Origin of the sequence: Treponema sp. (assembly GCF_045657965.1) — a bacterium.
Classification (GTDB): Bacteria; Spirochaetota; Spirochaetia; order Treponematales; family Treponemataceae; genus Treponema_D.
This window is the reverse complement of sequence record NZ_JAZOUG010000042.1, coordinates 1-57,671: the sequence shown is the minus strand read 5'-3', so window position 1 is coordinate 57,671 and position 57,671 is coordinate 1. Positions and strand designations below refer to the sequence as shown.

At 40.0% G+C, this 57,671-nt stretch carries 27 protein-coding genes (1 of these 27 running past the window's edge); 17 read left to right on the top strand and 10 right to left on the bottom strand.

Going from position 1 to position 57,671, the window contains the following annotated elements; translation table 11 throughout:
- From ACKI5B_RS01425 to ACKI5B_RS01405, 5 genes are all read left to right on the top strand, one after another.
- On the top strand, nt 1-9,140 hold the 3' portion of the coding sequence (locus ACKI5B_RS01425; protein WP_407425169.1) for a hypothetical protein. It extends 433 nt beyond the left edge of the window; the window shows 9,140 of its 9,573 coding nt (coding positions 434-9,573); its start codon lies beyond the left edge, outside the window; it ends in the stop codon at nt 9,138-9,140.
- Nucleotides 9,141-9,348: 208 nt separating this feature from the next.
- Complete coding sequence (locus tag ACKI5B_RS01420; protein ID WP_407425168.1) at nt 9,349-18,765, top strand: hypothetical protein; 9,417 nt, start codon at nt 9,349-9,351, stop codon at nt 18,763-18,765.
- 224 nt (nt 18,766-18,989) lie between these two features.
- Complete coding sequence (locus ACKI5B_RS01415) at nt 18,990-29,348, top strand: beta strand repeat-containing protein (RefSeq protein ID WP_407425167.1); 10,359 nt, start codon at nt 18,990-18,992, stop codon at nt 29,346-29,348.
- Nucleotides 29,349-29,474: 126 nt separating this feature from the next.
- Entirely contained in the window at nt 29,475-29,672 is a 198-nt protein-coding gene (locus tag ACKI5B_RS01410; RefSeq protein WP_407425166.1) for a hypothetical protein, read from the top strand.
- A gap of 35 nt (nt 29,673-29,707) precedes the next feature.
- The gene (locus ACKI5B_RS01405; RefSeq protein WP_407425165.1) at nt 29,708-31,279 is read left to right on the top strand and encodes an ATP-binding cassette domain-containing protein; all 1,572 of its coding nucleotides are present in this window, start codon (nt 29,708-29,710) and stop codon (nt 31,277-31,279) included.
- A 12-nt stretch (nt 31,280-31,291) separates the two neighbouring features.
- On the opposite strand, the gene ACKI5B_RS01400 is transcribed toward ACKI5B_RS01405, so the two are convergent.
- Nucleotides 31,292-33,451 carry a methyl-accepting chemotaxis protein gene (locus ACKI5B_RS01400; RefSeq protein ID WP_407425164.1) on the bottom strand — a complete coding sequence of 720 codons (2,160 nt, stop codon included), beginning with the start codon at nt 33,449-33,451 and terminating at the stop codon, nt 31,292-31,294.
- A 126-nt stretch (nt 33,452-33,577) separates the two neighbouring features.
- Between ACKI5B_RS01400 and ACKI5B_RS01395 the strand changes: the two genes are divergently transcribed.
- Nucleotides 33,578-34,003 carry a hypothetical protein gene (locus ACKI5B_RS01395; protein ID WP_407425163.1) on the top strand — a complete coding sequence of 142 codons (426 nt, stop codon included), beginning with the start codon at nt 33,578-33,580 and terminating at the stop codon, nt 34,001-34,003.
- On the opposite strand, the gene ACKI5B_RS01390 is transcribed toward ACKI5B_RS01395, so the two are convergent.
- From ACKI5B_RS01390 to ACKI5B_RS01380, 3 genes are read right to left on the bottom strand one after another with little or no spacing between them, the layout of a single operon-like run.
- Complete coding sequence (locus tag ACKI5B_RS01390) at nt 34,000-34,206, bottom strand: SlyX family protein (RefSeq protein ID WP_407425162.1); 207 nt, start codon at nt 34,204-34,206, stop codon at nt 34,000-34,002. The genes ACKI5B_RS01395 and ACKI5B_RS01390 overlap by 4 nt on opposite strands.
- Nucleotides 34,207-36,225 (bottom strand): hypothetical protein, encoded by a 2,019-nt coding sequence (locus tag ACKI5B_RS01385; protein WP_407425161.1) that lies wholly within the window; start codon nt 36,223-36,225, stop codon nt 34,207-34,209.
- A gap of 31 nt (nt 36,226-36,256) precedes the next feature.
- Nucleotides 36,257-37,327: a DUF2804 family protein gene (locus tag ACKI5B_RS01380; RefSeq protein ID WP_407425160.1), complete on the bottom strand. Its 1,071-nt coding sequence runs from the start codon at nt 37,325-37,327 to the stop codon at nt 36,257-36,259.
- Nucleotides 37,328-37,461: 134 nt separating this feature from the next.
- Between ACKI5B_RS01380 and ACKI5B_RS01375 the strand changes: the two genes are divergently transcribed.
- The 4 genes from ACKI5B_RS01375 (at nt 37,462) to ACKI5B_RS01360 (ending at nt 41,231) form a co-directional block, all read left to right on the top strand.
- The gene (locus ACKI5B_RS01375) at nt 37,462-38,466 is read left to right on the top strand and encodes a TRAP transporter substrate-binding protein (RefSeq protein WP_407425159.1); all 1,005 of its coding nucleotides are present in this window, start codon (nt 37,462-37,464) and stop codon (nt 38,464-38,466) included.
- 109 nt (nt 38,467-38,575) lie between these two features.
- Nucleotides 38,576-39,256: a TRAP transporter small permease gene (locus ACKI5B_RS01370; protein WP_407425158.1), complete on the top strand. Its 681-nt coding sequence runs from the start codon at nt 38,576-38,578 to the stop codon at nt 39,254-39,256.
- The gene (locus ACKI5B_RS01365) at nt 39,249-40,553 is read left to right on the top strand and encodes a TRAP transporter large permease (RefSeq protein ID WP_407425157.1); all 1,305 of its coding nucleotides are present in this window, start codon (nt 39,249-39,251) and stop codon (nt 40,551-40,553) included. The genes ACKI5B_RS01370 and ACKI5B_RS01365 overlap by 8 nt, the downstream gene beginning before the upstream one ends.
- A 3-nt stretch (nt 40,554-40,556) precedes the next feature.
- Nucleotides 40,557-41,231, top strand: a complete 675-nt coding sequence (locus tag ACKI5B_RS01360; RefSeq protein ID WP_407425156.1) for a GntR family transcriptional regulator — start codon at nt 40,557-40,559, stop codon at nt 41,229-41,231.
- 9 nt (nt 41,232-41,240) lie between these two features.
- On the opposite strand, the gene ACKI5B_RS01355 is transcribed toward ACKI5B_RS01360, so the two are convergent.
- The 6 genes from ACKI5B_RS01355 to ACKI5B_RS01330 all read right to left on the bottom strand — a co-directional run bounded on the left by ACKI5B_RS01355 (nt 41,241) and on the right by ACKI5B_RS01330 (nt 48,084).
- Nucleotides 41,241-42,203 (bottom strand): alpha/beta hydrolase, encoded by a 963-nt coding sequence (locus ACKI5B_RS01355; protein ID WP_407425155.1) that lies wholly within the window; start codon nt 42,201-42,203, stop codon nt 41,241-41,243.
- Between the two features lie 3 nt (nt 42,204-42,206).
- Nucleotides 42,207-43,802, bottom strand: a complete 1,596-nt coding sequence (locus ACKI5B_RS01350; RefSeq protein ID WP_407425154.1) for an MBL fold metallo-hydrolase RNA specificity domain-containing protein — start codon at nt 43,800-43,802, stop codon at nt 42,207-42,209.
- 43 nt (nt 43,803-43,845) lie between these two features.
- Complete coding sequence (gene hisIE, locus ACKI5B_RS01345) at nt 43,846-45,147, bottom strand: bifunctional phosphoribosyl-AMP cyclohydrolase/phosphoribosyl-ATP diphosphatase HisIE (RefSeq protein WP_407425153.1); 1,302 nt, start codon at nt 45,145-45,147, stop codon at nt 43,846-43,848.
- A gap of 180 nt (nt 45,148-45,327) precedes the next feature.
- Nucleotides 45,328-46,506 carry a dienelactone hydrolase family protein gene (locus ACKI5B_RS01340; protein WP_407425152.1) on the bottom strand — a complete coding sequence of 393 codons (1,179 nt, stop codon included), beginning with the start codon at nt 46,504-46,506 and terminating at the stop codon, nt 45,328-45,330.
- A gap of 108 nt (nt 46,507-46,614) precedes the next feature.
- Nucleotides 46,615-47,100, bottom strand: a complete 486-nt coding sequence (locus ACKI5B_RS01335) for a hypothetical protein (protein ID WP_407425151.1) — start codon at nt 47,098-47,100, stop codon at nt 46,615-46,617.
- Between the two features lie 9 nt (nt 47,101-47,109).
- Nucleotides 47,110-48,084 (bottom strand): DUF2156 domain-containing protein, encoded by a 975-nt coding sequence (locus ACKI5B_RS01330; RefSeq protein WP_407425150.1) that lies wholly within the window; start codon nt 48,082-48,084, stop codon nt 47,110-47,112.
- A gap of 187 nt (nt 48,085-48,271) precedes the next feature.
- On the opposite strand from ACKI5B_RS01330, the gene ACKI5B_RS01325 reads away from it, so the two are divergent.
- The 7 genes from ACKI5B_RS01325 (at nt 48,272) to ACKI5B_RS01295 (ending at nt 57,474) form a co-directional block, all read left to right on the top strand.
- Entirely contained in the window at nt 48,272-48,775 is a 504-nt protein-coding gene (locus ACKI5B_RS01325; protein ID WP_407425149.1) for a hypothetical protein, read from the top strand.
- A 106-nt stretch (nt 48,776-48,881) separates the two neighbouring features.
- On the top strand, nt 48,882-51,929 hold the full coding sequence (locus ACKI5B_RS01320; protein ID WP_407425148.1) for a right-handed parallel beta-helix repeat-containing protein: 3,048 nt from the start codon (nt 48,882-48,884) through the stop codon (nt 51,927-51,929).
- 86 nt (nt 51,930-52,015) lie between these two features.
- A complete protein-coding gene (locus tag ACKI5B_RS01315) occupies nt 52,016-53,587 on the top strand; it encodes an extracellular solute-binding protein (RefSeq protein ID WP_407425147.1) in 1,572 nt (523 codons plus the stop codon).
- A 21-nt stretch (nt 53,588-53,608) separates the two neighbouring features.
- Nucleotides 53,609-55,207 carry a sensor domain-containing diguanylate cyclase gene (locus ACKI5B_RS01310; RefSeq protein WP_407425146.1) on the top strand — a complete coding sequence of 533 codons (1,599 nt, stop codon included), beginning with the start codon at nt 53,609-53,611 and terminating at the stop codon, nt 55,205-55,207.
- 153 nt (nt 55,208-55,360) lie between these two features.
- On the top strand, nt 55,361-55,948 hold the full coding sequence (locus tag ACKI5B_RS01305; RefSeq protein ID WP_407425145.1) for a DUF3793 family protein: 588 nt from the start codon (nt 55,361-55,363) through the stop codon (nt 55,946-55,948).
- Entirely contained in the window at nt 55,945-56,355 is a 411-nt protein-coding gene (locus tag ACKI5B_RS01300; protein ID WP_407425144.1) for a flavodoxin, read from the top strand. The genes ACKI5B_RS01305 and ACKI5B_RS01300 overlap by 4 nt, the downstream gene beginning before the upstream one ends.
- A 93-nt stretch (nt 56,356-56,448) precedes the next feature.
- A complete protein-coding gene (locus ACKI5B_RS01295; RefSeq protein ID WP_407425143.1) occupies nt 56,449-57,474 on the top strand; it encodes a PfkB family carbohydrate kinase in 1,026 nt (341 codons plus the stop codon).
- The last annotated feature ends 197 nt before the right edge of the window (nt 57,475-57,671 follow it).

The window sequence follows — 57,671 nt, the reverse complement described above, 5'->3', positions numbered from 1 at the left end:
TTTCTTTTGATATTGATAATACGCCTCCTGTTCTTCTTTTGACAAAGCCTCTTGCTTTTGGTGATGAAACTGCGACTTCTTACGGCCGTACTTTAAAACTTACCGGTGATGTTTCGGAAGAACACAGTTATACACTCACTCTTTTAGCACGGCAGGATGCTTCTTATGATGCATCGGCCGCTTCTCATTCTGAAGATGAACTTTCTTCGTTAATTCAATTTGAAAATCTGTCAGTTACTTCAATGTCTTCAGATTCTCCGCTTGTAGTCGCAAAATATTACGGAACTGCAGGACTTTCCGATTCGCAGCAGGAAAGCCAGAACCGCTATGAGCAGATTTATGGAACTGTTGATACGGAAACAGATCCTGATACAGATCCGAATGTCACAAAATATTTCTATGCAGGATTTGTTCTTACTGATGAAGCCTGCGTTTATCAGGATAAAAATCTTTCAAAAGTTGTGAATGCAGGAAATTCTACAAAGCGGTATTATCTTAATACAGATTCTCTTTCTGCTTCCCTTAATGCAATCAGTGATGACATCAAAATTAAAGATATCCGTGAAGTTTTAAACGGAACTTCGGCCACATATACAACCGGTTCTGATGAGTGCACGGCTATTTTACAGGCACTGGCTTCTCAGGGAAATTATATTGACTGTGATATTTATCAGTATGATTCTGACGGCAGATATTCTTACGATGCCAGTGGCAATAAAATTACTGTTACAGACATTGAAAGTGTAATTACAACTTCTGCAAATATATTTTGTCTTGATCCGGATAATTATCCGACCTGGAAAATCGCTTCATATTCACTTGGTACAGATAATAATACTTATGCCAAAGCCAATGGATTCCGTTCTTATACAAGCGGACAAAATTTAGGGCTTACAATTACACCAAATGCAGACGGCTCATATGTTGCACCACAGGCAGTTGCTTTAAAATATGGAGCAGTTGAATTAACGACAACCAGACCGGAAACGACAGACGGTTATTATTCATGTGCCGGAACTGAAACAACTTATTACTGGCAGGAACCTTCTGAATGGACATATATTTTCAACAAAGGAGACTGGACTGATTCTTCTACGAATGAGTCGGCTACAAAAGATTTTTCAATTTCCGGTACTACGGCAGGTATTCCTTACATGTTTGCGCTTGAAGGTGAAGACCGCGATGGAAATGAATATGTAGCGTATGACCTTATAAACTACGGATTTTTAGCAGCAACTTCCGGTACCGCTCCGACAATCAGAATCACAAGTGATTCAGGAGATTATTTAAATGAGTCCACATTTTACAATAATGGAAACGGATATACGATAAGCGGAACAATGGTTGATGAAGACGGCTTATGGGCTTCAAATGCCATTTCTGCAACTGTTAAAATTTATGAAGGCGGTGATACAAGCGGCACAGAAATTACAAGTCTTTCTCCGTCATTTACAATTACTTACAGCAGTGACAATTCTTCAGATTCTACTGTTTATACCTCTGCTTCAGATGCACAGACCGCAAGTACATCAAAAGTTTTATGGAACGTAAATATTAATTCTGAAAATCCGGAAGGTTCTCTGTATCCGGCAGCAAGCGGAATGTACACTTATGTGGTTACGGTCACAGCTCAAAATTCACAGAGTTTAAGTGATTCAGAAACATTTACTTTTTATCTTGATTCAAAAGCACCGTCATTGTATGCGCTTAAAGTCGGCGGCAAAATGTTTATCGGCGGTTCAGCCACAGATGAAGATTTCAATACAGTTGATTTAGTTGAACAGGATTCGGAATGGTTCAGTAATTCAGCACAAAAACTTCTCGGTTATTATGAAGAATATTATGACGGTGAAAGCTCTAACGGCAGTGGAATTGATGAAATTTACTACTGGATTCAGACTGCTTCAGGTACTGCTCCTTCTACTTCAGATTATTCTACGGCAAACGGTTCATTTGTGGCAGCCAAAGATTCTTCAAAAAATTATAAATCCAAATTCAGTACAACTGTAAGCGGTTTTGAAGCCGGCTCAAATACACTTTATCTCGTTGCTGTTGATAAGGCAGGAAATGCTTCTGTTCCTTCAACCTGTACTGTTCAGTTTGACGAAGATGATCCGGAAGTTACTGCTTCTACAGTTTATTTTGGTTCAGATGATACAACCGGTCAAAGTGCTTCTGGAACTGTTCTTACAAACGGCGAAAATTATATGAAACTCACAGGAACCTGCAGTGATATAAGTTCCGGGGTTGATACAATAACTATTTTACAGGGAACAGAAAAGCTTACCAGTTATACAGCAGGTGATTTTTCAACAGAAGGCGTAAGTATTTCTGATACAGCAAATTCAGACGGAACTTATGACTGGTCGCTTTATGTAAAGGCTGAATCCCTTGGAACAGGAAACATAATTCTTAAAGTAAGTGACATAGCCGGAAATTCTGCAAAAATTACAGCATTCACCTTGAATACTGATACAACTTCCCCTGTTGTTGTTTTCAAGTCAACCGGTGCAGATTCGGACAATAAAATTAACGGTGAAGTTACAATTACTGGAACTGCAAGAGATTTTCTGAGTGAAACTACAAAATCTTCAGGAACTGCTGATGGAACTTTATCTTCAATAAAACTTTACTATGCAATTGCAGACAGCCAGCCTGAAGCAGATGCAGCAGACACCTGGTATCAGCTTTCCAGCGAAAGTGACAGCACGACAACTTCTGATTCAAGTGTTACCTGGTCTTTTGAACAGACATTCTCTTCTTCAACGGCAATTGTAACAGCTGTGAACAATTCGCTTTCTTTAAAAGCTGATTCTTCTACGGAAACTGTAAATCTTTACATTAAGGCGGTTGCAGTTGATGCTGCAGGAAATTCCGGGTATGCAGTTGAAAATGTAATTGTTGACAGAAATACAGACCGTCCGGTTATTCAGATTACAAGTATTGAAAGTGCAGATGATTATCTTACTGCTTCAACTTTGCGTGGTTCAGTAAGTGATGATGATGGAATCAGTTCATTTGCAATTTCAACCGACGGTACAAACTATACTGATGTTACTGTAGCAGCCAGTGGAAGCTGGGCATTTGATTTAAGTGAAGTCGGTGACGGAACTGTTAGTCTTTATTTCAAAGTCACAGATACTGAAGGAACAACCTTTACAACCGGAGCGGCAGCAAGTCAGTTTGTCCGCCCGTATTATACATTTGATTCTTCAACAAACAATGACTGCAGTTCTTCGCTTTCAATCAGAAAAGATACAGCTTCTCCGAATGTCGGGCAGATGGGTATTTCTATTGCAGAAAGTACAGGAAGCCTTGCAACTCCAGCTGCTGTAAACAGTGCTTCAGCAGATTATGCAATCAGTGCAAAACAATATACCGGCGGAGATTCAAAATATTTCAGGCTTTATGTTCCTGTTTATGATGAAAATGGAATAGCTTCTGTAAAAATCAGTTTTGCCGATTCAGATGACAGCAGCACAGAAGAAAACGGTTATGGTTATTATGATGACGATAATGGGGCAGTAACACCGGCTGTTTTCAGTTCTTCAAATGGTGCTGAATTTATTTTAACAACTGTAGAAAGTTCTTCAGTTTCCGGGGCTTATTATTATAAGTCTTATCCGCTTATTTCAACCGGTGTTGCTACAGGAACAAAAATTGCAACACTGACCGTAACTGATTCTGCAGGAAATACAAGTACAAAGACATTTAACTTCTCTGTAGATAATACAGGTCCGGATACAATTACAGTAACAAGTCCTTCTTCAACTGATGAAATTACCGGAACTGCAACAATTACCGGAACTGCAAGTGATTCAGGAATCGGAATTTCAAACATTGAATGGCTTATTCCGCCGGCAGGCTTCGGCGAAACAGATTCTTCTTCTATCAATTACAAATCAGACTCACAGCTCAGTGAACTTGACGGCTGGACAAGTTCCAACAACAATGGAAGTGCTTCTGTCTTTAAATTTAAATTCACGAGCGGTTCAATAACAGATTTGACAGCTTATGACGATGAAAATGCTTATGATGTTACATATAACAGTACAGCGCAGACGTATAAAATTCCAATCTTCTTCAGGACAACAGATGAACTTGGAAATGAGTATATTTATCGTGATTATTACATTACTCACAACCCGGATGCAGACCGGCCTGTAACAGAATTCAGTTATCCGACAGAAAGCGATTACGATTCTGACTGTGATACAGAAAATTATGATTATTCATACATTACCCTTTCAGGTACAATACGTGTTAGTGGTACTGTAGAAGTTCCTTCAGGCACGGTTGATGTCGGCAAAGTTTATATTCAGATTGGAAAACCTGCTTCCGACGGAACTGTAACCTGGTCTTCTTCAGAATTTGCTGATGAATTTACGACATTGGGCGGAACTCTTTCAAAATCTGATTTGACTGCAGCTTATGGAACAACGACTTATGTTGATGATGACTGGTGGGGAATTGCTGCAACAACAAAAACAGCCACATGGAATATTTCCCTTAATTCAGACAGTAATCTTAATCCGTCTTCAAGCGATGCTACTACTGATATTGCCGTGCGGGCATGTGCAATCAATGCAGACGGTAAAATGGGTAACTGGTCAGATACATATTACATTCACGTAGATTCAAGTGCTCCGAGCCAGACTGCTTTAATGAGGCAGTATGATTTCTCTTCTGCCACAGAAAATCTTGTTAATCTTCAGAATACTGATGATTACATGACTGTAAGTAAAGATTATGCTTCAGAAATGTATTTGAAAGGCACCTGGTATCTTGTTGTTACTTTGAGTGATAACGACTCTCTTGTTTACAATACAATTAAAGTAAAGCGTGGTTCTGCATCTGCAACATTCTATGCTTCTTCTGAAATAGATTTGTCTAACAGTTCAGGAGTTACAAATACACTCTATATTCCTATTGAAACTGCCAGCATGACAACATCTTCTGTAAGCTATACAGTTTATGCAGAAGACGTTGGCGGCCATTCTTCAACTGGAACCTACACATTCTATATTGATAACACAGCACCGTCTTTAAGCGCAATAAGCGGAAACGGCGATGAACTTTCTGTAAATGCAGAAAATGCTGTATCAGAAAGCAACTATGTTTACACAATCAGCGGCACAGTAAAAGATACAGGTTCCGGCTATGAGCGTGTACTTTTCTACTTCATGCGTAACGGTAAAATTTACGGCAGTACAAATTCATTTGGAAAAAACTATATTCTGGATCCGCTTGTAACGGACTGGAGTTCTACAGATGATTCAAAGGCTCTCATAAGTGGACTTGAAGCAATTACAGTTGAAAATGACTACACAATTTATGCATTAAAGGCAGTGACATCAGGTTCAATTACAAGTTCTGTAACTGATGGTACAACTTATTACAGTTTTACTGATAATTCTGGTGCTGTCAGCGGTAACGGACATGTTCATGCAGGCGGTTTAATCTACATCAGCGGCGAATATGGAAAAATTACTGATGTTACAGGCAGCACAGTTACCTTCACTATGGACGCTGATCCTTCGGGAGCTACAACAGTTTATTTCCCTTATGCCCAGAGTGTTGATAATACAAGTACAGAAGATGTTTCAAGCACAACGGCAAATCCGTTTACATTCTCAAGCGGAGATGACGGAGATTTGATGCCGGAAAGTATTTCAAATGTAAGCACAACATGGACATGGAAAGCTACAATTCACTCTACAAATATTCCTGACGGACCTGCTTACCTTGTAGTTCTTGCTTATGATGCTGCAGGAAATGTAAGCGGGGCAACATATCCGGTCAGCATTGAAAATAATGCACCGCGGCTTGCAAAACTTTATCTTGGAACTGACTTAAATTCAGATAATTCATTTGCATCAGAAGAATTCAGTCAGTATGATGTCTACACGGCAAATGAAACTGCCGGTGTTTCAACGACTGGATATAAATCAGCTGCAAGTATTGCAACAGCAGATTATGAAGCCGGCCAGTTTACAGCAAAAGATAAGCTTGCTGTTGTTCCGGAAATAACAGGCGGTAATGGCAGCGTTTACATGGTCTACAAACGTGGTGCAAGCGATACTACAGCAGTAACAGGCACAACAGACGACAGCACACTGATAAGTGCTGCGGCAAGTGTTACAACGGCTTCTACTGCTGAAACTGCAAACATTTCGACAAGTCCGTATTCTGTAACAGGTCTTTCTGTAATTGGCGGCGACAGTCTTTATGCATATACTCTTTCAAGTTCGCAGGTTTGGGCTGATACAGCTTCTGATTCATCAGATAAAACTGCAGGCGAAGGCGTTTCATTTACTTTCTGGGATGAAACTGAAGAACGCACGGCAGGAAATAACAGTCAGTATTGTACAGCTTATGTAAGTGATCTGATTATAAATCTTGCTGATACAACTGTTCCTGTTACGGCAATTAATCCGTTCTACTGGACAAGTGCGGAAGATAACAGCCTGTATAACAATTCAACATCAAACGGTCATATTGAACTTGAAAACGATCTTTCAAGTGGAATAAAAGCGCTTTATGATTCTGACAGCCCGAAAGTTTCCGGAAAAGTTAAGATTACCGGAAGTGCTTATGATAATAAAATGCTTCATACCATTGCACTTAAAGCAGCAGGATTCAGCTTTAACGGCGGAACGGCAGGAAATGCCCTGACTTTTGCAACCTACGATGGAACTTCATGGGCTTTAACTTCTGGTTCTGAAAGCTCAACTGCAGGCGGTGCAATTGCAACAGACGGCTGGCAGTTTGAAATCAATTCTGACAGTGTAAGTCAGAGCGGTCACACAGTTACATGGACACTCTACCTCGACACTGAAAAGCACGCAAATGTAGCGGCAAAGGCAGTTGCAGTTGAATCAAGTGCGACAGACTGGGCTTCAAAAACACAGGCAGCTTCTGACCTTACTTCTGCAAGCTCAACAATCCAGACGACAAGCGCAGCAACAACACCGTACTACAAAATGGACATAGTTCCGTACATTGCAGGCGTAAAGACAAGTCTTTCAAGCCTCAAAAAGGCAAACAGCTCAGTTTACGACCGCACAGCACTCGGCCACTATCCGACAGGCAGCGCAGATACAGTGTACCTTTACGGCTTTAACTTAACAGGCGGAACTTTGTATGACAGTGCAAGCACTCCTGCTTCAAGTACACTTACAGAAGATGTTGCAAGCAGCCAGAGCTGGTACTCAACTTCAAGCAGCGGAACTACAGCAAACTTCTTTGCAACCAGCACGAACACAGCTGTCTATACGGCAGACGTTTCAAGCTTTACAAGCGGCGGTGTGTATGTAACAGTAAACAGCGTTCAGTCTCTTAATAACCTGAACAGTGACGATGCAACAGGTGCCTACACTTACAGTGGAACAATCGGCACAACCGGTTCAAGCGAAGCATACGCAAACTACTACAACCGCCAGCCAAACGGCGACTCAAACAACCTGCTTACAGATGATGTTGTGCTGGATGTGTGGGCGATAAACAGCAAGGCTGCGGCTACATATAATGGTGGTACAATAAGTCAGCCGGTCATGAGCATTAATCAGGCAAACGGGCAGGTAGGTTTTGCATTCGTAAACGGTCCTCTTTATTTTAGTATGGGTAATACGAGTAATTCATATCAGTATTGGATTGGAGGAATCGACTTCTTTACTTCTGTAGGATTTGCATATGACCGTTTAGGATATTCTTATGGAACAACAGCTGGTGGTGATGTAGGCGGAACCCCTTCAAGTGGCACGGATGCAACAACATTTGACCAGTTCCGTATTATGACAAGCCGCTGGGGAACAGCTCTTGCAACTGTTGGTGGCTACAATGACGGTACAAATCAATTCCGTTTGGAAAATATTGGACAGAAAGACTGGACAATTACAGATTCTTCTTACTCATCGTATGCAAATATTAATAAGGAACGAATTAAATCTCCGTCAATTGCAACGACAATTAAAACCTCTGACAACACCACAAATGTGTATCTTGCATATTACGATGCAATAAATGGAGAAATTCGTTTTACGAGAGGAAATTTCGGTGCAACATCTAGAACTGATAATTCAGGATTCTTCTCTGATGTATATGGCCGCTGGGGGGGAACCTCAGAATTTGTTAATAAAATTCCACAGCCATATACACTGAAATATACCTCTTTGATTGCAGGACAATCTGGGGAATCTAACCGGGCTATTGCAATTAAGAGTGGATCAAGCTATGTGGATGGTCTCAAATACGGTTCTAGTCCTTCAGAAGTTACAGAAGATTCTGTAACGAATAAGACAACAAGTGCTATTGGTTCTACAAGCTATTCAGCTGAATATGCTTCTACAAGTACAGGCTACTATGCTGGTGAATATGTACATCTTGCAGCTCTTGAAGGCGCCGGTACAGACGGAGATGATCTTGTTGCTGTTGTCTGGTATGATTCGACAAATCAGGTTATGTGGTATTCATACACCCTGACACCTAACTCTATTGCAGCTGGAGATTATCAGCGTTCACAATGGTCTGAACCAGAGCAAATTTTCAGTGATACTGGCGTAGGTAAGTATTGTAAAGTTGCTGTCGATGCAAATGGAGGAATCCACATGGTTGCTTATGACGCTATCAATGGCGATGTCTGTTATGCATATAAAACGAGTTACAATGGTTCAACTTCAACTTGTGTTGTAGATTCAAACGGTATTATTGGAACTCAGCTTTCATTGGATGTTGCACTTGATTCAAACAATAATTCAGTTCCATATATTGGTTACTATGCAGGAAGTTCTGTACGACCAAAAGTAGCTTATTGGGCAGGTTCTGCTTCTATTGCAAGTACTTCAAGCAAGGCAGGTGCTTCCGATGATGCATTTACACAGGTGTGGGAAATCAGTCTGGTTCCGACATCAAGTTCTGTAAATGATGACTATGTAAATGTCGGTGTTTGGAAAACAACAAGTACAGATGCAACATATACTGCAGTTCCGTCAAAAATAACGGCTTCAAGCAGCAGTTTGACAGCAAGTACGGGAGTTACGGACAGCGGTGTAATTCTTGGTAACGGCACTGCAAACCCAATCTTGGGTTATGGAATCGAGAACGCTTCCACCGGCTATATCGAAACCGCCCAGATGCAGTAACCGCCTTTCTTATAATTTTCGGCCCTGTTGAGTTTATTCTCTCCAGGGCTTTTTTTCAAAAAAATCCAAATTCTCCAAAAATCACTATTTAAAAAGTAAGAGTATATTAAGACTATTCTTAGTATTAAAATTCCGCCCTTGTTTTCAACCGAATATAACTTAAGATAAGAAAAAAAGTTTTACCCTGCTAAAGTTACAGGAGTTGTCTATGAAAAAAGTTATAAGAAATTTAGTGAAGGGCTTTCTGTCAATGGGCATGGCATTTACATTGCTGGCTTCCATTGTTTCCTGTGGTGAAGATTCAGGACTTGGTTCATCTGTTGATACAGAAGCACCAAAAATCTCAATTGATTATCCGCCGACAGACGCAATTATTCAGCAGAATTTCGTGGTTGCTGGAACCTGGTCTGATGATAAAAGCCTGAACACTATTTCTGTCGAAGTAAAAAAGACAGATACCAAAACTGTTGTTTATTCAGATACAGCTGCTATAAATTCAGATGGAAGCTGGTCAATTTCTCTCAATAATTATGATTCCTCAAAGTATTCTGATTATAACGGCTGGCAGTTTTGCGACGGCTCATATGAAATTTCAGTAACTGCAAAAGATGATGCTGGTCATTCTTCAGGAAAATCTTCCCGTTCAGTTGTAATTGATAACACAGCTCCGGTTCTTGTTCTTACTAAGCCTACAAGTGTTGGAAGTGCAACTCCAAAATCTTATGGGCAGACAGTTCTTCTTGAAGGAACTTTTTCTGAAAGCTGTTCATCAGGAATTTCAGGACTTACCGTAAGTTTTTATGATGCAGAAGGTAATAAACTTTTTGACAGTGAATTTTCAGGTATTACTGATATGTCAAACGCAAATTCTCTTGTAATTGCTCAGTATTATGATGAAAATAACGAACCGGATGTCTCTTCAGAAAATTACGAAAAATGGCAGAACTATAAAGCACTCATTGGTGAAGATAATATTGCACTTTTCAGAAACGGTCAGTCTGTTACTACAAAAGAATTTTATTTTACTGTAACTGCAAACGATGAAGCTAAAGTTTATAAGGATTCAAGCGACTCCGGCGAAGGAAACGGTAATTCTACGACAACATATTACCGCGGTACTACAGACATGCTTCAGCTTATTAACGGCAAAAAATCAAGTTTTGAAAATTTCACAGTTTCTACACTCCGTACATATCTTAACGGTACAGACAGCACATATTCTGGAAACACGGAGCTTCAGGAAATTCTTGATGAATCTGTAAGTAAAAGTACAGTTTCTACAGTACTTTCTTCTGACGGGACATATCAGAGCGTTTCAGATGACAATCCAATTTCAGAAAGTATCGAAAATACTTCTACAACTTCATCTTCAGGCGATTCTCAGGATGTATATCTGAATTTCACAATTAATCCGGAAAATAATCCTACTTATACTGTCAGCGGTCTTACAATCACAGAAGGCGGCGCTTCAGATTCTTATTCATCAAACGGATATTTCCTGTATTATTCTGATTCTACTATTAATGTTTCGATTGCTCCTGGTCTTGATAATACAAATCTTGATACAAGTACAATTTCTGTCTATTACACAAATGTTACAGATGCTTCTTCTGAAAAACAGCTTTTCTGGACATGGGACGAAGAGACTGCTGTTAAGTACGCAATGGCAAAAGATAACTGCGACAAAACAACTGCCCTTGCAAATGTAACTGCAAATCCTTCTGCATACAGATATACAGTAACAACAAGCGATGAAAATACTGATGCTCTTTCTGTTACATCAAGCCTTTCTTCTTCTAACGCTGAAATTTCTACAGGTAAAGAATACAAATTCAGCATCGAAGGTTATGATATTGATTCACAGGCAATAGTTGAAGGGGATTCTGCCGGCTACGGCTTTATGGCAAAATCAAATTCTACTGTTCCGACAATTACATTTGGTGATACGGCCGGAAATGTAAATCTTTCAAGTTCAAGTGCAATTACAAAATCTGTTATTACAGGCGGTACATTCGGCTTCAGTGGAACTGTTTACTCTTCAGAAGAACTTACTTCAAGCGGTTATACTGTTGTTCTTGCTGATACGGAATCTTCATCATCAAAAACAGCGACAGGTTCTCTTAGCCTTGAATTAGATTCTTCTTCATCTGAATACACTTACAACTGGAACTTCACATTTGCAGCAAATTCTGAAATGCAGTCTTTGATTTCAAGTGGAAGCGGTCTTTATACTGTTGATGTTACTGTCTCTGCAACGAACGGCGGCGGAACTTCTTCAAAACTCCGTTCTTTCTATCTTGATACAACAAATCCGGCAATCTCAAATGTTGCAATCTCTACAGGTTACACATTAAGCGACATTATTTACATTAACAACAATGCAGTATTTACACTTTCCGGAACAACAACAGACAACTACATTGTCGGAAGCACAACTTATACATTTACCGGCGTAGATTCGAGCGGAAAAGCAAAAACAGTTACAGGTACATCTTCTTCAATCAGCTGGTCATTTACCGGCGTTGATTTGTCAGAATTCGGCACACAGTCTTCTGCAAGCGATGTTGTTCTTACTGTAAAAGCCTGTGATAAAGCAGGAAATGATGTTTCAGAAACTTACGAAGTTGAATTTGATACAACTAAACCTGCATGGACAGAATCAAACACCTCTCATCCGTTTAAGCTTAATAAAGCATCTTACGACAGTGAAAGCTGGTATAAAGACAGTTCTCTTCCGGTAAGTGGCTGTTTTGTTGAAGAAGGCTGTGGTGTTTCAAGTGTTTACTATTGGGTTCAGAATCCTGATTCTTCTGTTCCTGACACATCAGATTTTACTGAAGCTGACGGTTCATTCTCTGTTACAAACGACAGCGAAAATGGAATTTCTTATTTTACAAATCAGGTTTTAGGTTCATTTACTGCTTCAACAATTTCCGGTTCTACAGTTACACCAAATTATCTTTATCTTGTTGCCGTAGACAATGTAGGAAATGCAGGTTCTGCCCAGGTTATCGAAATTAATATTGATACTGAAAGCCCGAGCTTAAGTTCAGACAAGAGCGGAACTCAGTACACAAACGGAGAATCTTCAATTTCTGTAACAGGTTCTTCTTCAGACAATGTTTCTGGAATTGCATCTGTTACGCTTAAAATCGGAACAAGTTCGGTTGAAGCTTCTGTTACAGAAATTATTGACAGCTCTTCTACAAATAAAACAAGCACATGGAGTGCAGAAATTTCTTCTGCTCTGCTTTCGGCTCTTTCTGACGGCAGCATGAACGTAAATGCAACTGTAAAAGATACTGCAGGAAACTCAAGCTCAAGCACAATCTTCCAGCTTCAGAAAGATACATCTGCTCCTTCTGTTTCAGTTACGACTCCTTCTCAGCTTTCAACAATTAACGGAACAGTTTCAATAAGCGGCCAGACAACTTACACCGGTGCAACTCCTGATTCTCTTGCTCTTTATTATTCGTTAACAGCTCCTTCTTCAACGCCGGATGTTTCTTCTATGACAAAAATCGGTGCATTCACTGATTCTTCAAAGATTTACAGCTGGACTTTTGACGATATTGATGTTTACACTCTTTCAGGCGTTACAGAAGCAAGTCCGACAGCTTCTTTCTACATTGTTTCATTTGTAACGGACACGGCAGGAAACAGCTCATCAAGTACATTTACTTACACGGTTGACCAGAATAAAGACCGGCCGATTATTAAACTTACCAGCGTTTCAGATTCATCTTCATGGATTACAAGCGATGAAATTACAGGAACTGTTTCTGACGATGACGGAATTGCAAATTTCTACATTTCTGAAACCAGTGCTTCAAGCGGATTTACTGAAGTCAGCGTAGAAAACGGCAGCTGGTCTTACACAATAAAATCAAGTGACGGCGAAGGAATACCTCTTTACTTTAAGGTTATTGATACAGCCGGCACAACCTTTGTTACAGGCGGCGTTACAGATAAAGAATTTACCCGTCCGTACTACCTCTACTCAAAGTCAACATCATCTGATTCAGGATATGCTGAATACGGATTTGACAATACTCAGGCCATTACATTAAATCTTGACCGCGAGAAGCCTCAGATTTCTACACTTGGTCTTGCAATTGCCGAAAGTGAATCAAATCTTGCCGGAGTTTCTGCTGTAAAAGAAGACACAGCTTCTTATGCCGTAAGTGCAAGCCGTTATGCAGGCGGTGATTCTAAATACATAAAGATTTACGCTCCTGTTTATGATTCAAATATTTCAGGCGTAACTGTTTCAATCACTGACACATCTTCTGCAGAAACAGAAAGCACAGTTTCAATGACTGCTTCTTCAGAAACACTGACCGTTTCAGGTGTTACTTACAGTTATTACGAAACGGCTTCAATTGATGTCAGTGGCTTCAGCTCAGGCACAAAAGCCCTGTCAGTAACAGTAACTGACGGTGCCGGAAATTCTACATCAAGCTCTGGAAACTTCTATCTCGACAATACAGGTCCTGATACAATTACAATTACAAGCCCTTCTTCAAGCGATGAAATTACCGGAACTGCAACAATTACCGGAACTGCAAGCGATTCTGGAATTGGAATCGATACAATCGAATGGCTTGTTCCACCTGTTAAAAACGGCACAAATTACGGAGAATCTTCTGTAACCGACGAAGCTCTTCTTGCTCTCGACGGCTGGACAAGTTCAAATAACTCTGGCTCAGCTTCTGTCTGGAAATTTAAATTCCAGGCAAGCTCAACACTTGATTTAACTCAGTTCGACGATACAGAAAATTTTGCGGTTACTTACAGTTCAGCAAGCGAAACTTACAAAATTCCGATTTACTTTAAGACAACGGATAAACTCGGAAACTACTACATTAAGCGCGACTACTATATTACTCACAACCCGGATGCAGACCGCCCTGTAACAGAATTCAGTTATCCGACTTCAAGCGATTACGATGTTTCTTCAAGCGGCGCTTCTCTGGATTATGTAACACTTGCCGGCACAATCCGAATCAGCGGTACAGTTGAAGTTCCTTCGGGCACAGTTGATGTAGGTCAGGTTTATGTTCAGATTGGAACAGTTGCTTCTGACGGAACTGTCACCTGGTCAAGTACAAATTCTGCACTTTCAGCTGAATTTACAACACTCGGCGGAGTTATTACAGAAAGCGGGCTTTCTTCAACATATGCTTCAACTTCAAAAGTTCCTGACGGCTGGTGGGGAATTGCGGCAACTACAAAAACCGCTACATGGAATCTTTCTTTGAATACAAATTCCGACCTTGATCCTGAAAGCGGAAGCACAACAAATATTGCTGTCCGTGCTTGTGCAATCAATGCTGACGGCAAAATGGGTAACTGGTCTGACATTTACTTCATTCACGTTGATTCAAATGCACCTAGCCAGAGTGCTGTAATGAGACAGTATTCTTCATTCTCAGAAAATGCCCTTGAATCAAATGTAAGCGTAAGCAGAGATTATACTTCAGAAATGTACCTTAAAGGCACATGGTATCTTACTGTAACTCTTGAAGACAACGATTCTCTTAACGAAGACACAATTTCTGTCAAGAAAGGTTCTGCAAGCCAGAGTTACTCAGCCGGAGAAAAAACAACAGTTTACGCAAGTGACGGAACTACAGTTAAATCTGTTACAAAAACTCTCTACATTCCGATTGAAACCGAAGAAATGACATCTTCTTCTGTAAGCTACACTGTTTACGTTGCAGATACTGCCGGATATTCAAGTTCAATGACATATACATTCTACATTGATAATACGGCACCAGTTATTTCAACATTTACAGTAAATGATACTTACAGCCTTCTGGATTCAAGTTCGGTTCCTGTAATTCAGAACTCTAACTATAAGACAACTCTTGACGGTACTTTGACAGAAAGCGGCTCAGGCTGTGAACGGCTCTTCTTCTACTTTATGCGCGACAATGTAACTGACGGTTCAAGTCCGCGGCTTCTTGATGCAATGGTTAAAGATTCTGAAAGTGTAATTTCCGGTCTTGATTCATACACAATTACTCAGGATTCAACAAACACTTACACAATGTACGGAAAAACATATTCAGGAAGTCTTGATACAGCAAGAACAAGCTTTACGGCATCGAGCGGTTTAATTGATGACGAACATATCCGTGCAGGCGGTTTGATTTACATTGGAGGAGAGTATCAGCTTATTACCTCTGTAAGCGGAAATACCGTCACATTTGACACGGCAGTTTCTTCTGCAATTACTGTCGAAGAAGCAGGATTCCCTTACGGACAGGTCGTTGATTCAACCGATGCCGGAAACTGGAACGATTCTACTCATACTTATGCTTCAATTTCAGAAAGCGACGGCGACAGCATGGTTGAAATCTTTAAAAAGACCGGAACAACATGGGAATGGCAGGGAATTTTCCTGTCTGACTACATGGCAGACGGTCCTGTTACAGTTGTTGTAATTGCATTTGATGCTGCAGGAAATGTTTCCGGTAAGAGTGTTTCAACATCAATTCAGAACAATGCTCCGCGTCTTGCAAAACTTTATCTCGGAACAGATTTGAGCGGCGACGAAAAATATGCTTCAAGCGAGTTTAATACATATACATTTAACACATACACAAGCACCGACGCTTCAAACCCGACAGCAAATTATAAAGACAGCGTTGATTTTGAAACAGCCGGTACAACTTACTCAAATTACAAAAAAGCATTCCAGATTCGTTCGGGTCTTGCAGTAATTCCAGAAATTACAGGCGGAAACGGCACAATCAAAATGGCATTCCTCAAAGATGCTTCAGGCTCAACAGGTTATGTAAAATCTGCAAATGCAAGCGGATTCTATGCAGTTGATACAGAATCACTCATTACGGCGGATTTTGCTTCATCACTTCTTACAAATACCACAACTTCAGAAGAAGATTCTCTGCACAAGTTTGTAATTCCTGATGATGATTTAGCTTCACTTTCTGACGGAAGCGGAAAGTCAATGTCATTTACTTTCTGGGATTCAACAGACGGAACAACCTGCGGAACTGACTCAAATTACTGCTTTGTGCGCATAACTGATTTTACAGTTGCCCGCACTGACGGAACTGCTCCAAAGAGCGTAATTAATCCGTTCCACTGGACCTCAAAAACAGACAACTCGCTTTACGGAAACTCTTCTGCAAACGGACACATTGAACTTGAAGGTGACTGGGCTTCTCCTGAAACGGCAGGATATTCAAGTTCAGCTTCAAGCGGCCAGTTTGACTCAGATCCGAAAGTTTCCGGAAAAATTACAATGACAGGATATGCTTATGATGACCAGCGCCTTTCAAGTCTCTGGATTGCATTTGATACATTTACTCCTTCAGGCTATTACAGTGCAGCCGGGGATTCAGGCGTAACGGCAAATTCTGTCGCAGCTTCTTCCGGAACTTATGTAAACTCTGGCACAAACGGCGACAGTAAGACTTACTATCAGGCAGCATACTACACGCCTTCGACAGGAAGCTGGACTTACGGTTCAAGTACAATGGCTTCAAACGGATGGGAATTCAGCGTAAGTGATTCAAGTGATGACGGCTCTTATCTTGATCAGAGCGGACACAAAGTAATCTGGAAGCTGAGCATCGACACCGAGAAAATTTCAAGTGTTGCCGCTACTGATGTAAAAGCGCGGGTAATTGCCCTTGACCGAAGTTACAACGTTGTAAATGTTTCAGGCATAACAAGCACACTTTCAGAAACTGACGGAAGTGACAATGTACCTTTGTATCAGATGGACGTAGTGCCATACATCAGCTCAATGACTGCAGCAACTGCTGTTTCAGGAACAACTGTCACCAAACGAACGAACTCAATCCGTTCACGCCGCGGTGCCGTACCTGTTCAGAACAGCGACTATATTGTAATAAACGGCTTTAACCTTTCAACTTCGTTCTACCGCCAGCTTGAGGCAAACAAGTCAGCTGTTTCAACATTGACTGATACAATTACAGGAACTGCAATTACAGCAAATGAAAGCTACTATATTTCAGCTCCAACTTATTCAGGCTACATTATCGCTAAAACAAACGGAATCTACTCGCTCAACAACATGAACGCCGACACTGCATACAGTTACGAGTCTTCTAGTACAAACACTTATGACACCGAAAGCGACAGCTCGCTTGACCATTACTTTGACGACAGATATGTGTGGGTATGGCGAACAGACTACCTGTTTGCAGATTCTGCTCAGGCAATCAGCCCTACAATGGAAGTCTTCCCGAGCAGTGGAACTTACTACACGACGGCAACTTCTTCATCAACCACAGCTGCTGGAACAGTTTACGGCTCATGGAGCAGTGATGCGGCAATGTTCTATACCGAAAAACTTGGAGGAAGCCGTGGAAATCCTCTTGGAACAACTTCATGGAAGGATTCTCCGGACGATGCCGACATGTGCATCATCAACGGAATACCATTCCATGTGATTCTGGATAACTGGCAGGGAAGCGGTTCAGATTGGTCTTCAAACGGATTATTTATCACCCGCGATGGAAAGTCATTCAGCACCGGAACTGCAAGTGGAGCAACTGCAGCCCTTACAGCAGGAACACTTGAAATTCAAGGAAATGCCACATCTGCAAGTCCCGATTCTTCCGATGGCGCTGATGAGATGATGTTCCAGTTCAAGAATCCGAAAATTGCAGGCACATACAGCGGAAACACATACTACACCTACGCCTGTTATTTTGATAACTACGCAAAGTGCCTGAAATACGGAAAAATCACTTGGAGCGGAACAACACCGACAGCTGTAGTTCGCACAGCCGTAAATCATGTTACGGACGGTTATGCTGTCGTAGACGGATATGACACAACTGTTACAGGCTACAGTGACTATGCCGCAAATGTCGGAAAATATTCTGATATCGTTCTGGATACTGTAAACGGCGGAAGTGCAGCAAGCCCGATTCCGGTAATTGCTTACTGTGTTACAAATGTCTCAAACGGTGATGTTTCACTGAGAATTGCCCGCGGAAAATCAACTGCACCGAGTACAACGGGAGCCGTAGTCACAAGCGAGGGCACTACTCCGACAGGCGTTACCCGCGGCTGGTATTACACAGATGTTACTGCTTCAAACTCAAGCCTGATTCCGAGCGGCGTTCAGCTTGGAAACTATGTAAGCATGGCAATTGATGCGACTGGAAACCTTCACATTGCAACCCAGGACGCAGAAGACGGAGATTTGTACTATATTTACCTTACTTACTCTTCAGCAGCAGACTCTGGCTATACTGTTGCTGCCTGCTGCAAGGTTGACAGCGCAAACTCAGTCGGAAAATGGACAGACATCAAACTTGAATCCAGCTCTGGTTCAGGCTCTGTATATGGACTTAAATGCGCTCCTGTAATCAGCTATCTTGACGCAACTAACATCGAGAACAAAAAAGCCGTAAAGACTGCCTTTGTTTCATCATCAACGAGTGCGACAAGCGGTATCTGGGAGCACATGACTTCACCTGCAACTTATGCGGCAAACGACGAAAAATCATCTCTTGTACTGAGCGCGCTTGATTCAGGAAGTGTAAGTTGTAAACTTGGAATCGGCTATCAGTCGGCTTCATTTGCAACCGCCTTCCTCCGCGGAGAACAATAGCTTTTAATCTTAATGGCACCTGATTTTCGTAGTCAGGTGCTTCTTTTATAATTTTCCTTCACTAAATCTCCAAAATCTAAAATTTTGCTGAGAATCCTGCACCCATGAATAAGAAAAAATTTATTTTTCTTATTCAATACTTATCACATTTACAAAAATGCAATAGAATGTTCCCCAAATAAAATTGTAATTTTTGTCATTTGCTTAAAAAGCAGGGGTGCAAAATGATTAAAAAAGTTCTTCAAAAAAAATTAATTTCATTGGCAAAGGTGTTCGCACTTGGTCTTGCGACAGTTTTTCTTACCACTTGTGGTGAAGATGCCGGTTTAGGTTCTTCAGTTGATACGGAAGCACCAAGCGCAACAATTTCTTATCCGCCGGACGGTTCAGTTATCCGTGACTGGTTTTATATTGCCGGAACCTGTAATGATGATAAACAGGTTTCAAAAGTAACTGTAGCTTTTACAAATACTTCTACAAATTCTCAGTATGGACCCTATACTGCTGATGTTTCTGATGGAACTTCATGGATTTATAAAGCAAATGAAGCTGATTCAGAAGGAAACTATATTCTTCCTGACGGTTCTTATTCTGCAAAAGTCTATGTATATGATAATGCCGGCCGTTCAACAGGCCCTTACAGTCTTGCTCTTGAAATCGATAATACTGCACCTGTTTTTATAGTATCTGCACCAAATTCTTTGACATCTAATTACGCATACGGTACAACTCTTCGGGTTCAGGGAACTGTTTGTGAAAGTCACTCTGTTTCGCAGATGACTCTTGAAGTGTATGATGGTGAAAATTTAAACGGAACTTATAAAATTGACGAAGGAATTGACGTTTCTGACGGTTGTGCAATAGATTTTGCCCGCTTCACTGTAAATGGAACTGACACACTTTATTCTAACTATACAAATATTTATGGAACTGTAACTCTTAATGATACACAGACAGCTGCTGCAGCTACAAACGAAACAAAATCGTTTAAGACATCAATAACACTTGCTGATACAGCATATCTCTGGCAGGATGCAGGTAAAACTACTGCAAGTGAAGAAACCGGTAATACAACTTCAACTGCTTATCTGTACGATGATGTTTATAATGTTCTTATGGGAAGTGGAACAACCAGCCTTGGTCTTACTCCTTCCCGTGTTATTGGAAACATGAACGGAAAGTACACAGACAGATATGCAATTCTTGATACAACAGCACAGTCTTTAGGTTTTGCAAACCCGTATACCGACGATACAAACTTGAGCGTAAAAGAATTTCTTGATTTGTGCGGAAAGGATACGCTTTCAAATCATCTTGCATTCTCACTTAACCCTGCAGCACGACCGACTTATACCTTCCTGAGCGTTAATGCTTTGACAAGCGGCACAGGTGCAAGCAGTACGAAACCTGTTTATAATGATTTTGTTACTTCAAAGGCCAGTACAAGCAGTGAATTGTCAGCAACTATAACTGCATTTGACAGCAATACTCTTGTTGCCCCAAAAGATTTTACAATGTGGATGTACAAAGTTGATGAAGATAATGACTACAAGGAAGGACTTGAAAGTATTGTTTCAAAACTTGAATCATCTGTATATGGAGCTTCTGCTGCTGCACCATCCGGCTGGACACAAATAGGCAGTGATTCTTCTGAAAATTCTGTTACAAGTTTCAGTCTTACAAGTAATGCTTTAGGATCTACTGTAAAATCAGGAAGCTGTTATATTGTTGCAGTCACAGGAAACGACGTTGCAGGTTCTAATATTTATCATAATAATGTTTACGCATTTATAGGAACAACAAGCGGTACTCCTCCAAGTATTACAATCGAAACTCCGGAAAAATCTCAATTCTTTAAAACTTCAGCAGATACCAATTTAAAAATAAAAGGCTCTGTTACAAGTGAAAATGAACTTGTTTCTTTGAAGGCAACTATTACTGTCCTTGATGAAGATAACGACGAAACAGTTACAGACGGCACAACAAATGAACTTACCTATGAAAAAACAATAAACGGCGGCACTTCAGATACATTCGATTTTAAATTATCTGACTGTAACGGCTGGAGTTCAAAATTTGCGGCAACTGCTAATTCAGAACGAACTTACAAATACTCTTTAACTGTTGATGTTACTGATGAAGGCGGAAATACAGGTTCTATAAGCCGTGATTTCTATGTTGATACAGTATCTCCTTCAGTTGAAATTACTTCTGTTCTGCCTGGTGTAGAAGGTTCTGATTTTGACGGAGATTCTTCAAGTGTAAATACTTATGTAAATGGTACAATCATTGTAAAAGCTGGTATTGACGATACTCATCTTGCTTCCGTTTACTACCGTATTCTTGTTAATGGAACTTCAGCAAAGATTTATAAAAAAGGAACTTCAGATGAACTTGAAACTGACTCAGACGGCTGGTATACACCTGGAAAAGGCACAAGTCAGAAAATTTATGTAGATACAACCAAATATGAAGACGGCAAATCTTTCAAAGTTGAAGTAAAGGCAGTTGATTCTGCAGGAAATGAAACAATATATACAACAGATGATTATTGTAAATCGCAGTATTTCAGCGATGATACAACGAATACCATCTATACATACACAATAAAACAGGAAACAGATGCTCCAATTATAACTGTAACAAATGCTGATTCTACAGTTTCTACAGAATCTGCTGTTACTGATGAAAATCTTTTTGATTTAACGACAAAGAAAGCTTTGACAGCAACTATCAAAGATGATGATTCAATTTCTTCGCTGGTTTTGAATATCGATGGGGAAGACAAACTGACTGAAACAATAACAGGTACAAAAACAAGTTATCCTCTTAATTATGATTTGTCTTTACTTAATGAAGGAGTTTATCCGGTTTATATCATTGCACAGGACAGTACATATACAGAAACAACTGATAGTTCAATTCAGGCATTACGAAAAACTACTTCTGACACATTCTATATTTCAATTGATGAGAGTGTGCCTGTATTAACAGAAACTTCTATTGGTACTAGTACTCAGTATAAAAATGATTCATTTATTTTGTCTGGAACAGCAAGTGATACCAATGGTTTCTATGGTGAAAGTTCAAACACTGCAGTTGGAGCAGTTACAATTTCTTATACAGGAACTCTTGCAGATTCAAATTCAACGGCTGTATCCGGTGAATTTAGTGCTGTAAATTTAACTTCAATTACTACAAGCAATGGAACAAAGACAGGTTCATGGTCTAAAGAAATTATCTGCGGTACTGGAACTGATGAATTAAAAGACGGTTCATACACTTTTGTTATAACTGTTAAAGATGCCGCAAACCGTGAAACTGGTCTTACCAGAACAGTTGTAATTGATACAACTGAACCTGTAATTTCAACTCCAGCAGTTGTAACAGCTTCAACTACAGATTCTGCCGGCAATATCTGGTATAAATCAAGTGAACTTAAAATTTCAGGAACTTCATCTGATACATATGGCACTGGAATTAAACAGGTTTATTATCAGACAAGTTCAGATGGTTCTAACTGGTCTAATTCAAATGATTTTGCTGGAACTGAAACCTGGTCTGGTAATGTTTCAAATCTTGTATCTGCAACAACTACAATTAAAATCACTGCTGTTGATAATGCAGGAAACACAAATACTGTAAGCTGCGGACCATATTATATTGATGCAAAGGAACCGGAACTTACAGATAATTCTGTAAAAGCAGGAACTTCAAGTTCTGATGCAGAAACTACGTCTTCTTATCTTGCAAACGGTAAATCTGATATTTATGTTTCATTTGAAGTTACAGATGAAGATGGTGGCAGTGGAATCAGTAGAATTTATGTTCTTCCTTATGAAAAAATTACAGATTCAACAGCAACAGATTCAAATAAAGCAGATTATTCAAATGGTACAGCTTCATTTACAATTGCAAAAGAAAAGGTAACGCAGTCTGGAGCAGTTTATGCCCGCATTTACGATTATGCCGGAAATTATACAGATGTAAATCTGTTTACGGTTACAGTTGATACGACTGCTCCGACAATTACACTTAACACACCAACAGACGCACTCAAATCGACAGATGCAGTTGATATTAACAAGACAATCAATTTGAGCGGAAACGCAGAAGACGGAAATACTCTCCCTTCAGACACGATTACTGCTCTCCAGTATTCGAAAGACCAGTCTGCATGGACAGATGCCGCAGTTTCAATCAGCGGAAACTACTCATTCAATATGACGGGCCTTGATACAACTGCCCTTACAGACGAGACAACTTATTACCTCCGTGCTGTGGGAACTGATGCGGCAGGAAATACAGGATATTCAAATATCGTTACAGTATTTGTTAATCAGAAATCTGACCGCCCGATTTTGAACTTTACTACACTTACTACAAATGCAAATGATGAGTATATCTTAAAACTCAACGATGCCGGCACTGTTGATGTTACAGTAAGTGATGACGATTCAACTTCTTCTGCTGTTGTAAAATCTGTTTCAATTCAGGAACTTGATGCAAGCGGAAACGCCGTTGGAAGTGTCATAACACCAGCAATTTCTGCTTCCGGAGACTTTACATTTGCTTCTTCTTCAACAGATGATGGTGCTAAATACTTTAAGTTCACTGTAGTTGATAACGAAGACACGGAATTTACTTCGGCTTCTTCAACAAGTGATTACACGACAATTCCTGTATTGAGCGTTAAGACTGTGGCAATTTCTGATTCTGCTGTAGCTTCAAGTTCATTCACTTACAAATCAGACAATGAATCTCCTGTTGTAGATAACATTACGGCTGTAACTTATAAATCTTCAGGTGATGAATCAGTAACTTCTGAAGGAATTTCTGCAGCCTTTGTAACTGGCGGAACAGAACGGGAGAACATTGCACTTACAATTCATGCAAGTGATGCAAACGGTGTTGCAGGTATGCTCGTTACAATCGCAAAGACTGACGGCACAACACTCAAATACAAGACAACTTCTGAAACGACTATTGCAGGAAAAACAATTGCAGACGGATACACCAGTGCCGGCACATTCACAGCCACAAGTACAACCGGCGATTCAACCTGGGTATTGCCTTCGCTTTCTGTCGCTGGACTTGATTCTGGTTCTGTTAAAATTACTGTAATTCCGTACGATAATTCTGGTCTTACAGGAAACGGCACGTTCACATTCACTGTTGATAATGACGGACCGGCTGTTAATATTACAAGCCCTAAATCTTATGCAGCTGATTCTTCAACTCAAAACAACGGCAGCGTAACACTTACCGGAACAACTACTGACTCTAATGACGTTACTTCTGTAAGCTGGTTTATCCCAACTTTAACACAGCAGACAGGCTGGCCTTCTCTTAATAAAGAAAGTCTTGAATGGAATGATGAAAGTGACACTGTTAACTTCACATTCACTGGAAATACACTTCTGGATAATTATGCAAATTCAACTTATACAGAAACCTCAGGTACATACTCTGATCCAAGTTCTACTTACTATGTAATTCCGGTTTACTTCAGGGCTGTTGATGAATTCGGTAATATTGCCTATTCAACCGATTATAAGATTCTGTATAACCCGGATGTAGATAAAATTACTACAACAATTACAAACCCAAGCAATGAAGATGCTTTGGGTGGAACTGTCCGCATGATTGGAAGCACTTCAATTTCTTCTTATGCTTCTGTAAGCCTGAATTCTGTTTACATTCAGCTTGGTTCTTCTGCTTCATTCTCTGATACTGATAAAACAAAAGCCGGAACAGGTACTGGAAATTACGGTTATACTGTAGTTTCAGCTTACGATGTAATTAATGAAATTGCAGGTACTTCTTACACTTCAAGTACAATGACAGATGCAATTGCCAAAAGGTACGGCTTTACAGGCAAAACATCACTTGATTCATGGTGGGGTATTAAAACTACAACAAACGCATGGAAACTCAATCTTAACGAAAATAAAGAGCTTGATCCGACTGGAGACGGCGTAAATACAGTTTACCTGCGTGCATCAGCAGTTAACTCAAACGGTAAATTTGGAGACTGGACAGACAGCATTTATGTTACAATCAACAACAAAGCTCCAGCTTTAACAGAACAGCTTTACCAGTTCAAAACTTCGCCAACAGCATCTAATCTTTCTACAATTACGGCTTCTTCAAATGTTACCGGCGAAAAATCATATTCGTCAGACATGTATGTAAAAGGTCAGTGGTATCTTGAAGTAACTGCAGCAGAGGCAGAGGGTGCTTCTGGTTCTTATGTAAAGGTTGAAAGTGTTACAAAGGATAATGCAAATCTTACAAAAGGTACTGATTATTTTACAACTGCAACGAGCGGTGATGATACAAGTGTAAAGATTTATATTCCAGTTGATAAAGATTCAGCTGATACCGTTGTTTATAAAGTAACTGCAATGAGTAAAGATGGATTATTCTCTTCAGCTAAAACATATTCAATCAATGTTGATAACACTGCACCGACAATTAAGCCTCTTTACAGCGATAAAGACAGAACGAATGAAATTTCTATGACAAAAGTAGAAAATTCAAACTATAAGTACAGTGTTTACAGTACTGCCATTGATGAAGGTTCTAAACCGGACTTTATGGCTGTTTACTTTATGCGTGACGGACAGCTTGAACTTCCTCTTCCAACAATAAATTCTTATACTGCAAATGACAGTTCTAAAGTTGAAGCAGGAACTGCTTATACCGCAACTACGGGAACATCAGGAACCCTTAAGCAGATAACAAGCACCGAAGCCGGTGAAGTTCTTTATGGTGTAAGCGGAACTGTAAGCTGTGCTGCAAGCGGTGAAAACACAGTAATTACTTCTTCTTCTCTTATTACAACTGCAAACTCATTTATCCGCCGCGGAAGCCTTGTAAAACTTTCAGGCAGTTATTATGCAATTACAGAAGTTAATACAACTGAACATACAGCAACTGTTAATGCAACATTTGCTACACTGCCAACATCCGCATTCTTTGCAGCTGCAATCGCTGTAGATTCTGATAGAGAAGGCGGTACTACATCTTCAGGTGTTACAACAATTACAAATGATGACGGTGACGGTTTTGCAGAAACTTTTGATTTGTCCGGTACAACTCTTTCATGGGCTCTTGACTTCTTCTCAGACGAACTTGACGACGGTCAGATTGATATTGTTGTAGTAGCAGCCGATAAAGCCGGAAACTACAGCACAGAAACAACAACAGTAATGCTCACAAACCACAAGCCTCGCGTTTCTAAGGTATTCCTTGCAACTGACCTGAACGGGGACGGCAAATATACCGACAACGAACTTGGTGGTCAGGCAATTACTTCAAGCGAAGGTGGAACTTTGAGTCAGAAGTATTACTCGGCACTTTCAGGTTCTGTAATCAATTCTTCTGGCGAACTTGAAGGAAGTGCACAGGAAATTTCTACACTTTCTTACAAATCAACAGAAAAAGATTCTGACGGCAATTATTATGGCGTTGGATTTACAATGCGAAACAAACTTGGTGTTGCCCTCGAATTTGTCGGCGGTAAAGAAGGTAACGGCGACCTTAAGTATCAGCTTGCTGTAGCCTCTTCAACTGACGGAATCTTAACGGAACCTACAGCAGGCACAAAGGGAAGCGTAACAGCACGCACATCTTCTCTCTATGACACAACATCAGATACAACAACAACTGCTTCAATTGTTTCAAGTTCCCTTAAAGGCTTTGAAATTGCAACAGGTGACATTTCTGGTCATACAGAATGGGTTGAAGCAACTGAAAGCACACATAAACTCAGCAACATCGGAATTACAATCTGGGATTCTACAAATGGAACAACTGCCGGTACTGGTGACTCAGTTGACGCTGAAGGAAATACTGTATTCGGCTCTCAGTACACTGTAATCAATGTGCCGCTTTATATTGACCTTACAGATGACAAATTCCCTGTTCCGTCAATTCAGGATCCTGCTGCTGTAGAAAATGCAGGTCACGTTGAATTAAGTTCTACTTTACCTTCTGTATTTACAGACGGAAATGCAACAAAGTATCTTGATAGAGATACAAAAATTTCAGGTGAAGTTACATTTACTGGAACTGTAACTGATGAAAAGCGTGTAAGTGAGATTTATCTTACAACAAGCAAAAACTTCGACAGCACAGCCGTAAGTACAAAAAAAGTTGCAGCATACAGCACTACAACAGGTGGATTTACAATCACGCAGCCTGCAACAGGATTAACATTTGCAATTACAGGCAATGAATTCAGTACAACAGACGGTCATACAGTAACCTGGAGCCTTACTGTAGATTCAAGCTATGTTGCAGGAATTGCAGCAACAGACGTTGTATTTACTGTAGCCGCAAACGACGGAACAAATACTAATGGTGCTGCAACAACTGTGCCTTATGCTACATATCAGGTGGATGTTGTGCCGTATATCACGGGAATAACTCGTACAGATACAACTAAGAGTCGCTACAAGTCAACATCAGGTACAAATATTACTAACCGCTCAACATATGGAAGCTATCCGGTGGCAATAGGTGACCAGCTTACTGTAACAGGTTATAACTTCCCTTTAAGTACAGATACTACTAATTATGTTTCTGTCGGCGGAACAACACTTACAGCAACTGAAGCTTCAACAGATTCGGATAAACTTTTGGGAACAAAGAATGCACTTGTTTTAAGTAATAATAAGACAATGACTTTCTATGTTCCATCTAACTCTGGAGAGTTGACCGTAACTGTTAACGGTATACTTAGTTTGAATCATAAAAATGATAACTCTCAAACTGATAACCATGAAACCAGCGGTTCATACACCTATTATGACAATCGTTATCTTGATGTTTATGATGTTGGACACAGCTTTGTAAGTACAGATTCTTTAAGCCACATGCCTACAATGGCAGCTGATGCAAGTGGTAATTTGTTCTCAACATGGTCTCTTAAAGGTTCTGCTTCTATTCAGCTTGAAAAAGGTCTTACTGTAGCAAGTAAATCAATCTTCCTGAATTATGACCAGCCTCAGGACCCGTCATTTATTGCAATTGATAAAAAGGCTACTTCAGAAACTGGTACAGCTGCAAATTATTACGGATATCAGGGGGCTAACTCAGTTGCTGTAATGTTATTCCCAGCACATGTAGGTAACGCCGGTCGAATCAATTCAACAGGTTATGCAGCTTACAATAACTGTGGTGGTGCATTCGGTATCGCATTGAGTAATGAAGCTGCAATGGAATCTTCAACTGATACAACCGCCTCAATTCTGTATAACCGATATTATCTGGCTGATAAAAAATATACATCAGGATATCAGCTTTCTAGTTATGCAATGACTCGTGAAGTTGAGCATTTTGATGTTCCTCGTTCTGCCCGGTTTGGCAATAACATGCATTTTGCATACTATGATATTAAGAATCAGGCTTTGCGTTATACCTATCAGCCAGTAGAAAATATTTCAGCACTTCCAACTGCTAATGCTAATCAATTTGATATTACAGGCTGGGTTTTAATTGATGGTACCAGTGATGGTCTTGACAGAGTTCATAGCCGTGGAACTTATGATTATGCAAATAATGATGAAAAAGTTGGCTATTCAATAACTTATAATGAAAAGCCTGGAAATACAGCTGCTTATTTGGGTACTAATTCTGCACGTTTAAGTACGACAGATTTCCCTAACACTGACAAAATCAAAAGTGGTTCAACAGTTACATTTGCAATTATGTATACAAACACTCAGGGACTGTATGTTACAGAACTGCATACAGCAACATGCACATGGTACACAAGTGGTTATTATCTGACATGGACAGATAGCAAATTTGATAACAGTAAAGTTTCAACTTCAGCAACAAACGCTGGTCCTCATGTTGCAATGTACTTTGGTGAAGCTAATGTCGTTTCTACTGGCTCAACACAGTCAAGTATGGCGGGTAGTGCAATCAGTATGGATGTAACTTCAACCGGCTGTCCTGTTATTGCATACTACGATTCTGCAAATGAATGTGTTCGCATAGCTTATGCTAATAGTGATTCTCCATCTCTTGCTTCTGCATGGCGCCGTCAGGATGTGGCTGCGGGTGGTTCAGATGTTGCAATGAAGATTGATTCAAACGATGTACTTCATATTGTCTATGTTGATGATGAAGGCAATTTGAAGTACATAAAAAGTACAGCCGGTGTAAAAACACCTGGAGTTACTGCCGATGCATATTCTTTTGAAACTGACGAGACAATTGATACAACAGGTACTTATCCTACTTTGTCATTAATTGGCACAGACAACACTCCATGTGTTTCTTATCTTAACAAGGCTAAGACTTACAATGGTATTAAGTATGCAGTTAAGCGAATTGTTGACAGCACAGAATCTTCTGCTGTCTGGGATACAGAAATTATACCTGCTGTTGTTGAAGATTCGACAAACCACTATGCTGTTGGAGGAAACCTTACTTACGTAGAAGGTAACTATCAGGGCAAATGGTCTTCCTCTGTAAGCGAAGACGGCGTTACCGTAAGTGACTGCGATGCTGCAATCGGTTTCCAGACAGACCGAATGGATGTTGTATTCTTGAAGAGCGAGAAGTAAGCTGCCCTCTCCCGCGCAGGCGCAAGACCGCAGGGAAAATCTCAAAATTTTCCCTGTTTATCACTTGACGGTAAATCAATCTACCTTTAATATATAAATGATTTATTTTTTTTGACGGAGTATATTATGGCTTCAAATACAGTTTCTACAAAAAAAACTTCAGGTTTTGATTCGCTTCCAATTTCAATTCAGATGCTTATTGGTGTTGCACTTCTTTTGCTTATTGCAGTAATTGGTTTTGCTGTTTTCTTTGCAATTGATGTACTTCTTCTTGATTTTGATCCAATCGGCAAACTTGCAGGTTTGATTTTTGGTGGCAAATAATTAAGCAGGCCGGTCGCTAGACCGGTTTTTTTATTATGAATACAGAATTACTCATCAGCATAAACAATTGTCGTGTTCAGGATTTACACGGAACTAAAATTCAAAACATAAGCTGGAGCATGAACTCTGGCGAAGCATGGCTTGTTATTGGTGCAAACGGCAGCGGAAAGGCAGAATTTCTACAGGCTTTAGCCGGCGAAAAACAAATTATACCAAATGAGGCAGTTCAATCTGCATATAAAAATTCATTCTCAGATTCAGTTGAAATTGTTTCTCTGGAAAAGGCAGCTGCTTTAATTCAGGAAGAGCGGGATTTAGACGAATCTGAATATATGGACAAAATCGATGAAGGCAGAACAGGTCGGCGTTTTATATCAGAAGTTTTAGGCGGTCCTGATGCAAAGCATAGAAATCTTCCACTGCCTCCAATTGCTTCGCGCCTGGAAACAATGCCGGAAGTTAAATTATGCGGAGTTGAAACAATACTTGAACGCGGGCTTAAATTCATGTCTACGGGAGAAATCAGGCGTACTCTTTTATGCCGTGCCCTTCTTTCCGGAAAAAAACTGCTTATTTTAAGCGATCCGTTTGCCGGTCTTGATGCTCAAAGCCGTTCCATTTTACTGGAATTTTTTGCGACTATTGTTGGTAAAAGTGTTCCTTCAGTAATTCTGTCAATGGAGCGCTATCATGAAATTCCTGAAACTATAACAAATGTCCTGGAATTTTCAAAAGGTGAAATTTCTTTTTGCGGTACTAAAAAAGAATATGAAAATCTTCTTTCAGAAAGAAATGCAGAAAAATCAAAATCCCGTGAATCAGAAAAATCAAAATTCGTAAATGAATTAAAAGAGATTCAAAAAGATACAACACTCGTTACAGATATTCATACAGAAAGTTCTCAAACTCTCATTCAGATGAACAATGTAAATGTCGGCTGGGGTGAAAAACAGATCCTTGTTGATTTTAACTGGCAGGTCTTACCGGGTGAACACTGGCTTATCCGTGGTCCAAATGGTTCTGGTAAAACAACTCTCCTTGAACTTATAACAGGTGATAATCATCAGGTTTTCTGTAATGATGTATATCTGTTTGGTAAAAAACGAGGAAGCGGCGAAACAATCTGGGATATTAAAAAACAGCTTGGTATTGTAAGTTACCGCTGGCATGTTGAATACCGCATGGTTGGCAGCACAGATCTGGAAAGTGTAATTATTTCAGGTTTTAAAGATTCCATAGGGTTGTATGAGCAGAAAACTGACGTAGAAACTGCAACTGCCCGCAAATGGCTTAAACTTGGCGGATTTGAAGGCAGGGAACATGATTCTTTCAATTCATTGAGTTATGGAGAGCAGCGTGCCGTTTTAATTCTGCGTGCAGCCGTAAAAAGTCCTAAAATTCTTATTCTGGATGAACCGTGTCATGGTCTTGATGAAAATTATCGTCAGAAAATTCTGGATTTACTGGAAACTGTTGCAGAAACAGGTACAACAACGCTTTTACATGTAACTCACGATCCAGGCGAAGCTCTTCCCTGTGAAAAGCACATACTTGAGCTTCATCCCGGTGAGAACCCAATGTATAAGCTGATTTCCTGTACGGATTAAACCAGCTTTGCATTAAACCTTAAACAAATCTATCTGGCTTCCAATCTGATGAATTGAATTCTGCATTGTGCCTGAAATATCAGAAAGGGTCGAACCATTTTTTTCAATCTGGTTTGCACCTTCATACATTCTCTCAATGCTTTCAGTAATGGCTTTTGTAGCTTCCTGCAGATTTTTAATTTCATCAAGAATAGTTTTGTTGCCTTCTGACATTTCCTGTGAAGACGTACGGACTTCAGTGGTGGAATCATTCATCATTTTGAGGGCATCTGTAATCTGATGGCTTCCTGCTTCGCTTTCTTCCATTGCACCGCGAATCTGGCGCACAAGCTGGTCTGTCTGCTGAATATTTTCACTTACAGAGTTAAAGGCTGCTTTTGCTTCTTCTGAAGATGCAACAACTGTTGTAATTGAATCCTGAATTTTTTTGAGCTCGGCGCCGATTGTCTTTGACTGATTTGCAGAAGTTTCTGACAGATTTCTGATTTCATCGGCAACAACACTAAATCCCTGACCGGCTTCACCAGCATGTGCTGCTTCAATTGCTGCATTCATGGCAAGCAGGTTTGTTTCGCTTGCAATTTTACTGATTGTGGTATTTGCCCGGAGCAGAGTTAAGCTCTGTTCTTCGATTGTTGCAAGCTGCTGATTTACGATATTCTGCTTTTCAATTCCGTTTCTTGTAAATTCTTCAAGCTTTGAAAAGGCATTTGCCATTTTTTCTGTGCTTTGAGAAACAGAAATTATATTTCCAAGCATCTGCTCAACTGCCGCACTTGCCTGATTAACTCCGCTTGACTGGCTTTCAATCATCTGATTAAGGCTCTCGATATTCTTTGCAATTTGAGTTACTGAGCCGACTGTCTGTTCAACACTTGCCCTCTGGCTTTCAATCTGAGCAGAAACATCATTCATATTTGCAGAAATCTGGGCTATTGAGTTTCCTGTAGCTTTTGTGGTGTTCTGGAGATCATTATCAATTTCCTGAAGAGCATTTTTAGAATTTTTTACTTCACTGATAATGTTACGAAGATTTTCAATGAAGGTATTAAATCCTCCGACAACACCGCCGATTTCATCTTTTGATTTTATTTCGATTCGTTTTGTGAGGTCTGCATCGCCTTTTGCGATTTCTTTGATTGAATAATTAAGCCGTAAAAGTGGTTTAAGAAGAATCTTCATGTATATCGCAATAAAAATGATAAGCAGAATTGCAATTACGAAACTGCAGCCAGCAATATTCATGCCGTTACGGTGAGCTGAAGCAAGAACTTCGTTTTCGGGCAGAGAAAGTCCTAAAGACCAGTTTGTATCATAAATCGGGTAGTAATAAACATAGTCTGTTTTGCCTGTGTTTTGATTCTGGATTGTAGCAACGTCATTATTTCCCATGACCATTTCATAGGCAAGGTCTTTAAATCCTATAAGGCCGGTAGTTTCATCTTCCATGTTGGAAATGTTTTTCATAAGTTCGCCTTCATCCGGATAGGCAATTGTTGTGCCGTGTCCGTCCAAAATAAAGGCAAATCCCTGTTCACCGACATTTATTTTTGAGATTTCAATCTGAACATTGTCAATTTTAAGTGCACCCATGAACAGACCAAATAAAGTGCCGTTTTCGTTTAATGCCGGTAATGCGACATAAAAAAGATATTCGCCTGTTTCAAGAGATTTTTCAGGATTTGTGATACTGCTTCCCTGACCATTTTCGATTACATCTTTGTAATATTCAGTGTGTTTAACGCTGAATTGAGTTCCGTTGGATGTATAAAGAATACCGTCGTGACCGCATATTCCTACATATTCAAAATCGTCGCCGATAAGGCTTGGGTTATCGAGTATGTACTGATAAATTTCATCGATATTGCCTTCAAGAAAGATTTCGTTTTTTGTAAAAACCCGAAGGTCTTTAAAATAGCCTTCCAGCCAGTAGGTGAGGGCTGTAGAACTTCTTTCAGAAAGTGTACTGAACAATGCGGAATAAGATTTTATGCTGTCCCGGCCGATAGAGAAATTTAAAACAGCGACCAGAACTGAAAAAAATACAACGAGAAGAACAAAAATTGCTGCTACAAATTTAAATGCGAGCGATTTTGTAAATTTATTTTTTGCGAGCGGTTCTTTTACTTTTACAGGTTTTTGCTTTTTAATCTTTTCTTTTTTTAGTTTCATATTAGTACCTATAATAATTGATTATCATTTAAAATGTCTAAAATGTCAAAATAATAACAGATTTTTAGTTATTTTTTTGAAAACTGCGTTATAATATTAAGACCATTTAATAAAAAGGAGGAAAAAATGGCAAAAAAATCAGGAACACTGAGTTTATATCTTATAGGAATGGCACTTGTTGTAATCGGTTGTTTTCTTCCGCTTACTGCCAGCAAATTTTTTGGCGGCGGCTCATCAGCAATCAATGCAATTACAGACGGTTCCGGTGATTTAAAAATCGGCTCAATTCTTGCACTTGGCGGGGCTGTTGCAGGTATCGTATTCTGTTTTGTTTCAGCTGGAACTAAACTTCCTGTAAAATTGATTTCACTTGTTGTTTCAATTGTTGGCGGTGTATATGTTCTTATGAGTTATCTCAATCTTGCACCATGGGCAAAGAATTTAACAAAACTTGGCTTTAAAGCTACTGGTACAGGTGTCGGAATTGGTCTGATTGTAATTGTAATTGGCTGGGCTATTGCACTGTTCGCGTATTTCACCAAAAAGGACTAATAATGAGGGGGCTTCCGGTTAGGAATCTCCAGATTCTCTGATAAGTCCTGAATCCGCCCTGCTAAGATTTGATTTTCTTCACGCAGAAGGCGGATTTCTTTTTGGTTTTTGATAGTTTCAGTCTGAAGTTTTGAAATAAAATCGTCCATGTATGCGATTTTTGTTTCCAAAGCTATAAATTTTTCTTCAAGTTCTTTATCCATTTATTTGCCTGCATTAGCCTTTTGTTTTTCGATATTCTGCTTTACTCTGTCTGCAAAAAGTTTATTCTGATCATCACGTTCAGGAACACTGAAGGCAGGAGCACCGTCAGCAGGATTTATTCTATAAATGTGTGTCGAATCAGAAGAATAAGCCGGGCTTGAAGGATTATTTACCCACCAGTCAAGAACAGAAATTATGAGCAGAGAATATTTTATAAGATTAGCATTAGTTGCAGCAGAATCTGTCATACGTTTTGCACCTAAAAGCACATCCATTCGTCTTGACATTACGTTTGGAATATCAAAATGATATTTATCCCATGGATTTTGAATGCCTAAAGCCATGCCCTGTCCTTTTGCAGCATCGATATTCTTTGATAATGCTGTAAAAAATTTCAGAAGGAAGCTTAATCTGATACACAAAGGTCTGTACTGACTGTCATTTTTCGGCTTTTCAAGAAGAAGCTGCTCAAATTCAAAATACGGCAAAAAGTTATATTTTGTCTGCCAGAGCATGGTTGTAATGAGCTTTTTACCGAAAAGGGTAGATTTAAAATCCCCCTGCGAATATTCACTGTTAACGAAATTTTTAAGCTGGTCGCAGTAATATTTTTCAAAAAGTACTTCACGATACAAAGACCATTCACTCAAAACGACAGAAAGTTTTTCTGACTGAGTGCCTGTGCCGTCATCTTCATTTTCTTCAGTGAAAATAATATTTCGGCAGCCCTGGAATAAATCTTCGATAATTTTTAATAATGTGACAGTTACCTGAAGCGGGTTATCTGGTGAAAGCATATTATAACCGTCGCGGAACTGATACATCGGCTGGAAATACGGGAACATGTCCGGCATAGTTTCGAGTTTTAAGAATCCGGCTTCAGGGAATAAATTGTCCAGAAGTTTTAAACCTGCTTCGACAAGATCAGATTTCTTTTCTTCCTGTTTTGTATTTTCTTCCTTTTTTTCTTCGGTTTTCTGTTCTTCTTTTTTTTCTTCTTCGACTGCTTTTTTTGCACCTTTTTTGTTCGGTAAAAGCAGGTCAAATTTTGTCAGTTCAAGGAAAGAAAGAATATTTGATGTCTGAACAAGGAAGAAATCCTGGAAATAGTCAAATTTTGTTGAAGACATCCGCATTAAAAGCGGGTAAAGCCCTTTAATTACCTGACTGTAGACATAAAACCACTCGGTAATTCCAGTTTTAGAAAGCATCTGGGCTTTTTTTAAATCAAATTTCGGATATTTTGCCAGATCTGAATAAATGTCTTTGAAATAGCCGGATATTTTTGTCTCTCCAAGATAGTAAATTTTTATTAAATCCCGGTAAATTGTTTTTACAAAAGGAATCATCATGGCGACAGTACATTCGTCCTGAACATCCTGTAAATCAAAATATCGTGCTTTAATGTCTTTCATTGTCCAGGAACCGACTGTTTTTAAAAAGCGGAAACGGTCTTCTGATGCCGTAAGTATTTTTGATTTGTATGTATCAGGTGAAATCTGGATTATTGATTTTACTGTTGTTATAAATTCCTGAAGATGTTCAATATGTTTCTGTAAATTGTATTCGATGAAATTTTTGCGGACCAGTTCATTGCCGTTTTTCTTGAATCGTCTGACAAAATTGAAAAGTCCGTAATTTGGTTTGATTTTATAATCATCGCTCATCATTATTCTGTCCATGAGCTGACGTTCTCTGGAAGTTAATTCTGGAAGCGAACCACCAAGCCTTACTTTTTTTTCTTTAACGGCAAAACCGATTTTACCGCCGGCCGGAATTGAAGTTTGTCTGGCATTTTGAGAAGCTACACTTGAAGCAGATTTTCCTACAACACGTTTTGAATATTCTTTTGCTTTTGGAAAGGCAGAATAATCGATTGGTGCAGATTTTTCAGCAAATACTTCACCGCCAAGTTTCTGCATCATTTTTTTTGCTTCGTCCTGGTCAATCGGTCCGATATTTCGTCTTGTGTTGTCGAGAGTTCCAGGTTCCCATTTTGCTTCTGGTTTATCTGCCATATAAATCCCCGTTTATTAAATAAGAAATAGACTACAGCCTGAGAAGATGATTTTTTGCAATACCTTCAAAATTGTGCAGAACTATATCATCGCCGTTTTTTGTTTTTATTACACCTTCAAAAGTTCCGAAAATTGTGCGCATCTGACTTTTCATTACCAGAAACGAAACATCCCGATGATTATCTGAGACTGGTGTGAATGTCAAATCGACCATATTTTCAAAATCCTGAATAATCCATTTTTTTGATAAGCCGAATGGATGTGTAATTGTTACTGGAGGTAAAAGTGTTGTTTCTCCATTAACATATAAAATATTACTGTTTATATTTTCGGTATCTACGGCGTTTTCTTGCGTAGTAAAAATTTGAAAAGTGATTTTTTTTCCTTCAACTTCGCCGGTTGCAATAATAAATTCTGAATTTGAGTGAAAATTGTAGTAAGCCCGGTTGATGCATAATACTGCCTGTCCGTCTGCATTTTGCTGAACTGTTTCTTCAGAATTTCTGGTTTTCTCTAAAGATAATGTGCCGTGAATCAAAGGATTTGCTATGTACGTGGCAGAACAACGCCTTTTTGAAGGATAAGGAATAACTGTTGCCATTTCCCTGAAATTTGAATTTGAATAATGTGCGATAAAGGCTGCCTGTGCAGAAGGACGGGAAGAATCGCCTTTTAAATTAAAAATCATTGAAAGTTTATCACGGGGATGATCCCAGCTTACCCGTATATAGCGTTTTTTGTTAAAACTTGCACAGAATCCTGTTTCCATATTATGTGGAATAAATCTGCGTCTTGGTCCCATAAATGAACGGTAAGCAATCTTCCTGCCATTTTCTTTGTTCCAGAAAACAACATCTGCATGACCAAAAATTTTATGATCCAGAAAATCGACAGTTCCAATGTATGAACCAATATTGAACATAAATAAAAGAGAGCTTTGAATACGAAAATTTGTTATAAGAGCAGGAAATGGAAAACCTGCAAATGGTGCCTTAACGCCGCGAATGTCGAGTTTTCGCAAAAGACCGTCAAAAGTGCCGAATTCAATTTTACCATTATGGATAATTTTTTCTGGCGGCGTTCTGATTTCTCTAGTGTACAAAATATCCTCTAAAATTTTTTCTATAATTGTAAAAGCAAAATCATTAAAAGTCTAGCCGAAAATTTGACATCTCAAAAAAAGCGGATTATAGTTAAAGAATACTTTTTTCATAATAAATTGGAGGATTTTAAAATATGAAAAAAACATTACTTGCTGCAACATGTGCAATTCTTGCTGCAGGATTAGCAGTTACCGGTTGTAACAAAGACAAAAAAGCTGCTCCTGAAGCAAAAAAAATGGTTCTTCGCTATGCTGAAAATCAGGCTCAGGATTACCCTACAACACAGGCTGCTTACAAATTTGCCGAAATGGTAGAGCAGAAAACAAACGGACGCATCCATATTGATGTTTATCACGGTGGTCAGCTTGGTGATGAAAAGTCTGTTATTGAACAGCTTCAGTTTGGTGCAATTGACTTCACCCGAGTTTCAATTTCACCACTTTCAGAATTTGAAAAATCACTTAACGTTCTTCAGCTTCCGTATCTTTACAAAGATGCTGCTCAGATGTGGCGCGTTCTTGACGGAGAAATCGGAGAAAACTTCCTTAAGTCTGTTTCAAGTGCTAACCTTGTAGGTCTTTCATGGTTCGATGCAGGCGCACGCAACTTCTACAACAGCAAAAAGCCTGTTACAAAACTCGAAGATTTGAAAGGTCTTAAAATCCGTGTTCAGGAATCTCAGATGATGATGGGTATGGTTGCTGCTCTTGGTGCAAGTGCAACTCCAATGGCTTACGGTGAAGTTTATTCAGGTCTTCAGACTGGCGTTATCGACGGTGCAGAAAACAACTGGCCTTCATATGATTCAGTTTCTCACTACGAAGTTGCTAAATATTATGTTCTCGACGAACATACTCGCGTTCCTGAAATGCAGATGGTTTCAAAAATCACTTGGGACAAAATCTCTCCGGAAGATCAGGCAATCATCAAGGAATGTGCTCTTGAATCAGCAAAAATCGAACGTGAACTCTGGGCTGCTAAAGAAGGTGCTTCAGAAGCAAAAGTTAAAGAAGCTGGTTCTGTAATCACAGAACTTGAACCTGGCGAAAAAGAAAAATTCCAGGCAGCTATGGCTCCACTCTATACACAGTTTGGTGCAGGCTACGAAGAATTGATTTCTCAGATTCAGTCTAAATAATTAATTAAAGCCCCGTATTCAGAAAAAACTGAAGCGGGGTATTTTTAATCATGGAACACTGATATTTTAGTATATTAGTGTTATTAATAAATTAATAAGCGGGCATTAAATGAATATTATCGAAAAGATAAAAAACTTTTTTAAATCTGCACCGGCTGAAATCTGTAAACCGGGTTTTAATGCAGTAGAAAAAGTTATTTCAGCATTTACATTTGTGTTTGACTGCATTTACAGAATCCTTCTTGAGTTTTCAAAACTTGTAATTCTTGTAATTGTAATTATTGTAAGCTGCGAAGTTTTTGGACGACTTGTTCTTCATAAGTCTATTATGTGGTCTGAAGAACTTGCGCTGCTTCTTATGGTATGGACAGCCTTTATTGCAATGGCAATTGGTGTTGAAAAAGGACTTCATATTTCAATTTCGCTGTTTTTCAATATGTTTCCAAAAGTCGTTCGAATTATAATCACAAAAATCAATACTCTTGCAACGCTTTTCTTTGGATACATTCTCGTTGTTTATGGTATTAAACTTGCCACAATGACAATGAACAGCACTCTTCCGGCAACTCAGTGGCCTGCCGGTACAAAATATATGATGATGCCGGTTGGCGGTGTTTTCATTATTTATTTTGCTCTTCTTGATTTGTTCGAGGCAAAAAAATACCGTCATCTTGCAATTGAAGGTGAGGCTGGAGCTGACAAAACTGACCAGCAGATTATCGAAGAAATGAGGGCAAGTAAAAATGAAGCTGCTGTAAGTGAAGTTTCAGAAGGGGGCGAGAATGTTTGATCCGACTATTGCAATCTGGCTCCTGCTGGGGTCTTTTGTTGTTTTTATTTTGTGTAAAATGCCTGTTACTTTTGCACTGGCTGTTTCTTCATGCATAGCACTTGTTTATTGCCATATTCCGCTTATGGCATTTATTCAGCAGATGGCAAAAAGCGTCGATTCGTTTAGTCTGATGGCTATTCCGTTTTTCATTCTTTCCGGTGAAATTATGGGAGCAGGCGGCATTTCTGACCGTCTTTTAAAGGCAGCTGATGCTGTTGTCGGCCGGTTCCGGGGCGGTTTTTCTTATGTAAACGTTCTTGGTTCAATGTTCTTCGGTCATCTTTCTGGTTCAGCTGTTGCAGATGTTTCTTCACTCGGGTCAATCGAAATCCCGATGATGGTTAAAGCCGGCTTTGACAGGGACTTCTCTGTTGCTGTAACTGTTGCAACCAGCTGTCAGGGCGTTTTGATTCCGCCGAGCCACAACATGATTATTTATTCAGTTGCTGCAGGCGGTGTTTCAGTCGGTGCTCTTTTTATGGCAGGCCTTGTTCCTGGCGTTACACTCGGTATTCTTTTCCTTGTAGTCTGTGCTGTTATGAGTATTGTCCGACACTATCCGAAAGGGGACGCAATCGGTTTCTTCGAAGCCTGCAAAATCTGTTTTGATGCAATTCTTGCGCTTTTTACTGCTGTAATTATTCTTGTTGGTGTTACTGCCGGCTGGTTTACAGCAACTGAATCTGCTGCAATTGCATGTATTTATTCGTTCATCATTTCAGTGTTTGTCTACAAAGAACTTAAAATTTCTCAGATGCCGCGTCTTCTGATGAATACTGTAAAAACACTTGCAATGGTATTCTCTCTGATTGCGGCAGCCGGCGGATTCGGATATCTGCTTGCTCTGCTCAAAGTACCGACAATGATTACCAACGGACTTCTTGCAGTTTCAAGCAATAAAATTGTTCTTCTTCTTTTGATAAACGTAATGCTTCTTTTCCTTGGCTGTATTATGGATATGGCACCACTTATTCTGATTGTAACTCCAATTCTTGCTCCGGTTGTTCAGCAGACTTGTGGAATGAGCCTTGTTCAGTTTGGTGTCATGCTGATTTTTAACCTTGCAATTGGTTTGTGTACTCCGCCTGTAGGTTCGGCTCTGTTTGTCGGCTGCGGTGTCGGTAAAATCAGTATCGAAAAAACAACAAAGGCAATGATTCCGTTCTATCTTACTATGATTGCAGGTCTTCTGATTGTAACATTTGTTCCTCAGGTTTCTCTCTTCCTGCCAAGACTTCTGGGATTTGCGGTGTAAAAAATGTCACACTTTGAATCGAAAGTATCCGTGTATGATACATTGCGGCATTCGATTACAAATCTCGTGTATAAACCAGGGCAGGAACTTGATATTAATGCACTTTCCGAACAGCTGGGAGTTTCCCGCTCCCCTGTCCGGGATGCGCTTTTGAGGCTTTCTGGTGACAGACTTGTGGATATTTTTCCGCAGAAAGGTACCCGTGTATCGCTTTTAAATAAGGAAATTCTGCGTCAGGAGCGCTTCATGCGGATCAGTCTGGAACTTGGAGTGCTTGAAGAATGTATGAAAACACTTTCTGATTCTTCAAAGCGCGAGATTTTTGTTACAAAAATGCAGGCAATGCTTGTTTCGCAGCATGCAAGCCTGCTTGATAATGATACATCCAGTTTTCTCAGGCTTGATGATGCACTTCATCATCTTCTGTATACGCAGGCAAATTGTGAGTGGGTCTGGGAAACACTGACTGCACACACTGGCAACGACCACAGAATCAGAATCCTGAGCTATAGTGCAAATGAAATTCCGAAACTTGTTGAGTCAGAACATGCACAGATTATCGAAGCAATTAAAAAAAATGACGCGAAAAGTCTTTTTAAGCTTGAAAAAGAACACCTTTCGCGTCTGTACGGTCAAATCACGGAATTGGAGCGGAGTTTTCCCGATTTTTTTGAATAAGTATAAAATTTACTGTAATTTGCAGAATTCAATCAGAGCTTTATGATAGCCCTCTTCGTCGATAAAATATGAAATCGCGTGGGGGGCTTTTTCGACTAAATACAGAAATTTTTCACTTGTACAGTACTGATAGTTTGCGATTGTCATTTCGATTGGAACAAAGGCATCTTCTGTGCCGTGAATAAAAAGTACAGGAATCTGATTATAGCGCAGACCTTTGAATGTATCGTATTCGTTAAAATCAAAATCAGCAAGAATTTGAGTCATAATGTTTCCGATGCCCAGAACAAGCCGTGGAAGAGGGACATTTTTGTCTTTCCGGGCAACTTTCCACATAATATCATAAGGTGAAGTGTAGCCGCAGTCAGCAACAACATAGCACAAGTTAGCCGGTAAATCAAAACTCAGGCTCATTAAAACTGTGGCACATCCCATTGAAATGCCTTCAAGATAAACAGGAAGTGTATCGCCGTAGATTTCGTTTACTTTTAAAAGCCAGTCCCGTACATCGTAGCGTTCCTTAACACCGAAAGTGATGTATTTTCCTTCGCTTTTTCCGTGAGCACGCTGATAAGGAAGAACTACATTATAACCCAGTTCGTGGAAAAACTTTGCAAGCCCGGCAAATTCCCGGAGCGGAGCAGAGTGATGACCATGAATTAAAAGCCAGGTTCCTTTTGCATTTTCGGCCGGAAGATTGTAGGCGGTAAGTTTGAGATTATCAAAAGATTCAACGGTGATTTCTTCCGGATTCTGGGAATAGAACCATTCTGTGTCGGCTTTATTTTTTTCTTCATTTTCTATTGTGAGAAAGTGGTTTTTATCCATTGGAGTTGGCTTCCCGTTCCCGCGCATAAAATTCGGCTTAAAGAGTGCAAAATAAATGCCAATAAAAAGCACGAGAATGATTCCGAAAAAAATTCCGACTGGAAGAGAAATCTGTTTGATAAGGGTTTTTGTTTCTTTTTTCATATTTTACTCAATTTCGTAAGATTCGCCGTATTTTACAATCTGCACGTTCGGGAAGCCGTTTTTCTCAAGATGAGCTTTGAAAAATTCCTGGGCCTCGTGTTCGCCGTGTACCATGAAGATTTTTTTGAGCCGGCTTGTATCGATTGATTTAAGCCATTTCGTCATTTCTTCATAATCGGCGTGTGCTGAAAAGGCATTAATCTGCTCGACATTTGCTTTTACGTCATATTCATCGCCCATGATTGTAACAACTTTTGCACCGTCCCGAATACGGCGGCCAAGTGTGTTTTCTGCCATGTAGCCTACGATAAGAATTGTATTGCGCGGGTCTGAAATATTATTGGCAATGTGATGAACAATTCTGCCGCTTTCACACATACCATCGGCAGAAATTATAATCATCGGTCCTTCTTTTTTGTTGAGATTTTTTGATTCTTCAAGACTGTTTACAAAAGAAAGGTTTCCGAAACCAAATGGATTTTTATGATGCTGTAAAAAAGCTTCATGAACATCATCTGAATAACATTCCTGATGAACCTGGAAAATTGATGTTGCATTTACAGCCATTGGTGAATCTACATAAATCGGAATATTCGGAATCTTTTTTTTGTCTACAAGAAGATGCAGATAATAGACGATTTCCTGAGTGCGTTCGATTGCAAATGATGGAATTATAATTTTGCCTTTTTTTTCAACTGCACGGTGAACAATTTTGCGGAGTTCGTCCATTGCAATTGCTGTATCTTCGTGCTTTCGGTTTCCGTAAGTGCTTTCGATAAAAATATAGTCCGGCGGGGGAAGTTTTGTTGAAGGGTCTCGGATAATAGGTTTTTGTTTACGGCCTAAATCGCCTGTGTACAAAATGCGGATTTCATCTTTGCCTTCGCGCCGGTCAAATCCGCTGCGTCGTTCAGGACCGGTGTACTGAGCCTGTTCTTCCGGAGTTGCCTTGCGGCGGTCTGGAGTTGAACGTTTGTCGTCCTTTTTCCAGCCGAAAAGTTTGTTCCAGATACGCAGTGCATTGTTTTCGTTTTCGCGGATTGGATTTCCGTTCTGGTCTCTCTGGCCTTTAATTGTAATGTAAGCAAAAGCTGAGCCTAAAATATGACCGGCATCAAAATATTCCAGCTGAACTTCCGGCGAAATGTACATTTTGCGGTTGTAAGAAAGAGTAATAATCTGATTTGCGGCTTTAAGACAGTCTTTTTCTGTGAACATCGGCTGCCAGTTAAATTTTTCGCCTTTTTTAACGGCCTGTTTCCGCAGGTATTCGGCATCACGTGCCTGAATACGCGCACTGTCCATCATGATAAGGTCAGTTAAATCGCGGGTTGCAGGAGTTGCATAAACATTGCCGTTGTAGCCTTTTTTTACAAGCAGCGGAAGAAGACCTACATGGTCATAATGTGCATGAGTTAAAATTACAGATTCGATTTTATCGACAGGAATTTCAAAATTCCTGTTTTTTTCGTCGGATTCGGCACGCTTACCCTGAAAGGCACCACAGTCAATCATATAAGAACGACCGTTTATTTCAAAGATGTGTTTTGAACCGGTAACTTCCTGAGCAGCTCCGAGAGAATATACAGTAACAGCCATAGTTGCTTCCTCCAAAAATCAGTTTTGTTCAGCAACTATAATTTTACTTCTCTTTGTGGCGTTTGTCCAATTCATTGTAAACATCCTGCCATGTAACACCTTCTTTGTACATGAGAACGCTTACAAAATAAAGCAAATCGGCTGCTTCCCAGATAACTTCGTCTTTTGAATCTGCATCGTCGCAAAGCTCTTCTGCTTCTTCCATGACCTTTTCGCGAACCCGTTTTGCATCTAAGGTTGCAGTGTAGCTGCCCGGTTTTGGATTTGCAAAGCGCTCGGCAATCGTGCCGTAAAGCCGTTCAAGATTTGATTTTGCATCAGCCTCGCTTCCAAAGCAGGTAAAGCTTCCTGTGTGGCAGACTCCACCATGAGGAAATACAGTTGCCAAAACCGTGTCTCTGTCGCAGTCAGCGCGCATTTTGATAAGCTCTAAGAAATGACCGCTTGTTTCGCCTTTTGTCCAAAGACAGTTTCGGGTGCGGCTAAAGAAAGTGAGTTTTCCGGTTTCAAATGATTTTTCGAATGCTTCTTTGTTGGAATAGCCCATCATCAAAACTTCGCCGCTCGGGCTCTGTGCGATTACAGGAATCATTCCATCGACTTTTTCAAAATTAAGGCAGCCGATGAAAGCATCTTTAAGATTAACTTTTCCTGTGTACAAAGCCATTCCAAGCTGAACGTCACAGCCAAGTTTTTCAAGTTCAGTAATCTGCTCTAAAGTGTTGACTCCGCCTGCAACTACAACGCGACATTTTACTGCCTCTCGCAAAGCACGGCATGAATCCATGTCAGTTCCCTGCATGCAGCCTTCTTTTTCGACACAGGTGAACAAAAGCTCAGAACAGTATTTTTCTGCCTGTTTTGCTCCTTCGATTAAAGGAATGTCGACGGTCTCAGTCCAGCCTTTTACGGCAATTTTACCCTGAATTGAATCAACTGAAATAATTACCCGCTGCTTACCGATTGTATTGCAAAGTTCCTGTAAAAATTCTTCGTTTAAGACAGACTCACCGGCTTTTGGATTTGGATTCCATGCGGCTGACCCGATAATTACTTTTTCTGCACCGAGCGAAATGAGTTCACGGGCTTTTTTTGCAGTGCGGATACCGCCACCGACACGAACATTTCCTTTTCTGAGCAAAGACTTTAAAAGCGGTGTGTTTTTTGTGTTGCCCTTTTCGTCTGTGTTGCGCAACGCCTGGTCAAGGTCGATTACTGCAACTTCACCGTATTTGTTGAAATCAGAAATCAAAGAATCAGAATCATCTCTCTGGAGAACAAGATCCTTTCCGTTTTTGAGCTGGACGACGTGTCCGTCTTTCATGTCGATTGAAGCAATTACCATAAATGCAATTATATCGAAAAAAAGATTCCTGTACAAATAAAAAAACAGGCTTCCGGCGGGAACATGCCAAAAAAGTCGCGGTGAACAAGTTCAAGCGACTTTTTGTCATAACCCCGCCTATGCCTGTTTTTTTTGTGCGTAGTTAAAATTTCTTTTTGCTATAAGTGCAAACTCATAGGATTATTTAAATTGCTTGTCCAGCCAGTCGAAGCTTGAGTCCTGCTGTTCCGGAAGATATGCATGTTCGCCGCCTGCGATTAACTCTGTTTTGAGTTTGTCTTCGGCTTTGTTTGCTTTCCAGATGCTGTGAACTTTTTCGTAAGCTTCTTTTGTGCCTTCGGTCGGGTTTACTGCATCATCATCGCCGCCAATGAAGTACATTGGTTTTGGAGCGGCAAGACCTGCTACATCAGGATAATCGAGGAATTTTGCGATTGTCGGGTGAAGCATACTGAATGCAGAATTTCCTTTGAGCTGACCGTCACCGATTTTGATGTGGCCTTTCATTGTACCGAACCAGCAGACAGAAACGCCTGCCGTAATGTCGTCACTGATTGCCGCAAGCTGCCATGAACGGAAGCCGCCCATACTGAATCCTATGCAGGCAACCTTCTTTTTATCAACCTGTGGAAGTGAAGCTAAGAATTTTGCGGCACGGCAGTCTTCCTGAGCAATAATTCCTGCAAAACTTGTGCCCATGTTAAAGAGGTTTGAACCGAGTGACTGCTGGCTGTCTGTTTTGAATCCCTGGACAGAGCGGTCGCCCCAGCCGAGTGCATCAAAACTGAGAACAACGTAGCCGCGTTTTGCAAGTTCGTCTCCAGGGAAGCGCTCGCCAAAGTAGCGTGCTGACCAGTTTTCGGCTTCAGCAAGCTTTTTCTGGTCTTCTTCGGTCGTGCCAAAAGGCCGGACCATTTTTTCTTTACCGATAGTGAATTTTGAGCCGTGGTCGTGCAGCATTAATGCAGCCGGATGTTTTTTGCCTGTGTCCGGAATTAAAAGATAGGCAAGAACCCGGCTTTCTGCACTGATATTGAAAACAACTTTCTGAGCTTTGTAGCCTTCGCGCTGTTCTTCTTCAAAAACGACCATATCGAAAGGTGTTTTGTCTTCGTTTTGGATGATAAGCTCACGGGCTTTTTCAAGACCGGCCTGCTTCCATTTTTTTGGATTTGAACCTTCTTTCCAGCCCATAGAGAATTCCCATTTTTTGAGAATTGATTCGTAGAAAGTCGGCAGACAGCGGTCCTTTGCGTTGATTTCCTGTTTTACATATTCTTTGCTTCCTTCTGCGAAAAGCGAAAATGAAAGCAAAGCGGCTGTGATTAGAAAAAGTGATTTTTTGAATAATTTTTTCATGTTTATTCTCCTTTTTATTAAATCATAAATTATATTTTGTAAAATAATATCTAAAATATAATCAAAAAGATGTAAAATAAAGGGAGATGATTTGAATGAAGTAAGATTTTAAAAAATCACTTTAAATCCTTCCTGAATTTCCTTAATTGAATCGGGATTTTTTTCTGCATAAGCAGTTATTTTTTCGCCAAGGCCCGATTTTACAAGATTTTCTACATTTTTAAACGGCTGCTTATTGATTGCAGGGCATGTATTTTCAAGCATAACGTGTACTTTTCCGTTGATTTTTGCTGCACGAAGCGGCCAGATTGAGCAGTCAAAAGGCTTTTCGTCGGCTGTAAGTACACAACCGCTTTCGCCTAAAAAAGGACATGCAGCTTCTTCTTCAGAACCGTCTGTTTTGTAAAGATGAAGTAAATCTACTGTAAAACTTTCGTTTCCGGCAGTTTTGAATTTTGCTTCAGGATATTTTTTTTCGAGCGATTCTTTTGTTTTTTTATCAAAAAGTGGAGTTTCCCAAAGACTCTGCCGTCTGAACGAACAGCAGAACCGGCAGACAGCACAGTCTTTTGAAGATAAAATTGATTTCAGCATTAAAACTTCCTATAAAGAATAAAATTTTTCGAGAAGATTCTGCGGATGATAGCTCAGTTTTGCTTTTCGAAGGCCTTCAACTCCCATATCTTCTTCCCTGTTTAAAAATTCGTATGAATCGCAGGAATTTGCAAAGCACCAGTTGATTGCAGCATAAGCTCCACCATCGGCAGCTTCCGAAAGACATTTTTCAAAATGAACGTCCAGTATTTTTTCTGAAATGCGCGAAGCCAGTGTCATTGCGACAGGATTTCCGCTTATGTACAAAACGCCTCCCTCTAAAGAAAATGCATCTTTATTTTTGAGGGCTGTTTTTATCATTTCGTGCTCAAGATTCAGAATATTTTTTTCTGATTCAGAAAGATTTATTTCACCACTAGAAGCAAGTTTAAACCGTTCTTCAAGCCATTTCTGTGCAACAAAAATCATGTCGTCATCAATGGAACACAAATTAAGAGAGCGGAATTCCCAGTTTCCTTCATAATTGCGCAAAAAACGGGAAACATGATTCTTTTTTTTGTGATAAGTCTTTCCTGAAAGGGCAGCAAGTTTTTCTCGTGAATAAATATAATCGCAGTCATCACGATTTGTCTGCCATTCAATACTGATTTCTGGAAAATCGGTTTTTAAGACATTGTCCAGCTGAATTTTCTGTTTTTCTGTCAGCAGACAGAATTTGACTTTTCTGCCGTTTGTTACGGCATCTTCAATAATTAATGAAACTGCCTTACTTAAAGAATGAGCTTTATCAGCGTCGGAAAGTTTTTTGTCACACAGCTTCAACGGAAATCCGTATCCTGTGCGGTTTTCGCTTCCTTCGTAATATCTGAATAAAAATCCTTTGTGAACTGCGGTTTTTGTATCGTATTTTTTTTGAAGAAGATAGATATTTACAAGTGAAGAATCGCTGCCCTCTAATTCTGAAGAAACAAGGCAGTCATTAAGAAAAAGAAAATCCTGAAGTGTTAAAATTGACCAATTCATTTACAGAAAAATATAGCAAAATTATCAAAAATCGTCAAAATCAGAGCGGAAATTTAAAAATATTTGTATGTTTTTTATTTTAGCGAAATCATATACTTATACTGCACAAAAATTTATACAGATTTTTGTAACATAAATATAATAAAAAGGTTCTAAAATTTAAGAACGTTTAATGGAGGTAATTCCTATGAAAAAAATTCTTGCTGTTCTTGCAGCTACATTTATGTTCGGAGCTTTCTCTTTTGCAGAAGGCTATATTTGCGGTAACGATCTTGAAAAAGGTCAGATTACAGATGAAAAACAGGAAGAAGATGGATTCGTTCTTATCGGTTCTGTAGAAAAGGCAATGGAAGTTAAAAAGTGTGATACACGCACAGTCGGTGATGACACTTTCACACAGTGTATTTCTACAAAAGGTTCAGGAAATGCTAAGAAACGCGAGCGTCTTATTACTTTCCCTGTAAAAGCTGGTGAAACTGTAAAGATTCTCTGCAATAACTCAGGTTCAGGCTCACGTCCTCTTCACCTTGTAAATGTTGATACAAACGAAGAAGTTAAAGTTATTGCCGCTGGTTCTTACAAAGAAGGCGATGTTCATATTGATTCAACTAAAATTGATGCTGATGGAACATACGGTGTTTACAGCACTTCAGGCGGTATGTACATTTACAAAATCGAAATCAGCAAATAAAATTTCTGTTATAATGTAAATAATTCGGGAGGCAGACTGAAAACAGGTCTGCCTTTTTTATAGATATTGTGATATACTGCAATATTATTAAAGTTAAGGAGTTCGTATGAAAAAATCTCTCTTAAAACTTTTGTGTTCAGCAGCAGTTCTGCTTACTGCAAGTGTAAGCGCTTTTGCTGATAAAAAGCCATGGGCTGAAGTTGCTGCTCCAGCAATTACAAAAGTTGAACAGACTGGACCAAACGAAATAAAAGTTTCATTTAACTCAGTCACATCAAATGACGGTGCTGATAAAGGTTCCGTTGCTTTCAAATCAGATACAGGTGCTTCTGGAAGCGAGGCTTATGGCCGTACACGAAAAGAAGCAAAATCAGCTGTTTTTACAGTGAATAAATCAGGAACATATACTTTCACTGTTTATGCAGAACGCAACGGCGAAAAAGTAAAGCATGAATCAGCACCAGCTTCATTTAAATATACACTTCCCCTGGTAAAAAGTGCTGTAATGGTCAGAAACCTTGGCGAAGGAAAGATGGCTGTAACATGGAGCTCTGTTCCGGAAGCAGACGGCTACATTCTTTCTTATACCGATGCAGCCGGAAAAAAAGTTTCTCTTCCAAAAACAACTACTCTTAAAGGCGAAGTTGCCCTTCCTGTAGGAACTGTTTCAAACTTTGTTGTTGCAGCAACCCGCGGTTCAGAGTCACTCGATTCTGATCCGATTAAAAAAACTGCACGCAAAGAGGCAGAACGAGTCTGGAACTTTACAGAATTCGGTACATCAACAAACCCGAAACGCAACAACTTCCAGCTTTTGGATTCAGATAACCTCAAAGTTAAACTCAATTCATGTACATTCGATCCAAAAACAGGCAATATCATCGACAAGGGCGGTAAATTCGAAACCTTCTTCGACGGTATTTCTTTCTACTACACAGAAATCGATCCTAAAAAAGAGAATTTTGAGCTTACTGCAACAATCACTGTTGACTATCACAACCCGATGGCAGACGGCCAGGAAGGTTTTGGTGTTCTTGCAATCGACCGGCTCGGTGTTGAAGGCGACCCGATGATTATCGCTTATAACAATTCGGCTGGTATCATTACACGAAAATTCACAACTCATGTAAACGGTGTTAAAAAAGAAATCAAAAATGGTATCGGTGCACGATTTGTTTCTGGAATTACAGACGCAATCATTGCAGAAGGCGATGCAGCAATTTCTCAGAAATGTATCAACAAGAGCACGGCTTACAGCTATGATCAGGCATCTGACGCAATCAAAACAGGTGACGTTTACCGCGTAACACTCAAAAAAGACAACACAGGTTATCACGCAATCTACAAGAAAGACATTGAATCAGAAGGTTATATCAACACATTCACAATGTACGACAACGAAAATGAAAAGCTCGTTCAGCTCGATAAAGACCACATTTATGTTGGTTTTGCAGTAGCTCGTGGTGTTAACGCTACATTCAGCGATGTTGATTTCAAAGTAACTGATCCTAAAAAAGATCCTCCGGCAATTCCGGAGCCTCCGGAGCTTGTTCCTCTCAAAACAACTATCGACTGCCCTGTTACATGGTATGATTCAAAATATCCGTTCGTATTCACGTCAAATGCTAACGGTACAATCCATATCGAAGACAAAGACGGAAAAGTCCTTGTTAAGGCAGACAAAGTTACAGCTGACGTTGATTACAAAAAAGTCCTCAAACTCAAGCTTGACGGCGGACGAGGAATCACAGACCTTAACGTAACATTTGATCCTGAAGACGGCTGGCGACCTGGCAAAAAACAGGTAATTGCACAGTTTAATTCAGATCCTAAAGTTAACGACTACGAAGAAAACTACAAACCTGTAACATATATGCACTCAATCGCAGTAGTTACATTCAAGGGTAAAGAACTTCACGTTTCTCAGACTGGTGACATTTTCGGAACTGGTGCAAAAGATTCCCCAATCGATTTGGATTCAGCTATCAAGTATGCAAAACCAGGTCAGACAATCCTGCTTGCAGGCGGAAAATATTACCCGACAAAGAGTCTCTGGATTGAACGCGGCAACGACGGTACAGCAAAAGCTCGCAAAGTCCTTAAATCAGCTGACCCTGCAAACCGTGCAGTTCTTGACTTTAACGGCTCAAAAGCAACTGTAACTGCATTCAACCTTTACGGTAACTACTGGACAATCGAAAACATCGACATTACAGGAACTCCGGACGACTGTAAGGCACTCCAGATTGCTGGTAACTACAACGAAATCCGCATGGTAGATACTTACTTAAACGGTGATACCGGTATTCAGATTGCAGGCCGCTCTGCTGAACCTCCTGCAAAATGGCCAAGCCACAACCTTATTTACGGATGTGAATCATTCGGAAACTGCGACCCGGCTCAGAACAATGCTGACGGTTTTGCTTCAAAACTCACCAGTGGCGAAGGAAACATCTTCCGTAACTGTGTTGCTCACCATAACGTTGATGACGGATGGGACTTGTACGCAAAAATCGAGACAGGCCCAATCGGTGCCGTACTGCTTGAAAACTGTATTGCTTACAACAACGGACGCAAAATCGACAACACAGGTAAGGGCGACGGAAACGGCTTTAAGCTCGGTGGCGACGGTATTGCTGTAAAACACGTAATCCGAAACTCAGTTTCTTTCAACAACGACTTGAACGGTATTACAACAAACTCTAACCCGGCTCTTATTGTTGAAAACTGTACACTTTATGCAAATAAAGAAACAAACCTTAACCTTTACGGAAAAGGTGATGCTAAACAGTATCCTAGAACTGCTTCTGCAAAGGGTGTTCTTTCAATGGCTGGAAACGGACGCGATAAATTTGATGACGACAAAGACCCGGATATGCGTAAACGTCTTGCAGATGATTCAAACTACTTCTATGATGGAGCACAGGCTGTAAACAAAGCTGGAAGTAAGCTTGATAAAGCAGCTTTCGTAAGCGTAGATTTTGAAAACATTGCAAACGGCCTTAAAGAAGACGGAAAAACATTCAACCGCCTTCCACGAAGCGCTGACGGTGTATTTGACTTGGGTAACTTGTTCAAACTTACAGACAAAGTGCCGGCTGGAGTTGCAGCAGATTACAACTATGTAGTCCGCGGTAACGGAAAGAAAAAATAATTAATAAAACGAATCTTAAATTTTCCCCGCTTCGGCGGGGTTTTTATTTTCTTTACAAACTGTTTATATGAGTTATAATTATCTTTATGAAGAAGATAATTTTCCTGCTTACCATTTTTTGTATATTTTCCTTTTCCGGCTGTAAAAATAAAATTCCAGAATTGCATCCAACAGCCGACAATCCGGTTACCATTACTTTCTGGTACGATGCCTCGGTTACAGAAGCAGGAGCCCCTCCTGAAGACTGGATTGCATATAAAATTATCCGCGAAAAACTTGGAATTGATTTAAAACTCACTATGCTTCCCTTAAATGCTTCTGACCGTAATGTAAAAGTAAATGCAGCGGCAGAAGGAAATATGCTGCCTGATATGGTTGTTGTAAACAGAGAACCGCTTATGAACCTTGTAAAAAAGGGTCTTATCATGCAGGTTGATGATTTGTATCCCCTTATGCCGGAACGGACTCAGAAGATGTACAACGAATCTTCACGCCACTTTGCAACATTTAAGGGAAAGTGTTACGGCTTTTCGACTCCCGGCGGTAAAATCCAGAAAAATGAAGGGGTTTTAATCCGTAAAGACTGGCTGGACAATTTAAATCTCAGTGTTCCAAAAACAATTGAAGAATATTTAAATGTCATGAGGGCATTTACTTTTGATGATCCTGACGGTAATGGCAAAAATGATACTTATGGATACGGTGCATTTCTGGAAATTAATACTTATGAAGAAGGTTTAGGACGCCGTCTGGATCCAATCTTTGGTGCTTTTGGTGTATGCGGTACCTGGAATATGACAGAAAGTGCGCCCGGCTTAAATGTGCGTAAGACAGAATATTATGATGCTTTAAATACAGTTGCAATTATGCAGAGAGAGGGAATTATTGACCCTAACTGGCTTGGTTACAAAAAAGACGATTTCAGGGCAGCATGGAAAAGCGGCAGATTTGGAATTATGCGTGAACAGAACAGTGCTTATGCTTCAGAATCAAATTATGCTCCTTTTGACAGAAAATTTCCGAACGGCGAGTGGATTGTAATTGATCCTCCGACAGGGCCTGAGGGAAAAAGTGCAGTCGGCGTTTATACAATTCCATATACAACACTTGTTATTTCAAAACGGGCAGAACAGGAAGGAAAAGCACCTTTAATTGCTGCACTTTTGGAATGGATGGTAAGCGATGAAGGCTATTATCTTTTGGGCTGGGGTGAAGAAGGCGTTAATTTCGTTTTTGATGAAAATCATGTTCCTGTAGCCGAAGGAATTCCTGACCCTTCAAAAAGTTTTGCAAAAAGTGCACAGCAGTCACTCACTCAGCTTAGAAACATGGTTTTCTACCACAGTGATGCAGAACTTGTGAGCCGCTATCCTACATATATAACAGAAGTAAGTAAAAAGCAGATGAGTGCCCTTAAAGTTCTAAGAGAAATGCAGCAGAAATCCTGGGTTAATGCAACCGGCTCTGATACACTTCCGGTTCCTGATACAGATTTGAAGCGTTTTTATGAGCAGGGCGTGCTGGATTTTGTTACAGGTAAAAACACGCTTACTAAAAATAACTGGCTGATCTGGGTTGAAGAATTCGATAAACTTGGCGGCCTTCAATGGGAAAAAGACGGTGTTGCAAAGGCAATGCAGTCTAATTATCTGTACTAACTTTGCAGGTTTGATGACTCTATGGCAGTAAAATCAATAAGGACAAAACTAACTTTTCTGCTTTTTTTTATAGCACTTATTCCTCTTCTGCTTGTAATAACGTTTTATCTCGTAAACAATATTTCAAGCTCTATTGATAATGCAAAATCAGAAGGGCTTTTAAGAAATTCTATCGTTAATGAACATATTACAGAGCATTTTGAACGGAATTTAGTTGTCCTCCGTACAGTTGCAAGAAATCCAATGACACTCCATTATATTCTTGCGAAGCCGGAAAAACGTGATCCTCTAACAAATCAGACTTTGCAGCGGGCTAATGAAGTTTTTAATGATACTGATAATATGATTATTACTGACAGAAATGGAGACCAGATAGCCAGAACAGATGAATACCCGCTTATAAATGTTGAACACCGTCAGTATTTTCATGAAGCAATGCACGCCAAAGAATATATTTCTGATGTTCTTATAAGCCTGGCAAACAACCGGATGATTACAGTTCTTGAGGTTCCTGTTCTTGATGAAGAAAATAATGCAGTCGGTATGGTTCAGCGTGATTATGATCTTCTGGCTCTTCAGGAATATATTCAGAAACTTTCTTCCCCTGAAACACATGTTATGATTACAGACAGTGTAGGAAATATAGTTGCTTATTCTGAAGAAAAATTTGAAAGTAATCAGTTAATCGGAGTAAGCATGAATCCTGCAGTAGCTGCGGCTCTTGCAGGAAAGACCGGCACAATTGATGTTCATCAGTCAATTCCGGGAAAGTCTAAAAAAGAACGTATGCTTGTAAGTTATTCCCGAAATGATGTTTCCGGCTGGGTTATCATAACAGAGCATCCTTACCACTATATCTGGCAGGAAGTTGTTATTGATGCTTTAACTGCTGTTGTTTTAGGCGGTATCATGCTGTTTGCAATTGCAGTAATTGCTGCCTTTGTTGCAGAAAAAGCCACACGAAAAATCCGTGCTGTTTCAAGTCTTGCAAGTAAGGCTGCGAGTGGTTCCATCGATTCACCTTCATTCTCGGAACTTGGGGATGATGAACTCGGTCAAATGGCAATGGCAATCCGGAAAATTCAATCGTCACGGGATCATTATCAGAAAGATGCAGAAGTCGATAAACTTACGGGGCTTTTAAATAAGGCAACATTTGAACGGTTATGCAGAAAAGCTTTAACGGCAAACCAGGAAGGCATTTATTCTGTTTTGTTTGTAATTGACCTCGATCATTTTAAGGAAGTAAATGATACAATGGGACATCAAACCGGGGATGCTGTTCTTCATGATTTTGCTGAAGCCCTTCGCCGCCTGTTCCGTCCGTCAGATTTATTAGGCCGCTTTGGCGGAGACGAATTTGTTGTGTTCTTAAATGATATTCCAGGAAAAGAAATTGCAGTCCGTAAAGCTATGAGTATTCTTGAAGCTGCAAGAAATGTGCTTGTCAGTTCAGGGGACTTAAAAGTCAGTGCCAGTATAGGACTCAGTTCTGCACCTCAGCACGGAACGGACTATGATACGCTTTTCTCAGTCGCAGACAAATCTGTCTATGTTGTGAAAGAAAGCGGACGAAACGGAGTCAGCTTTGGTCAGGACGAACCAGTCCGCACAGAATAAAAATTTTTTATTACAAAGTTATTGACATAAAACTCTAATTAGCATATTCTAACAAGTGAAAGTTAGCTAATCCTAACTCTTTTAGTACCTCTTTAGCGGGTCAGACTATTTTGACTGTTTCTTGTCTGTCCCGCTTTTTTTTTGGAATTGCTTATGAGTTTTGATGAAACAATAATTCATGGTGGGGCACCGGCTCTTTGCGGTATTAAACCTGCATGTCTTTTTTCAATGGATGCCAGAAATTATGAAGAAAATGCAGCTCAGCTTCAAAAATGGCGTGCACAGTTTGCTAAAGAAAAAAAATATCTTATTTCATTAAAAAAGTCAGACGGACGATTCCTGTTTTTTGTGTTTGATAAAAATCTTCTGGAAACTGTCTGTAATAATACCAAAAATCTTTCTTATCTTTCTTCAAAAGGTTATTCAGTTTCAAAAGGATTTAATGTCATTCTGGCAGAACTTTTACACAGACTTGCTTTTTATAATAATTTCCCGCATGAAGTCGGCTTATTCTTAGGATATCCGCTTGAAGATGTTATCGGCTTTGAAAAATTCGGGGCAGCAAATTACAAATATTCTGGAATCTGGAAGGTTTATGGCGAGGTAAAATCTGCTGTCCGTCGTATGAATCTGTATAAATCATGCACAGAAAGCTGCATGAAATGGCTGTATGAAGGACTTTCCGTTCCTTCAGCAGCAAAAAAATATACTGTAACTTGCACTGAGGAGGCAAAAAAATGAAAGTAGCGATTGTATACGCTTCAACAACAGGGAACACAGAAAATCTTGCAAATGCAGCAGCAGAGGCAGTAAAAGCAGCAGGAAATGAAGTAAACATTTCAACTGCTGATTCCGCTGATGCAAATGAAACACTTGGAGCAGATTTGATTCTGCTTGGAAGTCCTGCTATGGGTGCAGAACAGCTTGAAGATTCAATGGAATCTTTCTTTTCTGGAATTGAAGGAAGCCTTTCCGGAAAGAAACTCGGTTTGTTCGGCTCATATGACTGGGGAGACGGTCAGTGGATTTCTGACTGGGCAGACCGTGTTACTTCAGCAGGCGCTACTCTTACAGGAACTGTTAAGGCTCATCTTGCACCGGAAGATGCAGATTTAGAGGAAGTAAAAAAACTTGCTTCAAACTCATAAAAAATCCTTATTGCAGATTTTATTGTTATAGAATATAATTTTAATATTATTTTGCAAAATACCGCTTCGGGCGGAAAAATAAGGAGTTTTTAAATGGCAAAAGTAGTTACTTTTGGTGAATTGATGCTTCGCATCCAGCCTGCTGATTACTATCGTTTCGTTCAGGTTGACTCAATGACAACAACTTTCGGTGGTGGAGAAGCTAACGTTTCTGTTTCTTTGGCTAACTATGGCAACGAATCTTACTTCGTTACAAAGCTTCCAACTCACGAAATCGGTCAGGCAGCTGTTAACAGCCTCCGCAAATATGGCGTTCACACAGAATATATCGTTCGTGGCGGTCCACGTGTAGGTATCTACTACAACGAAAAAGGCGCTTCACAGCGTGGTTCAAAATGTGTTTATGACCGTGCAGGTTCATCAATCCAGCTCGCTAAACCAGAAGAATTCAACTGGAAAGAAATCCTTAAGGACGCAAAATGGTTCCACATCACAGGTATCACACCGGCTTTGGGACCAAATATGGTAACTGCTTGTATCGAAGCTTGTAAAACAGCACGCGAAATGGGCATCACAACATCTTGTGACCTTAACTACCGCGGAAAACTCTGGACAAAAGACGAAGCACGCAAAGCTATGACAGAAATCTGTAAATACGTTGATGTTTGTATCTCTAACGAAGACGATGCTAACGACGTATTCGGAATCAAATCTGAAGGTACAGATACAACTAAGGGCGAACTCAACAACGACGGATACGTTTCAGTTGCACGCCAGCTCAAAGAGAAATTCGGCTTCAAGAAAGTTGCAATTACTCTCCGCTCTTCAATCAATGCTAACCGCAACGACTGGCAGGCTCTCCTCTACGTTGACGACAAAGACTACGCATTCTCAAAGAAATACGAAATGTGGATTGTTGACCGCGTAGGTGGTGGTGACTCATTCGGTGGTGGTCTTATCCACTCACAGCTCAAAGGCATGAACACACAGGATTCTATCAACTGGGCAGTTGCTGCATCTTGCTTGAAGCACTCAATCATCGGAGACTACAACATGGTTTCTGAAGACGAAGTTAACAAGCTCGCAGGCGGCGACGGATCTGGACGAATCCAAAGATAAAAAATTACCTTCTGCAGGTAACAAAAAAACTCCACTCTTTCGGGTGGAGTTTTTTGTTTCCGGCGCATGAGCCGGTGAAAACATGTAGCGAAGCGGAATGTTTTCACAATAAACCACCTGCTATGCGGGTGGTGGGCAAAAGCTTATAGCAAAAAAAACTTTCCTCGAAGGTGTACAATAGGTTGTTCAAGTCTATT

Excerpts from the sequence above, each read along its gene's own strand:
- ACKI5B_RS01420 (WP_407425168.1), top strand. The coding sequence starts at position 9,349 with ATGAAAAAAGTTATAAGAAATTTAGTGAAGGGCTTTCTGTCAATGGGC.
- ACKI5B_RS01415 (WP_407425167.1), top strand. The coding sequence starts at position 18,990 with ATGATTAAAAAAGTTCTTCAAAAAAAATTAATTTCATTGGCAAAGGTG.
- ACKI5B_RS01410 (WP_407425166.1), top strand. The coding sequence starts at position 29,475 with ATGGCTTCAAATACAGTTTCTACAAAAAAAACTTCAGGTTTTGATTCG.
- ACKI5B_RS01405 (WP_407425165.1), top strand. The coding sequence starts at position 29,708 with ATGAATACAGAATTACTCATCAGCATAAACAATTGTCGTGTTCAGGAT.
- ACKI5B_RS01400 (WP_407425164.1), bottom strand. The coding sequence starts at position 33,451 with ATGAAACTAAAAAAAGAAAAGATTAAAAAGCAAAAACCTGTAAAAGTA.
- ACKI5B_RS01395 (WP_407425163.1), top strand. The coding sequence starts at position 33,578 with ATGGCAAAAAAATCAGGAACACTGAGTTTATATCTTATAGGAATGGCA.
- ACKI5B_RS01390 (WP_407425162.1), bottom strand. The coding sequence starts at position 34,206 with ATGGATAAAGAACTTGAAGAAAAATTTATAGCTTTGGAAACAAAAATC.
- ACKI5B_RS01385 (WP_407425161.1), bottom strand. The coding sequence starts at position 36,225 with ATGGCAGATAAACCAGAAGCAAAATGGGAACCTGGAACTCTCGACAAC.
- ACKI5B_RS01375 (WP_407425159.1), top strand. The coding sequence starts at position 37,462 with ATGAAAAAAACATTACTTGCTGCAACATGTGCAATTCTTGCTGCAGGA.
- ACKI5B_RS01370 (WP_407425158.1), top strand. The coding sequence starts at position 38,576 with ATGAATATTATCGAAAAGATAAAAAACTTTTTTAAATCTGCACCGGCT.
- ACKI5B_RS01365 (WP_407425157.1), top strand. The coding sequence starts at position 39,249 with ATGTTTGATCCGACTATTGCAATCTGGCTCCTGCTGGGGTCTTTTGTT.
- ACKI5B_RS01360 (WP_407425156.1), top strand. The coding sequence starts at position 40,557 with ATGTCACACTTTGAATCGAAAGTATCCGTGTATGATACATTGCGGCAT.
- ACKI5B_RS01355 (WP_407425155.1), bottom strand. The coding sequence starts at position 42,203 with ATGAAAAAAGAAACAAAAACCCTTATCAAACAGATTTCTCTTCCAGTC.
- ACKI5B_RS01350 (WP_407425154.1), bottom strand. The coding sequence starts at position 43,802 with ATGGCTGTTACTGTATATTCTCTCGGAGCTGCTCAGGAAGTTACCGGT.
- hisIE (WP_407425153.1), bottom strand. The coding sequence starts at position 45,147 with ATGGTAATTGCTTCAATCGACATGAAAGACGGACACGTCGTCCAGCTC.
- ACKI5B_RS01340 (WP_407425152.1), bottom strand. The coding sequence starts at position 46,506 with ATGAAAAAATTATTCAAAAAATCACTTTTTCTAATCACAGCCGCTTTG.
- ACKI5B_RS01335 (WP_407425151.1), bottom strand. The coding sequence starts at position 47,100 with ATGCTGAAATCAATTTTATCTTCAAAAGACTGTGCTGTCTGCCGGTTC.
- ACKI5B_RS01330 (WP_407425150.1), bottom strand. The coding sequence starts at position 48,084 with ATGAATTGGTCAATTTTAACACTTCAGGATTTTCTTTTTCTTAATGAC.
- ACKI5B_RS01325 (WP_407425149.1), top strand. The coding sequence starts at position 48,272 with ATGAAAAAAATTCTTGCTGTTCTTGCAGCTACATTTATGTTCGGAGCT.
- ACKI5B_RS01320 (WP_407425148.1), top strand. The coding sequence starts at position 48,882 with ATGAAAAAATCTCTCTTAAAACTTTTGTGTTCAGCAGCAGTTCTGCTT.
- ACKI5B_RS01315 (WP_407425147.1), top strand. The coding sequence starts at position 52,016 with ATGAAGAAGATAATTTTCCTGCTTACCATTTTTTGTATATTTTCCTTT.
- ACKI5B_RS01310 (WP_407425146.1), top strand. The coding sequence starts at position 53,609 with ATGGCAGTAAAATCAATAAGGACAAAACTAACTTTTCTGCTTTTTTTT.
- ACKI5B_RS01305 (WP_407425145.1), top strand. The coding sequence starts at position 55,361 with ATGAGTTTTGATGAAACAATAATTCATGGTGGGGCACCGGCTCTTTGC.
- ACKI5B_RS01300 (WP_407425144.1), top strand. The coding sequence starts at position 55,945 with ATGAAAGTAGCGATTGTATACGCTTCAACAACAGGGAACACAGAAAAT.
- ACKI5B_RS01295 (WP_407425143.1), top strand. The coding sequence starts at position 56,449 with ATGGCAAAAGTAGTTACTTTTGGTGAATTGATGCTTCGCATCCAGCCT.